Here is a 56766-nt window from a genome sequence, read left to right on the forward strand (position 1 = left end):
AATCGATGGAAAAGAAGTCCATCGTCGTCAAGCAGGGCACGACCCGCATCGAGGCGGTCTGCGGCAAGTGCGGCGCCCCGAACCGGGTGCAGGCGGAAAAGGGCCAATCCAGAGTCAAGTTCGCCTGTAAGAATTGCGGGCATCAGCAAGAGACGCTGTAGGCTTTCGCGACTGCACCCTCTCCCCTTGTGAGGGCTTTGCACAATCGGCTGCACGTGATTCTTTGAATCATGGCTGATTCTAGCGAGGTGAGCCAAGCATGGTCGAGCGCAATGTCGGTCAAATGAGCTTGGCGGATGTCCTGGTTCGGGCACGCCGAGGCAGCATCCTGGATGAGGTGGAGGCTGTTGTGGATTGGGCGCCGCTGCGCTCGCTTCTTGGCAAGCGGGGTGGCGATGGTGCCGGTAACAGCAGCTATCCAGCGGAAGTCATGCTTCGCTGCTTGCTCGCCGGGATCTGGCACAATCTGTCCGATCCGGCGCTGGAAGCCGCCATTGCGGACCGGCTGTCGTTTCGTCGCTTTGTTGGTCTGAGCCTGCACGATCAGACCCCGGATCACACGACATTGTGGCGGTTTCGGCAGGAACTCGCCAAGGACGGTCTGATCGAGAAGGTGTTCGCGGAGATCAATCGGCAGTTGGAGGCCAAGAAGCTGATCCTCAAGCAGGGGACGCTGGTCGACGCCTCGTTGATCCCGGCCCGAGCCACTCCGCCCCGCAAGGCACGCAAGGATGGCGAGGATACGCCATCTGCGGATCGCGATGCACGCTGGGGCCGGAAAGGCAAAAAGAGCGTGTTCGGCTACAAGATCCACACGGGTGTGGATGCCGGTCACACCATCATTCGTCGTGTCCACATGACGGATGCCTCGATCACTGATACAGAACCGGCGGATCGTCTGTTCTGTGGTGATGAGGAAGCGGTCTATGGCGATCAGGCCTATTACACGCATGCCCGGCACGCGCGCCTGACCGAAGCCGGTATCAAGGATCGCCTGATGCGTCGTTCGAACAAGCATCATCCCGAACTGCCGCCACGACAGAAGCTGCGCAACAAGCTGATCGCGAAGATACGCTCAGCCGTGGAGCGACCGTACGCCGTGTTCAAGGAGCATTATGGTCTGCGGCGGATGCGCTTCTTCAACTTCGCGCGCAACCAGACGCACATCGTGCTGGCCTGTTGCGCCTACAATCTGCGTCGCGCGGCCGGCGCCTTGGCCGCGCAACGCCCAGAGTCCGTCTCCGTTTGAAAAAACGGAGGACAACAGGGGTGAAATGAGCAAAATGCCGCTCACTGCAGCGGGCTGACAGCAAAAAAAGCCCGCGACGCACCTCAAGCGCCCGCTCGCCCCTCTGTGCAAAGCCCTCCTTGTGGGAGAGGGTGGCTTCGCGCAGCGAAGGCGGGTGAGGGGTCTCTATCCGCGAGTCACCCTCTCAGTCGTATTCGCGGATACAACCCCTCATCCGGCGCTTCGCGCCACCTTCTCCCACAGGGGGAGAAGGAAAAGCGCCTAACTCCCCTTCACGAATTTCGCGAATGCATCCGCATAGTCCGGATGCCAGCGCGACAGCGGCGGGCGATTCTCGACGATGTCGCCGGCGGCCCATAGCATACGCTTCTCGTCGAGCGCGCGCGGCACGTCGTTGTCCGGGCACAGGATGTAGAAATCGCCGGCGTCGAGCCGCGCGATCATGAACTCGACCGTCTGTTCCGCCGTCCAGGCTGCGGCCGGCTTCTCGGTGCGGCCCTTGGCGGTGAGCCCGGTGAAGACGAAGCCGGGGATCAGCAGATGCGCAGTGATGTGGCAATTCTTGGTATTGCGCAGCTCGTGCTGGAGCGCATCCGTGAACGCCTTCACGCCGGCCTTCGACACGTTGTAGGCGGGGTCGCCGGGCGGTGTTGTGATGCCCTGCTTCGAGCCGGTGTTGATGATCAGGCCGGCCTTGCCGCGCGCGATCATGCCGGGCGCGAAGATGCGCGAGCCGTTGATGACGCCCCACATGTTGACGTCGATGACGCGCTGCCAATTGTCGGGCTCGCCGAACACCGTGCTGCCCGGCTGGATGCCGGCGTTGTTCATGAGAATGTCGGTGCCGCCGAAACGCGCGCCGACCGCGCGTTCGAGTTCCGCGACGGTCTCGGCCCGGCTGACATCGACAACGGATGTCATCACATTCGCGGCACCCGAAGCCGACGACAATCTTGTTGCTGCCTCTTGCAGCCTCGCATGATCGACATCGGCGATGCACACCTTCATCCCGGCGCGCGCAAAGGCCATGGCGGCGGCAAATCCGATGCCCGACGCACCACCCGTGATCACGGCGACATTATCCTTGGCGATGACGGGATGTGGCATGGCAATTCTCCGGGAGGGCGTTCGATCGCGCTATAGCACGGCGTTCGCGCGACCCTGCACAAATCGGCATGCGAGGTCTTCGTTCCGCGCCGACTTTACCCAGTTTCGCGGCCGCTGTATTCTATCGGGCCCAACGATCCAGCGCAGATCGAACCAATCAATCATCCTACCTAGGGAGTGCAGCCATGGCTGTGTCGCAAGCTATTCCGATCACGCGCCATCCGTTCGCCAACGGGTCCTACAAGCAGATGTTGATCGACGGCAAGTGGGTCGATGCTGCCTCAGGCAAGCGCTTCGAGACCCACAACCCCGCCACCGGCGAGCTGCTCGCAACCGTTGCCGAGGGTGACAAGGAAGACATCGACCGCGCGGTCGCAGCCGCCCGTCGTACGTTCGAAGGGCCCTGGAGCAAGGTCAAACCGTTCGAGCGGCAGAACCTGCTTCTGAAGCTCGCCGACCTCGTCCAGAAGAATTTTGACGAATTGTCGCAGCTCGACACCCTCGACATGGGCGCACCGCTCAGCCGCACCCGCGCCTATCGCCTGCGCGCCGTGGGCATGCTGCGCTATTATGCCGGCCAGACCACTGCCATTCATGGCGAGACCGTCGAGAACTCGCTGCCCGGCGAAATATTCTCCTACACGCTGAAGGAGCCGGTCGGCGTCGTCGGCGCCATCATTCCGTGGAACGGCCCGCTGACCGCGACGATCTGGAAGATCGGCCCTGCGATCGCGACCGGCTGCACTGTCGTGCTGAAGCCCGCCGAGGAAGCGCCGCTGACATCGCTGCGCATCGCCGAACTCGCAATGGAAGCGGGCGTGCCGCCCGGCGTCATCAATGTCGTGCCGGGCTATGGCGAGACCGCCGGTGCGGCGCTCGCCTCGCATCACGATGTCGACAAGGTCGCCTTCACCGGCTCGCATGTCACGGGCCAGTCGATCATCCGCGCCTCGGCCGGTAACCTTAAGCGTGTTTCGCTCGAGCTCGGCGGCAAGTCGCCGGACATCGTGTTCGCGGATGCCGATCTCGATGCGGCCGTGCCCGGTGCGGCGATGGCGGTGTTCGCCAATTCGGGCCAGATCTGCAGCGCCGGCACGCGCCTGTTCGTCGAGGAGTCGATCTACGAGGAGTTCGTCGGCCGCGTCGCCGAATTCGGCAAGAAGCTGCAAGTCGGCAACGGGCTCGATCCCAATACCCAGATCGGACCGCTGGTCTCCGAGCAGCAGCTCGAACGTGTCACCAGCTATCTCGATATCGGCCAGAAGGAAGGCGCCAAGGCGCTTGCCGGCGGCGGCCGCGTCACCGAAGGCGCGCTGTCCAAGGGCTTCTTCGTCTCGCCGACCGTGTTCGCGGGCGTCCAGGACAATATGCGGATCGCCCAGGAAGAGATCTTCGGTCCCGTCATTTCCGCGATCGCCTTCAAGGACATGGACGAACTGATCAAACGCGCCAACGCCACGACGTTCGGCCTCGGCTCGGGCCTGTGGACGCGCGACGTCAGCAAGGCGCATGCGGTCGCGAAACGCTTGCGCGCCGGATCGGTGTGGGTCAACTGCTACCAGGCGATGGACCCGGCGATGCCCTTCGGCGGCTACAAGATGAGCGGCTACGGCCGCGAATCCGGCAAGCAGCATGTCGAGGAATATCTCAACGTGAAGGCCGTCTGGATCAAGACAGCGTAAAGCCTGTCCCTCTCGCGTTCCGCGCGAGGGAATATCTGCTTTTGGTGGGGGCGGCGCCTTTTCCGGTGGCCGCCCCTCGCTATATGATCCGCATCCCTTCAAAGCATCCGGGATCCACATGAAATTCGAGGCGTTGTTTCAACCGTTGCAGGTCGGTCCGTACAAGCTTGCACATCGCGTGGCGATGGCGCCGCTGACGCGCATGCGGGCCGAGCGCGACAGCTTCGCGCCGCGTCCGCTCAACGCCGATTATTACGGCCAGCGTGCGACGCCGGGTGGTTTGATCATCGCCGAAGCCTCGCCGGTGCTCTCGCACGGCCGCGGCAATCCGGCGACGCCCGGCATCTATTCGGAGGCGCAAATATCCGGCTGGCGCGAGGTGGTCGATGCCGTCCATGCCAAGGACGGCATCATCTTCCTCCAGCTCTGGCATGTCGGCCGCGTCTCGCATTCATCCTTCCATGGTGGCGCGCTGCCGGTGTCGGCTTCGGCAATCGCGATCAAGGCCGAAGGCATGAAGGCGATGACCGCCGACGGCAAGATCGCCGACTACGAGACGCCGCGCGCGCTGGAGACGGACGAGGTCAAGGACATCGTCGAGGCCTTCCGGCAGGGCGCGAAGAACGCGCTCGCCGCCGGCTTCGACGGTGTCGAGATCCACGGTGCCAACGGCTATCTGCTCGAGCAGTTCTTGCAATCGCGCAGCAACCGGCGGACCGATCAATATGGCGGCGGAATCGAGAACCGCGCGCGGCTCCTGCTGGAGGTGACGCAAGCCGCAATCGACGTCTGGGGCCTGGGTCGCGTCGGCGTGCGGCTGTCGCCTCACGGCATCGCCAATGCTTCCGGCGAGGCCGATCCGATGCCGCTCTACACCCACGTGGTGAAGGCGCTCGACGAACTCGGTCTGGCCTATTTGCATTTCATCGAGCCGCGTTCCAGCGGCTCCGGCCGAGCCGAGGTCAACTGGCAGAATGTGCCCTCCGCGATGCTGTTGTTCCGCCCGCTCTACAGCGGCGTGCTGATGACCGCCGGCGGCTTCACCGGCCAGACCGCCAATGCGGCGATCGGCGAGGGGCACGCCGACATCATCGCCTTCGGCCGCATCTTCATCTCCAATCCGGATTTGCCGCGCCGTCTGGAGCACGACTACCCGATCACGCCGTACAACCGCGCGACGTTTTACGGCGGCGAGGACAAGGGATATACGGACTATCCGGCCTATGACGAGCTGACGCCGGCGTAAGCTTTCTCCACCGTCATTCCCGCCTCGCGACTTCGTCGCACCCCGGAATGACGAGCTTGATTTTGTTGCGCAATCGCACCACACACTCCGTCATTGCGAGCGCAGCGAAGCAATCCAGACTGCCTCGGCGGGACGACTCTGGATTGCTTCGCTGCGCTCGCAATGACGATGAGGAAACATCATGGCCAAAGCCGCAGTCGCCGCAGGGATCGCCACGGGCCAATGCCTCTGCGGCAAGGTCACGTTCGAGATCGACGTTCCCGCGCGCTGGGCCTGGCATGATCATTCCGCCGCCAGCCGGCGCGCCCATGGCGCGGCCTACGCGACCTATGTCGGCAGCTGGAAAAAGCGCTTTCGCATCATTTCGGGGAAAGCCGCGCTGACCCGCTACGAGGACAAGGCGACCAAGACCGCGCGCAGCTTCTGCTCTCATTGCGGCACCCCGATTGCGTACGAACGCCCGCGCGGGCCGCACATGGTCAACATCCCCCGCGCGCTGTTCAACGAGCGCACCGGTCGCCAGCCGCTCTATCACATCGCGATCGAAGAGCTCCAGGAATGGGCCTATACCGGCGAGCTGCTGGTGCCGCTGAAGGGCTTTCCCGGCGTGGTCTGGCAGCGCTCGAAAAGGAAGAAACGCTCTACCGGCGAGGACCCATTCGAGCTTGGCCGCGAGGAGGCGCTTTAGCCTTCGCGTAGGCCGATGCCGCCCTGCGCGGCGCAGCTTTCTTCGCCGGCGGATTGGCCGGCATCGTCGCCACGAAATCGAGCGCGCGCTTCACCCAGATCTTGAGCCCGGCATCGGTTCGCGTGCCTTCGTCAGAGACCCGCACGAAGCCGGTCATGATGCGCCCGCGCATTTCCATCGGACTCGCATGTGGCTCCTTCAGCATTCGCGCATGCGCCTGCGGGCCGACGCGAAACAGCATGCCGCCGCGGCCGCTGATGGTGCAGCACATGACGTTGTCCACCATGAAACAAAGCCCGCCCATCATCTTCTTTTCCGCGACCTGGCCTTGTCCCGCCAGCAACTTGCGAACCCGTGCGGCGGTGCCTTCGTCATAGGCCATGACTGTCCCTCCGGTTTCAGCTTATCCTTCCAGCTTCTCGCGCGCGCAAGGCAGCCATGAACACACTTCCTTGCGCGCATACCGCGACCTCGGCCATCATGCGTCGCGTCCTTACGGTAACGGTCGCGGGCGCTGGAGGAAGCATGAAGAACAAGATCATCGGCCGCTCCGCCTTTCTCGCGCTGCTCAAGGACGAAGGCATCACGCATTTGTTCGGCAATCCCGGCACGACCGAGCTGCCGATCATGCATGCGCTGAAGGACCACCCTGACCTCACCTATGTGATGGCGATGCAGGAGAGCCTGGTGGTCGCGATCGCGGACGGTTATAGCCGCGCCTCCGGCAAGCTCGTCGCCTGCAACGTGCATGTCGCGCCCGGCCTCGGCAACGCGATGGGCTCGCTGTACAACGCCCAGTTCACGGGCACGCCGATGATCTTGACCGCGGGCCAGCAGGAGCAGGGCCACGGTCTGATGGAGCCGGTGCTTTATGGCCCGCTGGTGCGTATGGCCGAGCCGCTGGTGAAATGGGCGGTCGAGGTGACGCGGCTGGAGGATCTGCCGCGCATCGTGCGCCGCGCCGCCAAGGTCGCGATGACGCCGCCGACCGGGCCGGTGTTCATCTCGCTGCCCGGCGACATCCTGAACAGCGAGGCCGGCATCGATCTCGGCCGCTCCACGCGGATCGATGCCCGGACAAGGCCGTCGGACGAGGCGCTGAAGGCTTTTGCCGCGCGTCTGCTGAAGGCCGAGCGTCCGGTGATCGTCACCATGGACGAGGTGGTGAAAAGCGATGCGCTCGAGGAGGCCGCCGAGCTTGCCGAACTGCTGGGCGCTGCCGCCTATCAATCCTCGACGCCCTATGGTTCGCATTTCCTCTCCGAGAGCCCGAGCTTCGTCGGCACGTTGGCGCGGGTGCAGAAGGTCGCGCGCGATACGCTCGCGACCTACGATCTCCTGATCGCACTCGGCGGCGATCCGTTGCGGATGTCGGTCCATAGCGAGGTCGACGCGCTGCCGGATGACCTCGGCATCGTCCAGGTCGGCCTAGCCGATTGGGAGATCGCCAAGAACTATGGCGTCGAGATCGCGCTCAAGGCAGATCTGAAGGAGACCCTGCGCGCGCTGATCCCCGTGCTGAAGCAGATGGGCGGCACGGCACTGGCGAGCCGCGCCAAGCAGCGCCTCGCCGAGCTCGCGCCGAAGAACTGGAGCGCGCGCCGCGCCGCGCTAGTCGAGCAGATCGGCAAGAGCGCCGGTCGGGCGCCGATCGATCCCGACTGGCTGGTGCTGCAAATGGTCGAGGCGATGCCTGACAACGCCATTCTCGTCGACGAAGGCCTCACCTCCAGCCGCCAGGTCACGGCGCTGCGTCCGCACCGCGATCGCTATGGCTATCACGGGCTCGCCTCCGGTGGCATCGGCTGGGGCTTGCCGGCCTCGGTCGGCGCCAGCATCGCCAATCCGCAGCGCCCCGTCGTGTGCTTCTCTGGCGATGGCAGCGCGATGTATTCGATCCAGTCGCTATGGACCGCCGCGCATCACAAGCTGCCGCTCAACGTCGTCATCGCCAACAATGGCGGCTACCGCATCATCAAGCAGCGCCTGCTCGCGTTTCACGGCGACGATAATTATGTCGGCATGGATTTCGTCGATCCGCCGGTGGATTTCGCGGGAATCGCGAAGGCGCTGGGCTGCGAGGCGATCAAGGTCAGCGATCCCCGCGAGCTGAAGGCGACGCTGTCGTCGGCGTTCAACCGTCCCGGCACGAAGCTGATCGAAGTGATGGTGGACGGGAAGGTGTGAGGTGGCGCCATCGCGCCGGTGCTCGCCACGTTCTGAGCTGTCATCGCCCGACTTGATCGGGCGATCCAGTATTCCAGAGATGGCTATGATTCCTCGATAGGCCGCGGCGTACTGGATGCCCCGGTCAAGCCGGGGCATGACAGCGTGGTGTGGCAACTATCCCGTCTTTCCCACCCGATACTCCGCCGCCGGGTGCGGCGCATCCAGCCGCGCACGACCCGCGCCGAACAGCTTCTCCCGCAGCGTGCCCTTGGCGTATTCGGGCTTGTACCGCCCGCGCCTGGTCAGCTCCGGCACCAGCATGTCGGCGATGTCCTCGAAATCGCCGGGCGAAATCGCGAACGCGACGTTGAGCCCGTCGACGTCGGTCTTCTCGAACCAGTCCTCGATCTTGTCCGCGGCCGTCTCCGGCGTGCCGACCACGACGGGGCCGGCGCCGCCGACGCCGACATGCTCGATCACGTCACGCACGGTCCAGATGCGGTCGGGATCGGCGCGGGTGACGTTGTCCATGGCGCTGCGGCCGGCGTCGTTCTGGACGTGGCGCACCTGCTGGTCGAGGTCGTAGCCGGAGAAGTCGACGCCGGTCCAACCCGACATCAGCGCCAGTGCGCCTTCGGGGCTGATATGGCGGCGATAGTCGGCGTACTTCTCTTTCGCCTCCGCCTCCGTCCGCCCGAGGATGATCGTCATCATCGAGAACATCAGGATCTCGGCCGGGTTGCGGCCGAGTGCTGCGGCCTCCTGACGGACCGCGGAGACGCGCGGCGCGATCACCTTGGCCGATGGTCCTGACATGAACACGCATTCGGCGTGGCGCGCCGCGAATTGCCGGCCGCGCGGCGAGGTGCCGGCCTGGTACAGCACCGGCGTGCGCTGCGGCGACGGCTCGCTGAGGTGAATGGTGTTGTTGATGCGGTAGTTCGCACCTTCATGATTGACGCGATGAACTTTTGTGGGATCCGTGAAGATGCCGCGCTTGCGGTCACGCAGCACGGCGCCGTCCTCCCAGCTTCCTTCCCAGAGCTTGTAGACCACCTCCATATATTCGTCGGCGATGTCGTAGCGGTCGTCATGCCCGGTCTGCTTCTCCTTGCCGGCGCCGCGGGCGGCGCTGTCGAGATAGCCGGTGACGACGTTCCAGCCGATCCGTCCCTCGGTCAGATGGTCGAGAGTCGACATCCGCCGCGCGAACGGATAGGGCGGCTCGAAGGAGAGATTGCTGGTGACGCCAAAGCCGAGATTTTGCGTCACCGCCGCCATGGCGGAGAGCAGCAGCAGCGGCTCGTTCGACGGCGTCTGTGCTGCATTGCGCAAGGCTGCGTCAGGGCTGTTGCCATAGACGTCGTAGACGCCGAGCACGTCGGCCAGGAACAGCCCGTCGAAGCGCCCACGCTCCAGCGTCCTGGCGAGATCGATCCAGTAGGGCAGGCGGTTGTATTCGGCGGTGCGGTCACGCGGATGGGTCCATAACCCCGGTGATTGATGCGCGACGCAATTCATCGCAAATGCGTTGAGCCTGATCTGTTTGGCCATGCTGGTCCCTCGGCGCCCTGTACTGAGCGCTCTTCGAATGATAGACGTGCGCCCCGACTTGGCGAAGTTCTTGCATATCGCGCGACCTTGGCAAGGCCAAATCAGCAGCGCTCCTGCCCTTGGCAAGCCGATCTCAAGAGAGCAAGAACGAATCCCAAAAAGATATCAAGAGCGACCCAACTTCCCGCCACTTTCGGTAGCCGGCCTAGCCCGCTACGCTCGCCCGCCTCGAAGCTGTGAAAACCAAAGCAATGACCAGAGCCGACGCCATCGCCCGCGCCCGTGACGATTTCCAGTCCGGCGCGTTCCTCGCCGAACTCGACCGTCGCGTGGCCTACCGGACCGAGAGCCAGAATCCGTCGCGCGGCGCCGAGCTGCGCGGCTATTTGGAACAGGAGATGGTGCCGGCGTTCGCCGCGCTCGATTTTACTAGCCGCGTGGTCGAATCCCCCAGCGGCAAGGCGCCATTCCTGTTCGCCGAGCATCATGAGAGTGCATCCGCGCCGACCGTGCTGATCTACGGCCATGGCGATGTCGTCGACGGCATGGAGGGCGAGTGGCGCGACGGCCGCGACCCCTGGCGCACGACGATTGCGGGGACTCGCCTCTATGGCCGCGGCACCGCCGACAACAAGGGGCAGCACAGCATCAACATGGCCGCGCTCCGCGCGGTGCGCGAGGCCCGCGGTGGCAAGCTCGGCTTCAATGCCAAATTCATCGTCGAGATGGGCGAAGAGATCGGCTCGCCCGATCTCGGCAAGGTCTGCGATCTCAATCGCGAGGCGCTCAAGGCGGATCTGTTCATGGCCTCTGATGGACCGCGTCTGTCCGCGGATCGTCCGACGCTGTTCCTCGGCTGCCGTGGTGGCGTCCGCATCCATCTCGACGTCAATCTGCGCGATGGCGGCCACCATTCCGGCAATTGGGGCGGCGTGCTCGCCAATCCCGCGACCATCCTTGTCAATGCGATCTCAACGCTGGTCGACGGCCACGGCCGCCTCCAGCTCGAGGCACTGAAGCCGCCGCGCCTCACCAACCAGATCAAGAGCTACCTTGCCGACGTGCAGGTGGTGCCGACCGAGGGCGAGCCCGCGCTCGCGGAGAACTGGGGTGAAGAGGGGTTGTCCGCGGCCGAGCGGCTCTACGCCTGGAACACGCTCGAAGTGCTGGCGATGTCATCGGGCAATATCGAGAAGCCGGCCAATGCCATTCCCGGCCACGCCAACGCCGTGCTGCAACTGCGTTTCGTGGTCGGCACCAAGGTCGAGGGTCTCATTGAGGCCATTCGCGCGCACCTCGCGCAGAAGGGCTTTCCGATGGTCGAGGTGCGGGCGGCGCAGAGCTTTGCCGCCTCGCGCACCGATTTCGACAGCCCCTGGATCAAATGGGCGGCGGATTCGGTGCGACAGACCACCGGCAAGGCGCCGGCGGTGCTGCCGAATTTCGGCGGTTCGCTGCCGAACGACGTGTTCTCCGAGATTTTGGGCCTGCCGACGATCTGGGTCCCGCACTCCTATCCCGGCTGTTCCCAGCATGCGCCCAATGAGCACATCCTGCTGCCTTTGACCGAAGAGGCACTGACCGTGATGGCCGGCCTGTTCTGGGATCTCGGAGAATTGCCGCACCCGTTAACCTGAGCCGCGCTCCAGCCAAAAGTCACATTCTATTCCGGGCCGATTTGTGCTTGCATCCGGCCGCATCATCCTGAAAGGGGACTAAAAAGTGAAACATTTCCGTAGCATCGGGCTCGCGCTCGCCGCGACCTTTGCCGTCAGCCAGGCCGGCGCCGAGGAGCTCACCGGCACGCTGAAGAACATCAAGGACACCGGCGCCATCACGCTCGGCTTCCGCGATTCGTCGATCCCGTTCTCCTATCTCGACGACAACCAGAAGCCCGTCGGGTTCGCGATGGACATCTGCTACAAGATCGTCGACGCCGTGAAGAAAGAGCTCAAGCTCGACAAGCTCGAGGTCAAGCTCAACCCGGTGACCTCGGCGACGCGTATCCCGCTGATGGCGAATGGCACGATCGATCTCGAGTGCGGCTCGACCACCAACAATGCCGAGCGCCAGAAGCAGGTCGCCTTCACCAACACGCACTACCTGACCGCGAGCCGCTACGTCTTCAAGAAGTCGAGCGGCCTCAAGTCGATCGACGATCTCAAGGGCAAGTCGGTGGTCTCCACCGCCGGCACCACCAACATCAAGCAGCTCACCGAGGCTAACGTTGCCAAGAGCCTGGGTGCCAACATCATCCCGGCCAAGGACCACGCCGAAGCCTTCCTGATGGTCGAGACCGACCGCGCGGTCGCCTTCGTGATGGACGACATCCTGCTCGCCAGCCTCGTCGCGGGCTCGAAGACGCCGTCCGACTACGTCATCTCCAAGGATGCGTTCTCCAAGCCCGAGCCTTACGGCATCATGCTGCGCAAGGACGACGCACCATTCAAGAAGGTGGTCGATGCGGCAACCGCCGCGCTCTACACCTCCGGCGAAGGCGAGAAGATCTACGACAAATGGTTCACCCAGAAGATCCCGCCGAAGGGCCTGAACCTCAACACCCCGATCTCGCCCGAGCTGAAGCACGAGTTCGCCAAGCCCACGGACTCGCCGAACCCGGACGACTACAAGTAAGATGCTGCTTGCCTCTCCCCGCGTGCGGGGAGAGGCAGTGTATTGCCGCCATTCTGGAGGGAGAGTGGCCGGACATTTGCATAGGCGCCGGGGCATCTCTGACTGGCGCGTTCGCGCGGGGGACACGTGAACTACCACTGGAACTGGGGAATCTTCTTCCAGCCGAACCCGATGGGGACCGGCACCTATCTCGACATGCTGCTGTCGGGACTTGTGCTGACCCTCAAGACGGGAGCGCTCGCCTGGATCATCGCGCTGATCACCGGCTCGTTCGTCGGCGTAATGCGCACGCTGCCGTCGAAGGGGGCGAACTGGTTCGGCTTTGCCTATGTCGAATTCTTCCGCAACATGCCGCTGCTGGTGCAGCTCTTCCTGTGGTTCTTCGTTCTGCCGGAATTGCTGCCGAAAACCGCCGGACTCTGGTTGAAGCAACTGCCGAATGCGCCGTTCTGGACGGCGGCGATCGGCATCGGCTTCTTCATGTCGGCACGCGTCGCGGTGCAATTGCAAGCCGGCATTGGCTCGCTGCCGCGCGGGCAGAAGATGGCGGCGACTGCGCTCGGCCTGACGACAGTCCAAACCTACCGCTACATTCTGCTGCCGATGGCCTTCCGCATTATCCTGCCGCCGTTGACGTCCGAGTTCCTCAACACCATCAAGAATACGGCCGTTGCCATCACCATCGGCCTCTTGGAACTGACCGGACAGGCCCGCTCGATGCAGGAATTCTCGTTCCAGGTGTTCGAGGCCTTCACTGCCGCGACCATCCTCTATCTCCTCGTTAACGCCGTCGTCGTGACCGCGATGCGCTTCCTCGAGCGCTATGTCGCGATCCCCGGCTACATCACGGGGAAATAGCATGTTCAGCAATTTCGATTTCGAGGTCATCCGCCGCGCGCTGCCCTATCTGTTCTACGAGGGCATGACGTTCACGCTGATGCTGACGGGGCTGTCTGCACTCGGCGGCCTGGTCTTCGGCACGGCCATCGCGCTGATGCGGCTCTCCGGCTTCAAGATCCTGGGCCGCATCGCCGGCGTCTATGTCGATTTCATGCGCTCGCTGCCGCTGGTGCTGGTGATCTTCTGGTTCTACTTCCTGGTGCCCTATATCGGGCAATGGGTCACCGGCGCGTCCCGGCCGATCAGTGTCGGCGCGTTTGCGTCCTCGCTCATCACCTTCATCATGTTCGAGGCAGCGTACTTCTCCGAGATCATGCGCGCCGGCATCCAGTCGATCTCGCGCGGCCAGCCGGCCGCGGCCAACGCACTCGGCCTGACCTATGCCCAGACTATGCGCTACGTCGTGCTGCCGCAGGCCTTCCGCAACATGCTGCCGGTGCTGATCACGCAGACCATCGTGCTGTTCCAGGACACTTCCCTGGTCTACGTCTTGTCGATCACGGATTTCCTCGGCGCGGCGAGCAAGGTCGCGCAGCGCGATGGCCGTCTGGTCGAGATGTATCTGTTCGCCGCCGTGGTCTACTTCACCATCTCCTGTATCGCATCCTTCGGCGTCCGCCGCCTCCAGGCGCGTATCGCCATCATCCGTTAGAGCCCGTCATGATCGAAATCAGCCACGTCGACAAATGGTACAGCCCGACTTTCCAGGTGCTGACCGACTGCTCCACCAGCGTCACCAAGGGCGAGGTCGTGGTGGTCTGCGGACCCTCCGGATCCGGCAAGTCGACGCTGATCAAATGCGTCAATGCGCTGGAGCCGTTCCAGAAGGGCGACATCAGCGTCGACGGCACCAAGGTCAACGATCCCAAGACCAATCTGCCGAAGCTGCGTTCGCGCGTCGGCATGGTGTTCCAGCATTTCGAGCTGTTTCCGCATCTCAAGATCATCGACAACCTCTGCCTCGCCCAGCAAAAGGTGCTCGACCGCTCGCGCGACAAGGCGATGGTGAAGGGCATGCAGCTGCTGGAGCGCGTCGGCCTGAAGGAACAGGCGCAGAAGTTTCCGGCGCAATTGTCCGGCGGCCAGCAGCAGCGCGTGGCGATCGCCCGCGCGCTCGCCATGGACCCGATCGTGATGCTGTTCGACGAACCGACCTCGGCACTCGACCCCGAAATGGTCAGCGAGGTGCTCGACGTCATGGTCGACCTCGCCCATGACGGCATGACCATGATGGTCGTCACCCACGAGATGGGTTTTGCCCGCAAGGTCGCCAATCGCGTCATCTTCATGGACCGCGGCGAGATCGTCGAGGACGCGCCGAAGGACGATTTCTTCGGCAAGCCGCGCAGCGACCGCGCGCAGAAGTTCTTGTCGAAGATTCTCTCCCACTAACTCCGCCGTCATTCCGGGGCGCGACGTCGTCGCGGGCCCGGAATCCATCGGGCGGCATTGTACGAGGCTAAATGGATTCCGGGCTCATTCGCTGCGCGAATGCCCAGGAATGACGAATAGAGAGGTGATCGCCGCCCCCATTTCCCGTATAAGCGCGCCAAATCCCCTCCCCACCGCCAGGAGACCTGCCTTGGACTCGATCGCCTACGTCAACGGCTCATTCGTCCCGCTCTCGGATGCCAAGGTCTCGGTGCTCGACCGCGGCTTCCTGTTCGCCGACGGCATCTACGAGGTCTCGGCCGTGCTCGACGGCAAGCTGGTCGACAACGCCTCGCATCTGGCGCGGCTGGAGCGTTCGGTTGGCGAGATCAAGCTGAGGCTGCCGGAAACGGTCGAGCGCATCACCGCGATCCAGAAGGAGCTGATCGCGCGCAACAAGGTCGAGAGCGGCCTCGTCTATCTCCAGGTGACGCGTGGCGCCGACAAGGGCCGCGATTTCGCCTTCCCCAGGGGCGACGTGAAGTCCAGCCTGGTGATGTTCACGTCCGAGAAGGACATCATCAATGCCCCGTCGGCGAAGACCGGCATCAACGTGATCACGGTGCCCGACATCCGCTGGGAACGGCGCGACATCAAGAGCGTGGCGCTGCTGGCGCAGGTGCTGGCGAAGCAGGCCGCGGCCGAAGCCGGCGCCGGCGAGGCCTGGATGCTGGAGGACGGCTACGTCACCGAAGGTGGCTCGTCGTCGGCCTTCATCCTGACCCAGGACGACGTCATCGTGACGCGCCAGAATTCCAATACCATTCTGCCGGGCTGCACCCGCAAGGCGGTGGTGGCTCTGGCCGAAGAGCGCCAGCTCCGCGTCGAGGAGCGCGCTTTCACGGTCGCCGAGGCGCTGGCCGCCAAGGAGGCTTTCGCTACCTCGGCCTCGCTGTTCGTGCAGCCGGTGGTCGCGATCGACGGCAAGGCGATCGGCGACGGCAAGCCCGGCCCGATGGCAACGCGTCTGCGCGAGATCTACGTGGAATTCGCCAAGGCGACGGCGGTCTGAGCCACACCCACCGCCGTCATCGCCCGGCTTGACCGGGCGATCCAGTACTCCGTGACGGGAGTGATTGACGCGAGGAGCCGCAGCGTACTGGATGCCCCGGTCAAGCCGGGGCATGACAGTCGAATGTATTGAGGCAGTTTGGCCTCCATGCGTCAATGCCTCACGCCACCGACGCCTTCACCTTCACCGGGTGCACCGAGCGGAACGAGATCGCGAGCCGGTTCCAGGCATTGATGGTGGCGATCAGCATGGTCAGGTTGACCGTCTCTTCTTCCGAGAACTGCGCGCGGACCTGTTCGTAGACGTCGTCGGGAGCGCGCGTCTCCGAGATCAGCGTCACCGACTCGGTCCAGGCCAGGGCGGCGCGCTCGCGCTCGGTATAGAGCGGGATCGCGCCAGGCGTCGAGCAGATAGATGCGCTGCTCGGTCTCGCCGCGCTTGCGGGCGTCTTCGGTGTGCATGTTGATGCAAAAGGCACAGCCGTTGATCTGGGAAGCCCGGATCTTGACGAGCTCGATCAGCGATTTCTCGAGTCCCGTCGACTGGATCTGCATCTCCAGCGCGTTCAGTGCTTTGATGGTGTCCGGGGCGGCCTGGTAGAAGTTCATGCGCGGTTTCATGGTCGTTCTCCTTGTTGGGTTGAGCTCAGTGGGCTCCGCCGGCCGAGGCCTGGCCGGCCTTCTTCAGGAACAGCACGGCCATCAGGGCCACGATCAGCGCCATGCCGAGCAGGTAGAACGTGTCGCTGAAGGCGAGGATATAGGCCTGCTTCTGCACGACATGGCCGATCGCGACATAGGCACGATGCGCGGCATCGACACGGTCGAGGACGCCGTGATTGATGAAATATTGCGTGAGCTGCTCCAGCCGCGTGCGGGTCGCCTGTTCGAACACCGAGACCGACTGCATCAGCACGTTGGAGTGATATTGCTCGCGCTTGGTCAGCACGGTCTGGAGCAGCGCGATGCCGACGGCGCCGCCGAGATTTCGCATCATGTTGAACAGGCCGGAGGCCGAGCCCGCATTCTCCGGCTCGATGCCCGCGGTCGCCACCGCCGACAGCGGCGTCAATACCAGCGCCTGCCCGATCGCGCGGACGATATCGGGCCAGAGCAACTGGTCGGACCCGTAGTCGTTTGTCATATAGATGTTCATGAAGTTCGAGCCTGCGAACAGGACGAAGCCGATGCCGATGATGATCCGCGCGTCAAAGCGCTGCATCAGGCGCGGCACCAGCGGGATCAGCACGAGCTGCGGCAAGCCGGTCCATGCCAGCACCATGCCGATCTGTTCGGAATTATAGCCCTGAATGCGCGACAGATATTGCGGCAGGATGAACACCGAGCCGTACAGCGCGATGCCGAGCAGGAAGTTCGCAAGCATGCCGAAGCCGAAATTGCGGCGGACCAGCAGTCGCAGGTTCAACAGCGGCTTCTTCACCGTGAGTTCGATGACCAGGAAAGCGGAGAGGGCGACGGCGGCGATAACCGTGAGCTTGACGATGAACGGCGAGCCGAACCAGTCGTCCTTGTTGCCTTCCTCCAGCACGGTCTGAAGCGCGGCCAGGCCGATCGCCATGGTGATAATGCCGGCCCAGTCGCCCTCGGCGAGCAGCGACAGCTTCATCGGCTTCGCGTCGAGTGCGTACCAGAGCATGCCGACCATGATCGCGCCGGGCACCACGTTGACGTAGAAGATGTACTGCCAGCCGAAGTTCTCGGTGAGATAGCCGCCGATGGTCGGCCCGATCGCCGGCGCGAAGGTTGCCGACAAGGCGAACAGCGCAAGCCCGACCGGCTGTTTTGCGCGCGGCAGCAGCGTGATGATCAGCGTGAACGCCATCGGGATCAGCACGCCGCCGGTGAAGCCTTGTAACGCGCGCAACACGATCATCTGCGGCAGGTCCTGCGCCAGCGCGCAGGCGGCGGACAGCAGCAGGAACAGGATTGCGTTGGTGAGGAGATAAATCCGGATCGAGAACACCTGCGCGAGCCAGCCGGACAGCGGGATCACCACGATCTCGGCGATGAGATAGGAGGTCGAGATCCAGCCACCGTCATCGATGCCGGCGCCGATCGCGCCCTGGATATCGGCGAGCGAGGCGTTGACGATCTGGATGTTCAGCACCGCCATGAACGCGCCAAGCGTGGCGCCGATCACGGCGATCCAGGTCTTGGCTGACACCAGTTGCGTGGCGGCAGCCGCGGCGGGGAGGCTGGGGGCGGAAGCGGCGTCGAGGGCCGGTTGGAGCGTGCTCATGGAGGCCTCGTCTCGGGTGCGGAGACAGGATGCATTAGGCGGGTCGTTTCGATAATCGACGAAGTTCTGGAAGGATCATCCGGCAGGACTTGATAATCCTGCCGCGATCCTCTCGGCGTCAGCCGCCGTTTCGCCGCCCAATGCTTTCGGCCATGCGCTTGGCGGTCTCCCGCTCGGCCAGCACGGTGGCCTTGGTGTCGATGGTCGGCTCGGCCGACATGCCGGGCCGGAGCAGGCCGGTCAGGCCGTGGTCGTCGAGCACGATCTTCACCGGCACGCGCTGCACGACCTTGGTGAAATTGCCGGTCGCGTTGTCCGGCGGCAGCAAAGCGAATTCGAGCCCGCTCGCCGGCGACAGGCTGTCGACATGGCCGTGCAGGGTCTGCTTGCGAAAACTGTCGATGCGCAGCTCGACCGGCTGGCCGGCGCGCACATGGGTGAGCTGCGTCTCCTTGAAATTCGCGACCACATAGACCGCGTCGAGCGGCACCACCGCCATCAATTGCGTGCCGGCCTGCACGAACTGGCCGACGCGAAGCGAGCGGGCGCCGACTGTCCCGTCGACCGCCGCGGTGATCTCGGTATAAGACAGATTCAGCTGGGCCTGCTGCGCCACCGCGCGGGCGTGTTCGAGCTGGGCTGCGGCCTGGGCGCGCTGAGTGCTGAGCACATCGACCTTGCGCTGCGCAGCCAGCAGGCCCGATTTCGCGTGCTGAAGTTGTGCGCTGCTGGCGCGCAGAGCCGCGTCGGTCTGTTGCGCGCGCTGGATCGTGCCGGAGCCCGACTTCATCAAATCGTCGTAGCGGGCACGCTCTTCCTGCGCGAATTTCAGGTTGGCCTCTGCGGCTGTGACATCGGCGGTGCTCTGCTCGATGATCGGCTGTTGCAGCTCGAGCTGAGCATCGAGATTGCGCACCGAAGCTTCGGCCGCGGCGACGTCGGCGCGGGCCTGGCCCAGTGCGGTCTGGAATTCGCGGTCGTCAATCTTGGCCAGAACCTGGCCCGCTCTGACCCTCTCATTGTCGCCGACCAGCACCTGGGCGATGTAGCCAGAAACCTTCGGCGCGACGATCGTGGAATCGGCCTTCACATAGGCGTCATCGGTCGATTCCAGGTAGCGGCCCGTGGTCAGGTAGTCGTAGGCAAGATCACCGGCGACGGCGACGCCCAATGCCAACGCCAGGCCGAGCGCCGCCCGCTTGATCGCCTGCCGGGTCGGGCGAACATTAATTTTCGTATCAGATTCAATAACATAAGAAACGTTCGACCTGGCGTTCTCCGGATCCCCAAGCGTCCCGGTCCGAAGGGGCGCTGCTTTCAAGCGTCAAGATGCGCTGTCCCGGCCACTGTGATAATCCATCAAAGACCGGAAGCATTATCCAGCACAGACGGATAATCGGAGCTTGAGCCATGGATCGCTTCACCAGCCTCACGGCCTTTGTCCGGGTGGTCGAGAACGGCGGGTTTTCCGCGGCCGGCCGCCGGCTCAACATGTCGACGACCACGGTCAGCAACCATGTCCAGGCACTGGAAGACCGGCTCGGGGTCCGGCTGCTCAACCGCACGACGCGAAAGGTGAGCCTCACCGAAATCGGCCAGATCTATTACGACCGCTCAACGCAGATCCTCGCCGATCTCGAGCAGGCCGACGACATCGCGAGCGAGCTGCACTCGGTGCCCCGGGGCACGTTGCGGGATTCACGCCGCCACCCACATGGTGCCGATGGTCGCCTCTGTCGTGGCCAAGCTCCTGTCTGCCTATCCCGAGGTCAAGGTCGACCTGCGCATGGGCGAGGCCGATGTCGATCTGATCGAGGAGGGATACGACATGGCCCTGCGCATGATTGCGCCGCCGGATTCCAGCCTGATCGTCCGCCGCCTCGCCACGTGGCGGCACGTGCTGTGCTGCTCGCATGATTATCTCGAAAGGCACGGCCGCGTGCAGCAACTCGATGAACTCACGCAGCATAATTGCGGACGCCACCTGAACTATCCCTTTGGTGACGAGTGGCGCTTTCTCGATCGCAAGGGGACGCCGGCATCGGTGCGCATTTCAGGCAGGCTCGTCACCAACAGCGGAGAAGCTTTGCGGAACATGGCGCTGGAAGGCGCGGGCATCTGCCTGATGGCGGGATTCCTGGTCAGCGACGATCTCGAAGCCGGCCGGCTGGTGCGCCTCTTGCCGGAATATCGTCCGGTCGAGATGTCGATGAACGCGGTCTATCCGCATCGTCATCATCTATCGGCGAAGGTCAGGACCTTCATCGACATGCTGGTGGCGCACAGCGCCGAGCAGCAGAAGCTGATCAATCCATATTCATGAGAGGTGCGGCGGCGGCAGCCGTCCGAACACGGCGTCGAGCGCCATGCCGATCGCAAGCAGCCGTTTGTCGCTGCCCGCGGCGCCGTCGAGTTCAAGGCCAATCGGCAACTTGCTGGCAGCGCCCAGCGCGATCGGAATCTGGATGCCGGGAATCCCGGCATTGCTGCCGGGATCGGTGTTCTGGATGAACAGGCCGAAATTCTCGAGACTGCTGGACTCCGGGTTGGAGGGAATGGCTACGCGCGGCGTGGTCGGGAAGGCGATGGCATCCAGCTTATTATCGGCAAAGGTGCGGGCGTAAAGCGTCTGAAGCGCCGGTCGCGCGATCCTGATCGCGGCGTCGTAGATCGGCCTGGCATCGACCAGCGTGTTGTCGGGTCCGGGCAGTTTGCGCGGGATCACCAGGCCATCATAGGTGCCCTTCACGTCGGGGCTGGCGATCTCCTTCGCCATCGCCTCGATGGTGATGCCGGTCCCGGTGTGCGCGAGATAGGCAACCATGTCGTCATAGGCTTCGCATAGCGCAACGGGGAAGCCGACCTGGCCGTTGAGCTCGGCGAGCTCAGGCATCACGATCTCGACCACCGTGACGCCCCTTGCTTTCATTTCCGCGACCGCAGCCTGGAAGGCAGCGTCGGTATCGGCGTCGAGATTGGTCAGCATCGATCTCACAAGGCCAATCCGCACCTGCTTCAAATCGGCCGGCGCAACGGCCTCGCCACCGGCGATGACGCGGTCGAGCAGTTCGACATCGGCCATGGTCGCGGCCATCGGGCCTGCCGTGTCGCGGGTGTGCGAGATCGGCGCGATGCCCGCTTGCGGATAGCGGCCGACAGTCGGGCGCAGCGACGCGCATCCGTTCAGGGCGGCGGGCACCCGGACCGAGCCGCCGGTGTCGGTGCCGAGCCCGCCCGCGACGATCCGTGCGCCGATCGCCGCGCCCGTTCCCGACGAGGAGCCGCCGGCGATCAGGGCGCGATCATAGGCGTTGCGCACGCCGAATTCGGCGCCGGTTTTGAACGCGGTGTTGTAGCCGGAGATGCCGAAGGCCAGCTCATGCATGCTGGTCTTGCCGATGATGATGGCGCCTGCAGCGCGAAGCTTTGCGACAACCGGCGCATCGGCTTTCGGAACGTAATCTTTCAGCGCCGGTGTGCCGGCGCTACAGGGCAGCCCGGCGACCTCGATATTGTCCTTGATCACGATCGGAACGCCGCCGAGCGGCTTGGCCTTGTCGCTGGTCGCATCGAATGCCGCCGCGGCTTTCACGGCGCCGGACTCGTCCAGGGTCACGAAGGCATTCAATTCGGTATTGGCCTTGGCGCGGGCGAGCGCTTCGCGCGTGAGCGCCGTGCTGGTCAGTTTTCCGGCGCGGAGATCCGCCGCGGCCTGGGTCAGGGTCAACTTGTCCAAATCCATGATGCATCACCCGATTGCACGGACTCCATAAGGGAGCCTCTCCGGGTTTGAAGCTGAAGCCTCGCCGGCGCGGCGTCAACCATAGGCGCGCATCTTTGCCGGCGAGGATCCTGCCAGATCGGCGAGCCGGCGCTCGACCTCAGGCTTCACCTGGGCGATTGCGGCTTCCTTCACCGGACCATAGCCGCGAATCTCCATCGGCGCTTTGGCGATTGCGACGAGATCGGGCAGGCGCGTGGCGTCGAGTTCGCCGAGCATCCGGTCGATCACGCCTTCATACCAGCCGATCAGCTCCCGCTCGCTGCGGCGCTCGGCTGTGTAGCCGAACGGATCGAACCGGGTTCCGCGCAACACCTTGAGCCGCGCCAGAATGGCGAGCGGCGTCTGGATCCATTGCCCGAAAGCGCGCTTGCGCGGACGGCCGCGCGCGTCGCGCTCCGATGGCAGGAAGGGTGGCGCAAGGTGGTACTGAACGCTGAAGCCGTCCTCGAACTCGCGCTTCAGCTCGTCGAGAAAGCCGCTCTGCATGTGCAGGCGCGCGACCTCGTACTCGTCCTTGTAGGCCATCAGCTTGAACAGGGCGCGCGCGACCGCTTCGGTCAACACCTCGCTGTCCAGGTCCGCTTCGGCATTGCGGACCCTAGCGACAACCGCGCGGTAACGCGCGGCGTAGGCCGTGTTCTGATACGCACTGAGGAAATCGGCGCGACGATCGATGAGCTGATCGAGCGTCTCGGCTCCGGGTGCGTCGTTCGTTTTCGGCAAAAAGTCCGGATCGGCGGCGGCGATCCGGCCCCAGGCAAACGCCTGCTTGTTGCGTTCGACCGCGACGCCGTTGAGCTCGATCGCGCGCAGCAGCGCTTGCAGCGAGACCGGCACGAGGCCGTGCTGCCATGCAAAGCCGAGCATGATGATGTTGGCATAGACGGCATCGCCGAGCAGACGCTCGGCGAGCGCATTGGCGTTGATCGCGTCGAGATGGCCGTCGCCGATCGCGCGGCCGATTGCGCGTAGGCGGGCAGGCGAGGCGAGATCGGCGTCGCGGAAGCGCACCACGTCGCCGGTCGGCATTTCCGCGGTGTTGACGGCAGCGCGCGTGCCGCGATGATAGGTGCCGGAAGCCTTAGGCGAGGAGCTCACCACGAGGTCGCAGCCAATCAGCGCATCGGCCGCGCCCTGGTCGATGCGGACCTGGTGCAGCGCCTGAGGTGACGCGGCCAGGCGGATGTAGCTCAGCACCGGGCCGAACTTTTGTGCGAACCCGGTGAAGTCGAGCACCGAGACGCCGCGGCGCTCGAGATGCGCGGCCATCCCGATCAGCGCGCCGACCGTGATCACGCCGGTGCCGCCGACGCCCGTCACGAGCAAATCGTAGGGACGATCGAGCGGGGCGGGCGGGGGCAGGGGCAGCGTGGAAGCGCGAGCGACTGCGTCGATTTGGCTTGCGGCCTTGGCGCGGCGCGTGGCGCCTTCGACGGTGACGAAGCTTGGGCAAAAGCCGTTGAGACAGGAAAAATCCTTGTTGCAGGCCGACAGATTGATCTGGCGCTTGCGGCCGAACGGCGTCTCCTTCGGCTCGACGCTGAGGCAATTGGATTCGACCGAGCAGTCGCCACAGCCTTCGCAGACGAGGTCGTTGATATAGGCAAAGCGTCTTGGATCGGCCATCTGGCCGCGCTTGCGCCGGCGCCGCTTTTCGGTGGCGCAGGTCTGCTGATAGATCAGCACCGAGACGCCGGAGAGGTCGCGCAGATCGCGCTGCACGGCGTCCATTGCCTCGCGCGGATGGATGGTGACGCCATCAGGCAAGTCCGCCGGCGAAAACTGCGACGGATCGTCCGACACCAGCGCGATGCGCGCGACGCCTTCGGCGCGGACGCTGTGTGCGATCGCATGCACGCTGACAGGGCCGTCGACCGGCTGGCCGCCGGTCATGGCGACGGCATCGTTGAACAGGATTTTGTAAGTGATGTTTGCCTTGGCCGCGATGGCCTGGCGGATCGCCATCGAACCGGAATGATAATAGGTGCCTTCGCCGAGATTCTGGAAGATGTGCTTGTGGCCGGTGAACCGAGATGATGCGGCCCAGTTCACGCCTTCGCCGCCCATCTGGATCAGCGACGAGGTCTCGCGGTCCATCCAGCTCGCCATGAAATGGCAGCCGATGCCCGCCAGCGCCTTCGAGCCTTCGGGCACTTTGGTGGATGTGTTGTGCGGACAGCCTGAGCAGAAATAGGGCGTGCGCGTGGCACCAGGGACACTGATCGTTCGCTCTGCCTCCGGCGACAGGGCTGCGGCGCGCGCGCCAAGATTGAGGCCGGGAAACATTGGATCGAGCCGGCGTGCGAGCACCGCAGCCAACCCGCGCGGCGACAATTCTCCGGTCCAGGAGATCAGCCGCGCGCCGGTTTCGTCATGCTTGCCGACCATGCGTTCCGGCTTGGCACCCGGATAGTCGTAAAAATATTCCTTGAATTGGCTCTCGATGATGCCGCGCTTTTCCTCGACCACCAGAATTTCGCGCTTGCCCTGCACGAAGTCCATGGCGTCGTGCAGCGCCAGCGGCCAGACCATGCCGACCTTGTAGATGTCGATGCCGATGCTGCGGCAGGCGGCTTCATCGAGGCCCATCAGCCGCAGCGCTTCCATCAGATCGAGATGCGCCTTGCCTGTCGTAACGATGCCGTAGCTGGCGTTCGCAATGTCGTAGATGCGGCGATCGATCGGATTGGCTTTTGCGAAGGCGTAGACCGCGTGCTTCTTCGCCTCCAGTCGCTCCTCGATCTGCGGGCCGGGCAGATCGGGCCAGCGATAGTGCAGGCCGCCCGGCGGCGGCGTGAAGTCGGGCGTGCGGAAGGTGCGTGGCGGCCGCAGCGCGACCGATGCACCGGACTCCACGATCTCCGAGACCGCCTTGAAACCGACCCACATGCCGGAAAAGCGGCTCAGCGCGTAGCCATATTCGCCGAACGCCAGATATTCGCCGACATCGGCCGGATGCAGTGTCGGCATGAACCAACTCATGAAGGCGACGTCGGACTGGTGCGGCATCGACGACGAGACGCAACCATGGTCGTCGCCGGCGACCACCAGCACGCCGCCATGTGGCGAGGAGCCGTAGGCATTGCCATGCTTGAGTGCATCGCCGGAGCGGTCGACGCCGGGGCCTTTGCCGTACCAAAGCCCGAACACGCCATCCACTTCACGATCGGCTTGCGTCTCGACCTGCTGCGAGCCGAGCACGGCGGTTGCCGCAAGGTCTTCGTTGACGGCAGGGAGGAACTCGATGCGGTCTCGCTTCAGCTGCTCCTTGATCCGCCAGAGCTCGAGATCGACGCCGCCAAGCGGCGAGCCGCGGTAGCCCGAGATGAAGCCGGGGGTGTTCAGCCCCCGCGAGCGGTCGCGCCGCGCCTGGTCGAGGGCGATGCGGACGATCGCCTGCGTGCCGGTGAGGAAGACGCGGCCCTCCCCGCGGTCGTAGCGGTCGGAGAGCTCGTAGCTGTCGAGTGACGGAGTAGCGTCCATGGCGGGCCTCGCACGGCTTCCTGCCGGATGGCCGAAGGTTAGGCCCGCGACGCTGGTAGGTCTTACCTATTCATCCCATATAGGGCATAAATCTGGTGGTGTTTTGCAGTTACTGGTCAAATTTGGTAGATTCTATCGAATTGAGGAGCTTCCATGATTGAAGACCAGGACGCGCGGATTCTCGTTCATCTCCAGAAGGACGGCCGCGCCACCAACCAGCAGCTTGCGGATGAGGTCGGGATGTCCACCTCGGCCTGCTGGCGCCGGGTGCGCGCGCTGGAGGAGACCGGCGTCATCAAGGGCTATGCTGCGCTGGTCGCGCGCGAGCAGGCGGGCTTTGCGATGTCCGCAATTCTCCACGTCTCGCTGGAGCGGCACGATGCGAAGTTCGTCGATGAGTTCGTCGCGCGGGTGACAAAACGGCGCGAGGTGCTGGAGTGCTTTGCGACGACGGGCGACGCTGATTATCACCTGCGCGTCGTGGTGCAGGACATGGCCGCTTACAACAGATTCCTCGACGAATTCATGTTCCGCATCCCTGGCATCCGATACGTTCGCAGCAATGTGGTCCTGAAGGAAATCAAGACCAGCGTGACGCTGCCGTTTTGAGGCACCTTCCGCGGCCGGCAGGTCGCAGTTCGCGATCCGCTCCCTGTGTCACGCCGTCTGTTCTTTCGACTCGGGCCTCAAGAGAATCATGAAGATGAGAACGTGGCTGACCAGCAGCAGGGGTACGTAAACGGCCGGGATATAGATGCCGGCGCCCAACAGGCCGGGATTCTGCAGTTTCACGCCCATGTAGTACGCATTCAAGAGATCCAACGTACCCCAGACGTTGAATATCCAGACCATCGGAACGGCGATCGACCATCGCCAGGAGAGTGCCGCCATTGAAATGAGCGCGAGAGTGGCGGCGATGAGATCTCCCCACCCGACTGCGTTGGCGAAATCCGGGCTCAACTGCGGAGACACGAATCCGGCAACGAGGAAGTTCATCCCCAAGAACCTGAACGCATGGAAAGCCGCGAGAAGTCTCAAGGCATTATGTCGCGGCATCGCGCGGACAAACGGCCAAACATAGACGACGGCGACCACCGAGGTTGTCAGGAAAGCGCCGGCGACGCTGAGGACGAACGGAAGGTTGAAGCTCGGTGGCACGTTCGGATGTCCTTGTGAGGTCGGGTGGGGTTCGAAGCCGGTCGATCCGGTTCGGCCGTGCTCAGGGCTTGGTCATGAGCAGGCGAAGCGGCATCAGCGGGCCGACCGCGATGTATTCGTGGTCGATGAGATCCTGCCTGGCGAGCGGCAGGGCATCCATGATCGCGTGCCCTTCGGCGACATCCCTGACGTCCAGCAGGAACACGGCTCCGCGCCCATCGGACCGCGAGTACCATTCGCGAACTTTTCCGTTGAGATAGAGCTGAACGGTCTGCCTGATTTCGTCGGGCATCACGGCCATGATTTGCTCACGTGTGATGCCCGCCTTGGCGGTCAGGATGACCATGACCCCGGTGGTCGCGAGGGCTGGCGCTTGTGCTTGTGCTTGGGCAAGGGATGGTTCGGTCATGGCGATTACACCTGTCAGTGTGAGGGCGAGTGCCAGGGCGGCATTGCGGATTGGCTTCATCGGTTTCGCGTCTCCGAGGCGGCTCATTTGCAATCCGGATGTAAGGCCGCTTTGCGCGCGCGACTATTCGCGATAATGTTGACGGGCTATGAAGCAGAACTTCACAGTCAGGCACGGTGCGCTGGACGGCGTGGAGGCGTTCCTCAGTGTCGCCCAGCACCGCAGCTTCCGCCGCGCGGCCGCTGAACTCGGGGTAACGCCCTCGGCCATCAGTCAGGCGATACGCGCGATCGAGGCGCGCGTCGGCGCGGCGCTGTTCATCCGCACGACCCGCAGCGTCGGTCTGACCGAAGCCGGCGAAAGATTCCTGGCGCGCGCAAGGCCTGCGTTCGAAGAACTGATCGCGGCAAGCGGGGCGGCGCGTGAGCTCGGACAACGGCCGGCCGGTCTCCTGCGTCTCACCGTACCGCGTTCGGTCGTGCCGATCCTGCTCGAGCCGCTGGTCGCATCGTTCTGCCAGGCGTTTCCGGAGATCGAAGTGGAGCTTGCCGCAACCGAAGAAATGGTCGACCTCGCAGCCGGAGGGTTTGATGCCGGCATCAGGATGGGCCAGTTCATCACGCCAGACATGGTCGCGGTGCGGCTGACCAAGCCGCTACCTCTCGCCATCGTCGGCAGCCCGGCCTACCTCAGCCGCCGCGGCCGGCCCGAGCGCCCGGACGATCTGCGTCAGCACGCGTGCTTGAGATTGCGACGATCGAGCGGTGCGCTCGCACCATGGTCGCTCAACGACAACGGTCGTTCGATCGAGATTGCAGTTTCGGGACCTTTCATCGCCTACGACTTTCCCACGATGCTCGGGGCCGCGGTCGAAGGCATGGGTCTTGCGCAAGTGCCGGCACCGCTGGCCACGGGCGCCGTCACGGAAGGAAAGCTCGTCCGCGTGCTGGAGCAATTCGCGCCGATGACACCGGGTGTGTTCCTGTACTATCCCGGCAATCGACAAATCATGCCGAAGCTGCGCGCCTTTATCGACCATGTGAAGGGCCGATCAAGCGCCACGACTTGAGGTGCCGGGAGCCACTAGCCCTCCCGCACGAACCTGTTCCGCAGCGTGCCGATACCGGTGATCTCGATCTCCACGACATCGTCGTGCTTGATGTCGGGCGAGGCGCCGTCCGTGCCCATCCAGATCACGTCACCGGGCCATAGCGTAAAGTACTTGGTCAGCTCGACCAGGAACGGCACCACGCCGAAGATCATGTCGTTGGTGTGGAAGCGGTTGGTCTCCTTGCCGTTGACCCGGACGATGGTCTCCATCTTTTCGAGATCGGCATCCGTCTCGATCCACGGCCCCATCGGCTTGAACGTGTCGACATTCTTCGAGCGCCACAGGCTGCGATCGGCCTTCTGCCAGCTGCGCTCGCTGACATCGTTGCCGATGGTGTAGCCGAACACGCACGCCATGGCGTCGGCCGCGGTCAGGTGCTTGACCTTCCTGCCGATGACAACGACGAGCTCGCCCTCGTAGTGGATCTTCTCCGTCGCAAATGACGGGATCACGACCTCCTCGTCATGTGCGATCAGCGCGTTCTGCGCGCGATAACCGATTTCGGGCCTCTCGGGCACGGCAGGCACCTCGCCGCGCTTGTCGGCGGCCTCCTTCAGATGCTTCAGATAGTTCAGCCCGACACAGTAGAAGGTGCGCGGGATCAGCGGTAGCTCGATCTTCACCTGCGACAAGGGAAGCACGCGCGAGGTGCGCCGCCATTCGCCAAAGGGGTCGCCATGGACCGCGATCACCTGGTCGCCTTCGACGATGCCCCAGGAGGTCTCGCCCGACGCCGTGAATTTCAGCCAGCGCATGTCATGTCCTCGCTATTCCGCGGCATCGCGCGGTTGCAGTTTCCAGGCGCCGGCAGCCGGCCGCATCAGCCCAAGATTCTCGCGCAGCGTCTTGCCGCGATAATCCTTCTGGAACAGGCCGCGGCGCTGCAATTCCGGCACGATATGCTGGACGAAATCGGCATAGGAGCCGGGCACATGGGTCGCGGCGATGACGAAGCCGTCGCAGCCGCGCTCGACGAACATCTGCTCGAATTTGTCCGCGATCTCCTTGGGCCCGCCGACCATCGCATCCTGGACCTGGCCGCGGCCGGAGAAGGTGACGAAGTCGCGGGCGCTCGGATTGCTCTTGCCCGAATTCTTCAGCACGCCGTCGCGGATACCCAAGATGCCCTGCATGCTCTTCAGCTCTTCCGTCGTCAGCGGCTCGTCGAGATCTTTTGAGGCGAAATCGTAGTTGAGGGCTTCCGCAAGCAGCGACAGCGCGTCGATCTGGAGCGGCAGCTTGTTGATCAGCGCCATCTTGTCTTCGGCTTCCGTCTTGGTCGCGGCGCAGACCGGCGTCGTCAGATTGCAGAGGAACATCGCTTCCGGATCGCGGCCGGCTTTCGCGGCTTCGTTGCGCACGGCGGCATAGCCCTCCTTCGCCGCGGCAAGATTGCGCGCGGCGGTAAAGATCACCTCGCCCCAGCGTCCTGCGAAGCGCTGGCCACGGCCGGACGCGCCGGCCTGGATGATCACGGGATGGCCCTGGTCCGAGCGCGGCACGGTGAACGGTCCGCGCGACTTGAACGCCGCTCCGCTGTGATCGAGCCGCTTCACCTTGGACGGATCGGCAAAGCGGCCGCTTTGCTTGTCCATGATCAACGCGCCGTCTTCCCAGGTGTCCCAATGGCCGAGCACGACCTCCATGAACTCGTCGGCGCGATCATAGCGGGAGTCGTGTTCGGGATGAGAGTCGCGGCCCATGTTGAGCGCCTCGCCGTCGTTCAGCGACGTGACGACGTTCCAGCCCGCACGCCCGCCCGACATCAGGTCGAGCGTGGCAAAGCGCCGGGCGACGTCGAACGGCTCGTAGTAAGTGGTCGAGCAGGTCGCTCCCAGTCCGAGCTTGTCGGTGACGAGGCCCATCGCCGTCAGCACGATCAGCGGATCCATCTTCACGCAACGGATGCCGTATTCGACGGTGTGAGCGTGGTCGTTGCCGTACCGGTCCGGCATCGCCAGGCGGTCGTCGAAGAAGGCCATGTGGAATTTGCCAGCTTCGAGGATCCTGGCGATCTCCTGATAGTAATCCGCAGACATCGAATCGGCGCGCGAGTCGGGATGCCGCCAGGAGCTCGGCAAATTCGTGCAATTCTGCGCCTGAAGGAAGCCGACCAGGACCATCTGCCGATTCATGCTGCTGTTCTCCGAATCCCATCAACCCAGATCGAGAATTGTTTCCAGCCTGTATTCACGCGCCAATCCGCGCAGCTTGTCCCAGGTCGCATCCTCGATCTCGATGCCATCGCGCAGCCGCTGCTGCTCGCGCAGGCCCTCGATCTCGCCGGGATAGAACACGCCCTTGCTGCCCTCGGACGGCGGCGTCGATTTCAGATAGCGCGCGAACTCCGCGACCTCGCGCTTGAACTCTTTCAGCGGGCGGAACGCGGCGACGTTGAACACCGCCATGAAGCATCCGTCATTGTGCCGGCCGGTCGGCTCGACGCCGAACCCGAGACCGGTGAGCAGGCCGCAGAGCACCTCGACCATTGTGGCCAGGCCGCTGCCCTTGTAGCCCTCGCTGCCGCCGAGCGGCAGCAGCGCGCCGCCCTTGCGATATTGGGTCGGGTCGGTGGTGTGGCGTCCGTCGGCATCGATGATCCATCCGGCCGGAATCTCCTCGCCGCGCGCGACCGCGAGCTGGATCTTGCCGGCCGCGACCGCCGAGGTCGCCATGTCCAGATAGAAGGGGGCCTCGAGATCGGACGGCACCGCGATCGAGATCGGGTTGGTCCCGAGCCGCGCCTCCTTGCCGCCGAACGGCGCGACGTGCTTCGGCGAGCGGCCGGAATCCGCCGTCGCAATCCCGATCATGCCCTCGCGCATCGCCATCAGCGGATAGGCGGCGAGCCGGCCGACATGGCTTTGCCGGAATACGGTGCAGGCAGCCACGTTCGCCGTCTTCGCCTTTTCGATCGTCAGCGCCATCGCCTTGGCGTTGACGTGGAAGCCGAAACCCCATTGGCCGTCGATCACGGTCGTGGTCGGGGATTCCTGCACGATGGTCCATTTGGCGCCGGGAACGATATGTCCGGCCTTGATGCGATCGATATAGACGGGAACCGCGATGATGCCGTGGGAGTCGTGGCCGGCGAGATTGGCGTTGACGCAGCCGACGGCGACCGCGTCGGCTTCTTCCTCGGAGGCCCCCGCAGCCCCGAGCAGCGCCGCGCCAATGCGCGTCAGGCGTTCGGCGTTGACGATCGGCATGGCGCTTCCTCAGGTCTCGCCCTTGGCGGGCTATCGTTCGTTGGAGGCCATCGTCTCAAAGCACAGGTGCGATATCAATCTCCCGTAAACCAATACAGGGCTGCAAATTCGTAAAGGGAGCGCGTCTTCGGCCGAAACCGCCATCCGGTATAGCGGGATTTCCGACAGTTTCGCGACAGCTGTTCGCAGCTGGTTCACTTTGATTGACGGTTTGCGGGGGCCAATAACCACCACTTAGGCGATCGGCTTCATAAAGCTACCCGGGAGAAATGGCAGAAATGCCGGGGAGTTGAGATCGTGCAGACGACCCTCGCGCGCACATTTGCAGCGTTGAGCGCCATCAACGAAGCTATCCTCTACGCGAAGTCTCCGGACGAGCTGTACCAGAAGGTCTGCGACGGCGGGTTTTCGAGTGGGGACTTCATGGCTGTCGCCGTGTTCCTGGCGGAGCCGGATGGCCAGCGGCTGCGATTTGCGGCCGGCTGCGGCGACGACATGGCGCGGCTGCGTGCGATCAAGATCACCACGGAGGCCGGCACGCCGGAGGGATCGGGCGTCGGCGGCGAAGCCTTTCGCAGCCAGAGGATCTGCATCAGCAACGATTCTCAACGATCCGCGCTCGCTCGCGTGGCGCGAAGGCGCGGTTGGGGCCGGTGTCGGTGCAGCCGCGGCGCTTCCCCTGATCTGTGGCGGTCGCAGCATCGGGGTGTTGTTTGTGACGCGCTCGGGGGCAGGCACGCTCGACGAGGCGATGGTCTCGCTGTTCGAGCGGATGTCGAGCAATATCTCACATGCGCTGGAGAATTTCGCGCGCGAGACAGCGCGCCTGGATGGCGAGCGGGCAGTGCGGCGGCTCAACCGCATGTTTGGCGCCCTCACTGCGACGAACGAGGCAATCCTGCACGCCAGCACCGACCAGGATCTATATCAGCGGGTCTGCGACGCTGCTGTGTATAGCGGCAAATCGCTTGCGACTTTCGTCCTGCTGCGCGAGCCGGGTTCCGAATGGCTGACCCCGGTGGCAGCGACCGGACAAAATCTGGATCTGATCAAACACTCGCGCTATTCGATCGATGCTGAGAGCCCCTATGGCAAGGGCATCTCCGGTGAGGTGTTCCGGAGCCAGAAGGCGATTGTCGAGGACGACCTCGTCAATCGTACCAAGGGGACGACCTGGGAGCAGACCAACGTCAATGCCGGCGCCGTCGCCTGCGTGGCAGCTCCGTTAATCAAGCGCGGCACCAGCATCGGCGTGCTGTTTTTCTTCGTGAGCAAAGCCTGGGCAAAGGACGAGGGCATTGTCGCACTGTTGCTGCGCATGACCGAAACCGTATGCTTTGCGCTCGAGAACTTTGACCGCGACAAGGAGAAGGCCCAGATCGCCCTGGAGGAGGAACGGCTGGCGCGCATGTACGCGGCGCTAAGCGCGACCAACGAGGCCATTCTGCGGGCAAGGTCCCGCAGCGAATTGTTTGATCTGGTTTGCGAAGCCACGGTGCAGGGCGCGAAGTTCGCCTCGACCTCGATCGCGCTGCTCGACCGCGACACGGGACTGCTTCGCATTGTCGCATCCTTCGGACCGAACGCCGCTGAGGTACGAACCTTCAGATTGCCGGTCAGCGACAAGGTGCTGGAGGGTCGTGGGCTGACCGGCACTGCGTTCCGGACGCGGCAGCCCTGCATCAGCAACGACGTTCTGGCCGACGTCCGCCTGAAGCCCTGGCACGCCAGCGCGCGTCGCAACGGCATCGCGTCGTCGACCGCCCTGCCGCTGTTCAACGGCGACCGGGTCGAAGGCGTATTCCTGTTCAACTCGCGGGAGCGCGGCACTTTCACGGACGAATTCGTCGAGCTGTTGCGCAAGCTCCAGGCCAACGTCGCCTTCGCGCTGGAGAATTTTGATCGGGCCGATGAAAAAGCGCGGGCTGATAAGCAGCGGGACCGTCTGAGTGGCATGTTCGAGGCGCTGAGCGCCACCAATGAAGCCATCATGCGTGCCAAGACGCGCGAGGAGCTGTTCGAGGTCGCGTGCCAGGCCGCCGTGCTCGGCGGGGTGTTCGCCTCCGCGACGATCGGGATTTTGGACGACAAACGTGAACTCGTCCGGGTGCTCGCCGTGAAGGGACGCCTGCAGGAACGAATGGTGGGGCGCACCTGCCTTGTTTCCGCCGACCATCCGGAGGGCCAGGGAATCATAGGGATGTCGCTGCGGACCCGCCGGGCCAGTGTCATCAATGATTATCAGAACGATCCGCGGTCGGTGCACTGGCACTCCAAGGCGATCGAGGATGGAACCCGGGCTGCTGCCAGCTTCCCACTGCTGCGGGCCGGCCACGAGCCGATTGGCATCCTGCTTTTTCTCGCACCGGAAGAGAATACGTTCACACCCGATCTGGTCGAACTGCTCGGACGCCTGGCTGAAAACGTCTCTTTCGCCCTCGACAATTTCGATCGTGCCGAGGAGAAGGCCCGCACCGAGGTGCAGAAGGAACGCCTGACGCGAATGTTTGCGTCGCTGAGCGCCACCAACGAGGCGATCATGCGGGCGAAGTCGCGCGCCGAGCTGTTCGAGCTCGTCTGCCTTGCAGCCTCGAATGGCGGAAAATTCACCTCGACCGCCATCGCGCTCGTCAGGGCAGATAGCGACCAGCTGGAAATCGTCGCCGACGCCGGGCCTGCGTCCGGCACCACGCGCACCGTCCGCCTCTCCATCGACCCCGATCGCCCGGAAGGTCGCGGAATGAGCGGCACGGCGTTCCGCACGCGCCAGCCTTGCATCAGCAACGATTATCTCAACGACGATCGCGTTCGCGCCTTCCATGCCATCGTACGGGGCGACGGGGCGCGCTCGGGCGCGGCATTCCCGCTGGTCGCGCACGACCAGGCGGTTGGCGTCATGATCTACCTGTCGGCGGAGCCTGTCGCCTTTACCGACGAGTTCGTCGAACTGCTGCAGCGTCTCGCCGAAAACGTTTCCTTCGCGATGGAGAATTTCGATCGCGCCGAGGAGAAGAACAAGGCTGACGAACGGATCGAGTATCTCGCCTCCTATGACAGCCTGACCAACCTGCCCAACCGCGAGACCTTCAATTCCGTGTTGCGCGCGGCAATCGATGCGGCGGAGCGCCATGACCATCGTTTCGCGGTGCTGTTCATCGATCTCGACCGGTTCAAGGTCATCAACGATCTGCTCGGCCACGAGGCGGGCGATTTGCTCCTGCTCGAAATCGCCGACCGATTGCGCGGCGCTCTGCGGGCAAGCGACGTGGTGGCGCGACTCGGCGGCGACGAGTTCGTGGTGATCCTGGACCAGTGCGGCGCGATCGACGACGTCCAGCGCATCGCGACGGAACTGCTCAACGTGCTCGCGAAGCCGATGGAGCTGGCCGGCCATGAGTGCCATACCACCGCCTCGATCGGCATTGCGATGTATCCGGCCAACGGTGCCGACGCGCTGACGCTGACCAAGAACGCCGACATGGCGATGTATCTCGCCAAGGAGGACGGCAAGAACGGCTATCGCTTCTTCTCCAAGGAAGTGAAGACGCAGTCGATCGAGCGGCTCTCGCTCGAAAGTGCGCTGCGTCGAGCGCTTGAGCGCGGGCAGTTTTCGCTGAACTACCAGCCCAAGGTGGACATGGTAACCGGCCAGATCACCGGCGTGGAAGCGCTATTGCGCTGGGCGCATCCCGATCTCGGCAATATCTCGCCGGCACAGTTCATCCCCCTCGCCGAGGAAACCGGACTGATCGTGCCGATCGGCCGCTGGGTGCTGAAGGAGGCCTGCGCGCAGGCCATGGCCTGGCAGCGACGCGGCCTGTTGCCGGTATCGATGGCGGTGAACCTGTCGCCGCGCCAGTTCGTCGACGAGCATCTGTTGCAGGATATCGACGAGGCTCTCGCGGCGAGCGGCATGTCGCCGGTGCTGCTCCAGCTCGAAGTCACCGAGAGCATGATGATGCGCAATGTCGGACGTGCGATCAAGGTGCTCGACGCCATCCAAAACCGCGGTATTCGCCTGGCAATCGACGATTTCGGTACCGGCTATTCGTCGATGTCGCTGATGAAGCATTTCCCGATCGACACCATCAAGATCGACCGCTCCTTCGTGCGCGACCTGCCGCAGGACGCGGAGGATCAGGCGATCGCACAGGCGATCATCAGCATGGGCAAGGCGCTCGGCATGACCGTGGTCGCGGAAGGCGTCGAGAACGCCGAGCAAGAGGCGTTCCTGCGTACCCATGGCTGCGACGAGATGCAGGGTTTCCTGATCTCCCAGCCCGTGCCGGCGCGGCAGATGGCCGCGCTGCTGCGGCCGATGGTGCCGCCCGAAGCGCCGCCGTTGCAGCCGGAGACGGATCCCGCATTAAAGGAAGCCGTGCTGTCACGGCTGAAACGTGCTGTCGTCTGACGGCTGCGGGTGCAATTCGCGGACGTCGTGTTTCTGGACCTCCGCTTTGCGAGGAAAATCATCCGGCCAGGACGGCGACGTCTGCTCGGCGAAAAGCGCGAGAAGAACATGCGCAGCTTCGGCATAGGTCGAGCCGTCGCCCAGGCCGAGCTCACGACACCAGGCGTGTCGCATCGGCTCGTGCGCGTCGAACACCGCCATCGCCGGGCCCCACCACCAGGCCGGTGCCGCCGAGCGTTCGTCCTCCGGCACGGCGTGCCAGACAACGAGTTCGTCCATGACGCGCTCGAATTGCAGGCTTGCGGCCTGATGCATTCGTTCTCCCAGAGTCGCGCCTGAAAGCAGGTCGATGCGCGAACTCGATTGTGGTCTTCGCTGTGAAAAAATGGCTCGCTAGAGGTTGAGCCAGACGTGCCGCTTCCATCGGCGGCCAGACAAGGAACGCGCGGCGACCGGGAAAGTTGCCACGCCGACTGTCACAGTCTCTTTAGCAGCACGCGGTCCCGATCGGCAAGGCGCTATTCGGGAGTCTAATGCGGCCTTCGCGGATGTGCCTTCTGGTGCCAGGCCCAGGCGGTGCGGATCACGGTGGCCAGGTCGGAATGGCGCGGCACGAACTTCAGCACCTTTCGCGCGGCGGAGGGGTCGGCGACGAGATAGGTCGGATCGCCGGCGCGACGTGGCTTGATGGTATGCGGCACCTCGCGTCCGGTCTCCTGCCGGATGGCTGTCAGGATCTCGCGCACCGAAAAACCGGTGCCGGTGCCGAGATTGAAGCTGCCGCCGGCTTGTCCCTGTTCCAACAGCTTCAGCGCGGCGATATGCGCCGCGGCGAGGTCGGTGACGTGGATATAGTCGCGGATCGCGGTGCCGTCGGGCGTGTCGTAGTCGTCGCCGAACACGGCGAAATCGACATGGCCCTGCAGCGCCATCATGGCGCGCGGAATGAGATGCGTTTCGTTGTCACGCAGCTCGCCGATGCCGCCGGCCGGATCGGCACCGCTGGCGTTGAAATAGCGCAGGCAGAACGCGCCGAAGCCATAGGCCGTGCGGTAATCGGCGAGCATGCGCTCGATCATCCACTTCGATGCGCCGTAGGGGTTGATCGGTGCGCAGGGAAAATCCTCCGGCAGTTCCTTGGAATCGGCGTTGCCATAGACCGCGCCGGTCGAGGAGAACACGATCCGGTGGCATCCGGCGTTGCGCATCGCCTGCAACAGCGACAAGGTGCCCTGCACATTGTTGACGTAATATTTCTGCGGGTCGATCATGGACTCGCCGACGAGGCTTGCGGCCGCGAAATGCATCACCGCCGTGACCTTGTGGTCCGCGAATGCGCGCGCCAGCGCCGCGCCGTCGAGCAGATCGCCTGTCACAAGCTCTCCGGCAACGAAGCTGCGATGACCTGTCGACAGATTGTCATAGACGATGGGCCGGTAGCCGGCAGCGGCCAGGGCGCGGCAGGCATGCGAGCCAATATAGCCCGCGCCTCCTGTGACGAGGACGGTCGGCTGATCGGTCATGTCGATTTCTACTCTTCTCAGCGATTGAAGGGCTTGTTGCGGCGGAAGAGAAGATAGATCGCGCGGGGGTTGGTGGTCAAATAGCGCCAAAACAGGCGGCGCGGCTCGAGCCAGGTGCGCCAGGCCCATTCCAGCGCCATTTTCTGCATCCATCGCGGCGCGCGCGATCGGCTGCCCGACAAAAAATTGAACAGACCGCCGGATGTTTTGATGACGCCGACATTGGTCAGAAGCGGCGTGAATTCCTCGACGAACGCCTGCTCGGAAGGAACACCGAGCGCAACCCAGAGATAGTCTGGCGCCAGCGCATTGATCTCTTCCACTTTGGCGCGGAGCGCGTCGCCACGTAGATAGCCGTGGCTGAATCCGACGATCTTGAGTTTCGGATACAGGTTCTGGATTTTCCTGACAGCCGCCGCGTTCTCTTCCTCGCTGGCACCGAGCATGTAGAAGCTGCGGCCGGCGGCTTCTGCCTTGCGCGCCACAATATGGAACAAGTCCGTGGTCGCGACGCGTTCCGGCAGCGGAAACCAGGATTGCAGTTTCGAGGCCGCCACCAGCGGCTGGCCGTCGGCGTTGATCAGATCGGCGGCGCGGAACAGGCGCTCGGTCTGCGGCTCGGTCGCGCAGCGTGCCAGCACCTCGCCATTGGCGGACGTCAGGAACAGCGGCCGGCTGATGCGATGACGCGGGTCGGTGGCCTCGATCATGAAATCAGCGGTAGCTTCGAGGTCGAGCGCCGCCATGCGAAGTCCGCCGACGGTGATCCGTGGCACCTCGGCGGTCGCGGCCCGTCCTTCAAGATTGACGCGGCGCTCAAGCATATTGTTTGCCTCGCTGGCGCGTTTGGGCTGCGGGGGTGGAGTTCGTCGAGCATCACGCCGACGAGTTTGCGTTCGGCGTCGCCGAGCGCGGCCAGGATCTCTTCCATGCTTTCGTTGATATCGAGGTTGGTCGGCAGCACGGCGACCAAAGCATCGGCGTTGTCGAGCAGCTTGCGGCCGGCGGCCGAGAACGGCATCGCCGGGCCGTCGAGGATGACGAGATCATAGCCGGCGGCCGAGCGCGCCTGCGCGATCGCCTTGCGGATCGTGTCCGTCACCTTGGCGGCGTCGCCCTCGGCAGCCGGCAACACTGTGATGCCGTTGACGGTTCCGATCTCGCGCGCGAGATTGCTGCCGATGGAGAGCCAGCCGAGCTTGTTCGGCTCGGTCTTGCCGGTGCGGTTGACCTTGTTCGAGAGCATGTGGGCCTGAGGGTCGGCGTCGATCATCAGCACGCGGCTGCCGTCGCGCGCGGCCGCGAGCGCGAAATTCAGCGCGGTCACGCTGCGCCCGACGGTCTCGCCGGCGCCGACGAGAGCAATCACCGGCATCGCCTTGCCGGCGCGCCGTGTTACTGCGGCGCGCATGTCGCGCAAGGCGTTGAGCAGCGTGGTCAGCGGAAATCCGGGGCGCAGCGTCGGCCAGCCCAGCCGGGTGAGATCGACGCTGCCACCGGTGGCGAGAATGGCGCCGAGCGTGCGGATGACGTCGGCTTCCTGGAGCCGGGCGATCACCGGCTTTTCGACCAGCGAAAGCGGCGGTGGAGGCGACGCGGCGATCGCCGGATCCTTCGAAGTCACGGGCTCCGGCGCGCGCTCACGACGCCTCGGCTGGGGCGCGCCCGCGAACAAATGCTCGGCCGCGACGAACCAGCAGGCGGCGGCAAGCCCACCGAAGATGAAACCAATCATGGCGAACAGGCTCATCGCCGGTGGGAACGAGCGCCGCTGCGGCACCGTGGCCTCGCCGATAATTCGGGCGGCCGAGGTGTTGAGTGTCTCCTGCTCCTCGGTCTCGCGCGAGCGCTTGAGGAAGGATTGATAGACATCGCGGCTCGCATCGGCCTCGCGCTCGAGCTCGCGAAGGCGCACCGCGGCCTGGCTGAGCTGGACGCTCTGCCGCTTCTGCGCTTCCAGCGCCCGGTTGAGCGAGGCTTCGTAGTCGCGGGCGCGCGTCAGGTCGTTCTTGGCGGACTGGGCGAAGCGGTCGATCTCCTCGCTGATGTTGCGCTTGAGATCCTCGACCTGCTTCTCGGTCTGGCGCAGCGCCGGATGGCGCGGTCCGAGCTCGGCGGTCTGCTCCGCATATTTCTTGCGGGCGTCGGCATATTGCGCGCGCAGGTTTGCGATCGTCGGCGATTGCAGCGCTTCGGGGATCGCGCCTGCATCCGCCGCCGTGCGCTTGTTCGCCTCGATCTGGTCCAGCCGCGCCTGCGCATCCATCGTCGCCGCGCGGGCCGCGGAAAGCCGCTGGTTGCTGGAAGAGAGCTGCTGGTCGCTGATCAGCGCGTCCTGGGTGCCGACGAAATTGTTCTGGGCCTTGTAGGTGGCAAGTGCGGTCTCGGCGTTGCGCAGCCGTTCGCGCAGCTCCTTCAGCCGGCCGGACAGTTCGCTGGTGGCGCGCCGGGCAGCCAGAGCCTGCGAGTTGCGGGACTCGGTGAGGTAGGTATTGGTCAGCGTATTGGCGAGCATCGCTGCTTTCGCCGGATCAGTCGACCAGACCTCGATATCGACGATGAAACTCTTATCGGTCTTGCGGATCGTGATGTGCTTGTTCAGCGCGTCGAGCGCCGCGAGCTGCACGTCCCGACTCTCAGCGGGGGAGGGCGCGCGGGGCTGGAGTCCGAGCAGGCCGAGCAGCGACGACATCGCGCTCTTGCTGTCGCCTCCGCCACCGAATTCGGGATCCCTGTCGAGATTCTGCCTGCTCGATGACCCGCAACAGCACGCTGTTGGAGGTGATCAGGCGCGCCTGACTCTCCACCACCATGGACATGCCGGAGACGTCCTGCGCGCGCGGCGTGAGTTCGCGGTCGACGAGCTGGAGCTCGCGCGGATCGACATAGAGCTGGGACGTCGCGGTGTAGCGGGAGGTCAAGCCCTTGCCGACGGTGACGGCAAGGCACGCGCCGATCAGGGCCGCGGAGGCAATCGCGATCTTGCGCCGCCAGAGCAGGCTGACGAGCTCCAGCACGTTGAAGCCGGCCTCGGACCCCCGCTGCGGGGCCTCCGACCTGCTCCGGTCTATTGGCTGGTTGTAGTCAAGCATGATCCCCAGCTTCCATTCCAGCTGCCGCGGGCTGAGGGGTCACTCTTCGCTCTACGCCACACACCCGGGATATAGGTGTCCAATCAACGCAACAGGGAAAATTAACCATACTCATTGAGGGACTATTCACCGAAATGGCAAACAAAGCGTTTAAGCGCACGGCGCCATTTGCCGCGTCATTGTGACGGTTCCGATGCGCAGATCCCTCGCTGATTAACGGTTCGTTACCACGCTTGCCGCCTGGCACGCGCCCGTCCGCCTTCGCAGCTGGACGGCAAAGCTGCTCGGACCATGGCTGCGCACGCATGGCCGTTAGTGTTTTCGCAGGATGACGTGATAGTCGCCGCGGCGGACGTCGGTGCCGCGCGGAAGCACCGCGTTCAGCACGGCGGCGCCAGCGTCGACGAGGGCGGCGAACAGCGGCTTGCGCTGGCGCATCTCGGGATAGCGCGGGCTTTCGACCTCGCGGCGGTAGATGGTCTCGAGACCGTTGGCGGCCGCAAATGCCTCGAGCCGCGACAGCGTCACCAGGGGATGGAAGAAGGTCGGGAACGGCGCCTCGCCGGGCAGGCCGGCGGTCTTGATGCCGCGGATGTGCCGGTAGAACCAGACATGGAACCAGTGCGGCGAGTATTTGGTGACGACGCCGGACAGCGAGCGCGGATTGGGCGCGCCGATCAGGATCATCCCGCCGCGCTTGAGCGCGTCGCGGAAGTTCAGCAGCGCCGCCTCGACGTCGGGCAAGTGCTCGATGACGTTGTAGCAGATCACGACGTCGAAGGTGTCCGGACCAAAGCGATAGGTCTGCACGTCGCCGAGGATCGCCTCCTGTGCGTAAACGTTGTTGCGGATCTGGTCCTGGTCGATGTCGACGACGGTGACGTGGCTGCGGCTGAGCACGTCGACGGGCAGGAAGCTGGAGGAGCCGCCGCCGGCTTCGTAGGTGGCAACGGGGCCTTGCGGCAACTCGCGGCGCAAGACGTCGTGAATGGCAAGCAGGCTGTCGCGGGCTTCGCCGGGGACAAGCTCGAGCAGCCCCCGGTCTGCACCGGAGTCTGGGTAGCTGTCGCGAAATCGATCGTGGCTGACTTGTTCATGTCTTTTGACCGCGCTTGTTCGACTCAAATTTACAGGCAAGATCCCACATGCCCGAAGAGCAAATCTGATGCCGCATCGTGTCACCGGTCGCGGTGCTTACGGTCGGGTTAATGTGCCCTCGCGTTAACTACGGCATCGTCCGTGTCGCACCTCGCGGGCGCTTTGGACTGCGAATTGCAGTATCACACTTGAAGAAATTCGCCGGGAAAACACGCAAAAGCAGTTAAGCGCATCATGGGACCTCTGCATCGTCGGGAGACAAGCTGTGTGGCGCGGTTTCGCGACTAAAGCCCGCCACCCATTTCGGGACGGATCTGTCCCGCGGCGCTGTGCCGTCGCGAGACGGCGCCGGTGCATGCGATCGGCGCAAATCCCTTTCTGGTGCAAGGCCTTTTTCAACTTATCTCAGGCATCTAAGTCGCCATGACGCTGATCCCGATCGATTTGTCCGCCAGCCGGATCTCGGATGCCGTGCGCGATCCCAACCGGGAGATCGCCGCGAGCTCGCGCGTCATTGATCTCTCGGTCGGCATCGTCGTCTGCATTCCCTGCTTCCGCCGCCCCGACCATCTGCGGCTGACGCTGGATTCGCTGGTCGGTCAGCGGACTCCGCGCTCTTTCGCCGTGGTCATGGTCGAGAACGATGCGGCAGGGCGCGCGAGTGCGCCGGTCGCTGCCGAATATCTCGCCGCCGGCAAACTCCAGGGGATCTGTCTGGTCGAGAAGCGGCAGGGCAATTGTCAGGCGATCAACGCCGCGTTCGAGACGGCGCAGGCGCTGTTTCCCGCCGCGACCCGCTTCCTGATGATCGACGACGACGAGATCGCTTCGCTCGACTGGCTCGAGCTGATGGTCCGTACCGCGGAGGCGACCGGTGCCGACGTGGTCGGCGGACCGGTGCTGCCAGTGTTCGACGACGACAGCCAACCCTGGCTCGCGCATCATCCCGCGTTCTGTCCCGCTTACGATTACACCGGCGCGGTGCCGCAGATCTACGGCTGCGGCAATTGCCTGATCACGCGCGCCGCGTTCGAGCGGCTCGGCAGTCCGGCTTTCGATTTGCGCTTCAATCTCCTCGGTGGCGGCGATTGCGATTTCTTCTATCGCGGCCGCAATGCCGGCTTGACCTTCCACTGGACGGCGGAAGCCGTTATCACCGAGACGGTGCCGCAGAACCGCACCAGCCTCGGCTGGATCGCCAAACGGAGCCTCCGCATCGGGGTGATCAACTATCGTGCGCAGTCCAAAGCCGCGCAGGGCGCGGGCGCGCGGGCGCGGGTGTTTGCGCAGACCCTGGGACGGCTGCCGCTGTCGCTGGTACGCTCGGCTCGCCTGCTGACGTCATCGAAAGCGATCGTCGCGATGCACCCGATGCTGGTGGCCGTCGGCTCTGCACTCGCGGCATTCGGTTACGATCCGAAGCCCTATGAGGCCTCGAAGATCGTTTCCTGACGCGTCAGCCGCTAGATTCCGAAATAAGCCAGAACGATCTTGATCGCGGATCGTGGTATCGCCCTCGGCGATCGCCGACCGATCATGCCGAGATAGGCGAGGGCGTCGCGATACCGGCCGAAGCGGACCGCCTGTGTCGCCGAATAGGTCACGAGATGAATCTCGGCCGCCTGCCGCAGCCGCGATGCGGCATTCGCGGGCAGCCTGGACAGGATCAGCTCATCGCTGAAGACGCGCGCGACCGCCGGAACGAAATCCTGCGGCGTCCGCATGGCGGCGTTCATGGTGTTGGCCGTGTGCAGCCGATAATCGAGCAGAAGCTTGGGCACGAACGCGAATTCACCGAGCGCCGCGAGGCGGCACCAGCAATGCCAGTCCTCGCAATATCGCAGCGAGACGTCGAAGCCGCCGGTCGTTCGGAAGGCGTCGGCGCGCACGAGCATGATTCCGCCATTGACAATGAAATTGCCGCCGGCGAGCCGCGCCAGCACGTTGCCAGAGGGCTTGCGGCGCCCCTTCAGGAGGCCGCGGCGGCCGATCGGGCGGCCCGCGCTGTCGATCGTGTTGTAGTCGCCGTAGGCCACCACCGCGCGCGGCGCGGCCTTCGCCGTCACCAGCAATATCGCAACCGCATTGGGTCGCAGCCGGTCATCGGCATCGAGGAACATCAACCAGTCCCCGCGCGCGCCTCGTGCGCCGAGATTTCGCGCAGCCGACACGCCGCGGGCATCGTTCATGATCAGGCACAGCCGTGGATCGCGGACGGCCTGGACGATCGCCACGGTGTCATCGGTCGAGCCGTCATCGACGACGATCACCTCGCAGACATCGGTTTGCGCCAGCGCGCTTGCGATGGTTTCGCCGATATAGGCCGCGGCATTCTTCGTGGGAATGACGACGGACACCACAGGCGGGATCGCGCGCACTCGCCGCCGCGGGCGCGGCGGCGGATGCATCGAGCATGGCGTCAGTGAGGGTCAAGCGATGGCTCGTCGTGTTTAAGGATCTGTTAACCAGGCTGTCGGCAATCGCAGTCTGGGCTGGCGCGGATGATACCCGCATAACGATCAAATCGTTGTCGCGAAGGCCGTCGCGTCGTCGGTTTCGTCAATTAGCGTTAAACCTGTGGCGCTATGTCTGTCGCAGCCTTTTCAGAGGTGCGACAGCCGGTCTCGTGCGAGAATGCAGCTGTTGATGCCGCGGATGGACCCAGTGCCCGCAAAGACATTCGACTACGATCCCGACGCCATGATCCTCAACCTGTTCTACGAGGACAAGGACGATCGCTGGTTTCCCGGCGATCGTCATCTGCGTCGCATGGCGCGCAAGATGCTGTTCGGCGAGCCGCGGATGAGCGGGCAGCTGCGCGTGTTCTTCAATCTCTGTGCGGGGCTCGACCGGCTCGGCATCCGCTATCGCGTCAACGATTACGGCTACATCGCGCAGCACCCGGAGGAAGTCGCCTGCATCCTCGGCCGCGCTTTCCTGCTCGACAAGTTTGCATGGAAGAACCCGATCCTGCTTGGCGTTTGTGCCTATAACCATCCGTTCGACGATCCCGACCTGTTCAAGCGGCTTCCAGTCCGGAAATTCCTGGTGCCCGGTCCGTGGTATGCCGAGATGTACCGGGCCCATTGGCCTGAGACGGAAGCCTGGCCCGTCGGCATCGACACTGATTTGTGGGCGCCCTCCCGCCCGGGCGAGAAAAACGTCGACGTCCTGCTCTACGACAAGGTCAGCTGGGACCGGGAGCGTTACGTGCCTGAGCTGGTCGAGCCGGTCCGCGCGCGCCTCACCAGGGAAGGCCGTTCGTTCACCGAGCTGCGTTACGGCAGCTACCAGGAGGAAGACTATCAGGCCGCGCTGCGACACGCCCGCGCGATGATTTTCCTGTGCCAGAACGAGAGCCAGGGCATCGCCTATCAGCAGGCGCTGTCCTGCGGTGTGCCGGTGCTTGCCTGGGATCCCGGTGGTCCATGGCCGGATCCCGATTATTATCCGCACCGGGTGCGGTTCGAGCCGGTGTCGTCGGTACCCTATTGGGATGATCGCTGCGGGCTCAAATTCACGGACCGCCCCCGGCTTCGAGCACCGCTGGACCGATTTCTGGGCCGGCTGCACCATGGGCAAATTCGATCCGCGCGGCTACATCCTCGACAATCTCACGCTGGAGCAGCGCGCGCTGCAATACTACGAGATCGCGCGCAGCGTCGCGCGGCAGAGCCGGGTTCCTGCCGTTTCCGCCGTGCTGGTTGACGGATGGTTAACGGGGATGGGCTAGACCTCCGAGGTCCCGCATCGTCCCACCCGGCCTTGAGGCATGGATCGCAGCGTCGCAGACATGACTGACGTCGAGGCCCGCTCGGTCGGCCATGCGCTGCGCGACGAACTGGCGAGGCTCAACGTCGTGAGCGCGGCGCGCTGTCTTGTTGCAGTCGCTGCCCTGCTTTTGGTCCTGATAACGCTCGATCCGTTTCCAGACTTGCGCAACCCCGACGTCGCCACCGTCGTTGGCGGACGATTGGCGACGACCTACATCTCGTTCGGATTGCTCGCCGTGGTCGCGGTGCTGCTCACCTTCACCACCGACGCGGCCTCGCTCAGAAGCCTGGTCACGCCCCTGCATCTCTGCCTGCTCGGCTGGATGCTGATCGATCTCGCATTTTCCGAGAACCGCGAGGTCTCGACCCAGCGCTTCGTGCTCGCCGCCAGCGCAACCACGCTCGCGGTCCTGCTGCCGCTGCTGCCCCCGACGCAGCGGAGCTTCACTCTGTGTCTCGGCGGCGCCGCGCTGGTGCTGCTGATCGTGTGCTATCTCGGCGTTCTCTTTGCCCCGCAATATTCGATGCACAGCGGGCTCGACATCAGCGAGCCGCAGCTTGCCGGCGACTGGCGCGGCAGTTTTGGCCACAAGAACACCGCCTCGCCGGTCATGAGCATCCTGGTCTATGTCGGCATTTACCTGTCGGCCGTGGGCTCCTTCGTCATGGGGCCTGCTATCGCACTGCTTGCCGGCATCTTCCTGGTCTTCACCGGCGGCAAGACGTCGTCGGTTCTGTGTCTTGCCATCTATGCCCTGGCATCGCTGGTCTACGTCACCCGGAGCCTGTGGCTGAAGCGGATCATCTGCTTTGGGCCGCTGATCGTGATGAACCTGCTGACGGTTGGCAGTGTCATGAGCCCGGTGCTCGGCAGCATCACGCGAGCGCTGCCGGTCGATCCCACTTTCACCGGCCGTTCCGAGGTCTGGGAGTTTGCGCTCGCTGCCGTTGCGGAAAAGCCGATCACCGGTCACGGCTACACGGCCTTCTGGGACGGCGTGACGGAGCGGCAGACCACCCAGGGATCGGAATGGGCGGTGACCGCGGCCCACAGCCACAACAGCTGGCTCGACGTCGCCGTCAACATCGGCCTGCCGGGCCTGCTGCTGGTCGTCCTCATCTTCGTGGTCGGGCCGCTGCGCAATTTCCAGCAGGTCCAGGCCCACAACCGCAGCAACGCGCTGGGCAAGCTGTTTCTGACCATCTGGCTGTTTGGCCTGTATTTCGGGACGACCGAGACCTTCCTGCTCGAGCGGCAGAATCCGGTTTGGTTCATGTTCGCGCTTGCGGTCGCCGGATTGCATTTCCTGGCCAGATTCCAATGCGTCGCGCCAATGGAACCCGCTCGCTGACAACTCGTCGCAGCGGTCCGTTTCATATGGACACAGAGCAGGACGTCACGCTCCGTACGGCGGTATCGGCTTAACGATAAGCAGCGACGTAACTTGTGGTCTGCGGCAAAACATAATCTATCTGGACACGTTCAGTAACCGTATGCCCCCCAAATGGCGTTTCTCAGCGTCGAGCAATTAGACGGTCAGGTATCCAGCACGTCGGGAATCTCAGTCGATTTCTTGCGCGACTGGCGGCCGGCCGCATTGCGCCTGAACGCTGGACATCGCACCGCGTTCCAGCATGGTTACTGGTTAGGTGCCTGGTACGAGGCCTTTCACGGCGCGGCGCCGCTGATCGCAGTCATCACCGACACGGCGACCGGCAGGGACATCGCGATGGTGCCGATGTTCAGCCATATCAGACGCGGCATCCGCGTCGTCGAGTTTGCCGATCTCGGCGTCTCCGACAACAACGCTCCGATCCTGGCCTGCGACGCCAGCTTCGATGCGGCCGGCGCAGAGGCGGTCAGCGCGGCGCTGGTCGATGGTTTGCGCGCCTTGCCCGATCGCTTCGACCTGCTTCGCTTCAAGAAGATGCCGGCCTATGTCGGCGCCAAACCGAATCCGCTGGTGTCGCTCGGCCGGTTCGGCTCATGCTCGCTCAACGGCAACCTCGTGCTGACCGGCGACGACTACGCAGATTATCAGGCGTCGATCAAGCGCATGCAGATGCCGCGCTGCTGGCGCGTGTTCAGCCGTCATGCCGGCGCCCGGTTCGAAATCGCGACGGATATTGCCCGCGCGCACGAGTTGCTCGACGTGATGGACGTGCAGCAGCAGGAGCGTATGCAGCTGCTGGGCTCGCCATTCGTCCTCAATAACGAGGTCCACGCCCGCTTCTACCGCGATGTCGCGCGGCAGGGCATTGCGGAAGGCTATGCGGTGGTTTCGGCGCTCGCCTGCGACGAGGGCATTGTCGCGACCACGTTCGGCGTCCGATACGGCGCAACTTATTTCCTGCTGCGGATCGGCCATGCCGGCAAGGCCTGGGCGAATTGCTCGCCGGGCCTGCTGGTGACCGAGCGCACCATGGCAGCGCTGCATGCCCAGGGCGTGCGGCGCTTCGATCTCAGCATCGGCAATCACGATTACAAGCGCCGGTTCGGCGCTGAGCAGGTCCCGCTGACCGATGTCAGCATCGCGCTGTCCTGGCGCGGTCTGCCTTTGTCCTGCGCGACCATGCCGCGCAGGGCCTGCGCCGGCATCCAAAGCTTGCAGCGTTGGTCGCGCGGGCCATGGCGAAGAGACGCTGAATCGCGCAGCGCCCCTGGTTGCAACGGTCACTCGAATATCGCAATCGTTGTGCTATCGTTGTCTCCAAAGCCTGGAGGCGACATGGACGATCGTTCGAACAAATATCGCGCGTTCTATGCGCAATTGATCTGCGCTGCCGCCAAAGCCCCCGATCCCCGCATCGAGCAGGCGTTTCGCAACGTCAGGCGCGAGCCCTTTGCCGGACCCGGGCCGTGGTCGATCTCGCTCGGCGGGCATCCTTATGTCGTGACGCCCGATGATGATCCCGCCTTCCTCTATCAGAATACGCTTCTGGCGCTGGATCCGGCGCGTGGCGTCAATATCGGCATGCCCGCCGCGCACGCCTACTGGCTCGGCGGCTGTGGTGTGAAGGAAGGTGAGACCGTGCTCCAGATCGGCGCGGGCACCGGTTACTACACCGCTATTCTCGCCGAGCTCGTCGGTCCCAATGGCCGCGTCTATGCCTATGAGATCGATGAGCGCCTGGCGGCACTCGCGCGCGAGAATTTGAAAGACATCACTGCAGTCGAGCTGCGCGAGCGCTCGGGCATTGCCTCCGATCTGCCAAGGGCTGATGTGATCTACGTCTGTGCGGGCGCGGCGCAGCCCGCCATGGAATGGCTCGAGGCGTTGCGGCCCGGCGGGCGACTGGTGTTTCCGTTGGCCCCGGAGGGCGTGCTCGGCGGCATGCTGATGGTCACGCGCCCCGATCAGGGCCTGGCCTGGCCCGCCAAATTCTTAGGGCGAGCCCAGTTCATCGGTTGCGCGGGACTGCAGGATGCGGATGCCGGCCGGCGCTTGGCCGAGGCGTTCGCAAGAGGATGGGAGCGCGTGCAGTCGTTGCGGAGACGGGACACGCCCGACTACACCTGCTGGTTTGCCGGCGACGGCTGGTGGCTTTCGACTGCGCCTGCATTTGCACCGGCAATCGATATTCCGCCGCATGCGGACATCACGCAGGCCTGACGCCTCATGATCCCGTGCACCCGGCGCAGTGAAACCGGCCGCGGGAGGCGCGGAACAGGCTGCGGCAATACCAGCGCCGTGTCAGCGCCTGCACCGGCCTGCGGATCATCTGCGCCAGAAAGAGAATTTCGAAAGCCATTCGCGTCGCTCCTGCGACGATAGATAGGGCGACAATTCCCGAACGAGAATGCCGCCCTGATCGCATCGGCCATGCTGTCGTTTGCGAGACTTGATAGTGAACCTCAACCGTGCAGCTTCTTGGCGGTTTCCGCGATCGCGCGTCCCTGGTAGCGCGCGCCGGCGAGCTCGTTGGCGCTGGGCTGGCGGCTGCCGTCGCCACCGGTGATCGTGGTGGCGCCGTAGGGTGCGCCGCCGGTGACTTCGTCGAGCTTCATCTGGCCGGCAAAGCCGTAGTTCATGCCGACGATCACCATGCCGAAATGCAGCAAGTTGGTGATGATCGAGAACAGTGTCGTCTCCTGTCCGCCATGCTGGGTTGCGGTCGCCGTGAAGGCGCCGCCGACCTTGCCATGCAGTGCGCCCTTGGCCCAGAGCCCGCCGGCCTGATCCAGAAAGTTCGCCATCTGCGAGGTCATGCGGCCGAAACGGGTGCCGGTGCCGACGATGATCGCGTCGTAATTGGCGAGGTCCTCGACCTTGGCGACGGGAGCTGCCTGGTCGACCTTGTAATACGAAGCCTTGGCGACCTCGGCGGGCACCAGCTCGGGCACGCGCTTGATGTCGACAGTGGCGCCGGCTTCGCGCGCGCCTTCGGCGACCGCGTTCGCCATCGCTTCGATATGGCCGTAGGCAGAGTAATAGAGAACGAGAACTTTGGTCATGGTGGTCTCCGTTGGGATTGAAGGTGACTGTTTGATTGGCAGGAGTGGTGCGCTCAGGCCGCGTCGACGAGCACGAGCTCGGAATCTTCCAGGGCCGTGATCTTCAGGCTGGCCTCGCCACGAATTGCGGCGCCGTCCCGCGCGTTGACGCGCACGCCGTTGATCTCGACGGCACCTGCCGCCGGCACCAGATAAAGGTGTCGCGACCTCTCGGGCTCGTACTCCGCGGTCTCACCCGCCTTCAGCGTGGTCGCCAGCACCCGGGCATCGGCACGGATCGGCAGCGCGTCCTTGTCGTTCGCGTCGCCGCTCGCGATGGTGACGAGCTTGCCCGAGCGGTTTGCCTTGGGGAACGGCTTCGAGCCCCAGGTTGGTTGGCCACCGCGCAGCGTCGGCTCGATCCAGATCTGGAAGATGCGCGCCTTGGTCGGCTCGAGATTGTACTCGGAGTGGCGGATGCCGCTGCCGGCGCTCATCACCTGCACGTCGCCAGCCTCGGTGCGTCCCTCATTGCCGAGGTTGTCCTGATGGGTGATCGCGCCCTCGCGCACATAGGTGATGATTTCCATGTTGGCGTGGGGATGGGCGGGAAAGCCGGTGTTTGGCGCGATCTCGTCGTCGTTCCACACCCGCAAGGCGCCGTGACCCATGTTGTCCGGGTCATAGTGGCTCGCGAAGGAGAAATGATGCTTGGCCTTGAGCCAGCCGTGATCGGCGCCGCCGAGCTTGTTGAAAGGTCTGAGTTCGATCATCTGCATAATCCTTTGCTTGAGCTTGACGCCTCAGGCGCCAAAGCCGCCGTCGACCCTTGGATAAGTCTCTGTCTGTGGTATAGAAATAGAAACTGTCGAAACATATTGTTTCATTAAACATCCCAATTGGGCGGCGGCCATGGCAAAACTTCCGGACTTCGAGGCGCTCGCGATCTTCGCAAAAGTCGTGGAATTACGGTCGTTTGCGGCGGCCGCGGCCGAACTCATGATGTCCAAGGCAACCGTGTCCAAGGCCGTGACCAGGCTGGAGGAGCGGCTCGGCGCGCGGCTGTTCAACCGCACCTCGCGACGGCTCGCGCTCACCGACGCCGGGCACAAGCTTGCGGAGCGCGCGACCCGCCTTCTGAGCGACGGCGAGGCGGCGGAGAACGAGGCGCTGGCGCAATCGGTGGCGCCGCGCGGGCTGGTGCGGCTCGCGGTGCCCATGACGTTTGGGGTCAAGGCCGTAGCGCCGTTGCTGCCGGAGTTTTTCGAAACCTATCCGGAAGTCTCGGTCGACCTGCACCTGAGCGATGCGACCATCGACTTGATCGGCGAAGGTTTCGATATGGCGGTGCGGATCGCGCGGCTGCCGGATTCTTCGCTGATCGCGCGGCGTCTCTTCACCATGCCGCGCTTCACGGTGGCCGCGCCGTCATACCTCAAGCGCCACGGCCGGCCGACGCATCCGATGCATCTCGCCGAGCACAAATGCTTCAGCTACGCCTATCTCTCCACGCCCAATGTCTGGCACTACACCAATGCGGCCGGCGAGCAGGCCAGCGTGCGCCCGGGTGGCCAGCTTCGCGCCAACAATGGCGAGGCCGTGATGCCGGCGTTGCTCGCCGGCCTCGGCATCGCCGAGCTTCCCGAATTCATCGTCGGCGATGCCATTTCATCCGGTGAGGTCGAGGTGCTCCTGAAGGACTGGAAGCAGGCCGAAGGCGCCGTACATCTGGTGACGCCACCCGGCGGCCCAAGGCCAGCGCGCGTGGAAGCACTCGGCGATTTTCTCGCGGCGAAACTTCCAGGCACCTGCAAGCGGCGGGTGCGCGGCAAGGCGAAGACGTCGTAAACCGGGCGGCTTCAACCCCCTCGTCATTGCGAGCGTAGCGAAGCAATCCAGAATCCCTCTGCGGAGGCACCCTGGATTGCTTCGGTGCGCTCGCAATGACGGATTCGGTTACATCACCTTCACCCCGTCGCGCGCGACAACACGCAGGTTCGGCTTCAGCGTCTCGTCCAGCCGCGACTTCCATTCCTGGACACGCGGATCGGTCGAGCGCGCCGCGCAGACGGCGTATTGATGGACCGATTGCGCCAGGGCGCGTCGCGCTTCCGGCGTGCGCGTCATTTCGGGTTTTGAAAGCCGCAGGACGATCGCCGCGAGATTCACCAGCATCTCGTCCAGGGCGACGTCAATGGTTGCAAGTTTTCCCATGGCACCCCTCCTGGCAGGGCAACGGTGGCTGGGAGCATGCGTTCCTGGCCGGGCCGAACATGGTTAATGCTTGGTAAAAATCTTGTTCTTGCCGGTCGCTGCGCTAGGCTGGGAGCGAAACAAGAAAAGATCGGGGAGGGACCTGCCATGGATCGACGCGACGTCCTGCGCGCCGCTGCCACGCTGCCGTTGTTGCGCGCCGCGCTGCCTGACAAAGCCTTGGCGCAAACTTATCCCACCCGCAACATCACCATGATCGTGCCATTCCCGGCCGGGGGCCAGGCTGATCTCGCGGCACGCCCCGTGGCGCAGGCGCTGGAGCGCATCCTCGGCAAGTCCGTCATCGTCGACAACCGCGCCGGCGGGGCCGGCGGATCGGTCGGCAATGCCGCCGCAGCGCGCGCCGAGCCGGACGGCCATACGCTGCTGATGACGCTGTCCTCGCTGGCGGTGCTCCCCGAGGCCGACCGGTTGTTCGAGCGTCCCGTCGCCTATGAGGTCTCCCAGTTCATGCCGATCGCGCGCGTGCTGGCCGACCCCACGCTGCTCGCGGTGCCGGCCTCCGCGCCATGGCAGACGGCGCAGGATTTCGTCGAGGATGCGAAGCAGCGACCCGGCCAGATCACCTATGGCTCGTCCGGCCCTTACGGCACGCTGCATGTGGCGATGGAGATGTTCGCCAACAGCGCCGGCATCAAGCTGTTGCACGTGCCCTTTCGCGGCGCTGGTCCCGCGCTGACCGCGCTGCTCGGCGGCACCGTGCAGGCGATCGCGGCGGCACCGGGCACGCTGAAGCCGCAGGTCGACGACGGCAAGCTGCGCGTGCTCGGCAATTGCGGCGCACAGCGCATCGCGAGCTTCCCTGACGTGCCGACCTTCCGGGAACTCGGCTACAAAGATGTCGAGATGTACATCTGGGCCGGGCTGTTTGCGCAGAGTGCGCTTCCTGCGCCGATCGCAACGCGGCTGCGGCAAGCGATGGCGCAGGTGATGACGAGCCCGGACGTGCTCAGGACGTTTGAAGCCTCGGGCAGTCTCGTTGCCTATCAGGATGCGCCGGCATTTTCCGAGTTCGTCGCAGTCGACAGCGCGCGGCTGATCGCGGCGGTCAAGAAGATCGGCAAGGTCGAATAGGTTCCAGTTTCGCTTTCACATTTTTTTGTTGGTCCAGAACCATCCCGCGCCTCATTGATTGGGGAGATTTTGACTGAACGGGAAGGATCGGACATGCGAACAGAGCGGATTGCGCTGGGCCTGGCGCTTGCGATCGGCGGTATCGTCGCGCAGGAGGCTGCGTCCGCCGAAGACTATCGGGGGACGATGGAACAGCAGATGGCTTGCACCCCGGATGTCTGGCGCCTGTGCAGCAGCCAGATTCCAGACGTCAACCGCATCGTCGCCTGCTTGCAGCAGAACACGACCCAGCTCTCGAGCGGATGTCGTGCGGTGTTCCAGTCCAACAACCAGGTGCAGCCGCAGCAACCGGTCCCGCGCAATCGCGCCGCGCCGCCGCGCTACAACGCTGCACCGCCGCCTCCGCCCGCGCAACCGCGTCCCTTTGACGACGACGATTAGCGGTGCCCTAGCCACATGCCAAGCAGCGGCAGGCGCGACGATGCGGTCGTGCCGCTCGTTCAACGCTCTCGCTTGCGGTCCGATTCAGGTCGACGTCCCAGCACCGTCCGCAAGGCGACACCGAAGAGAATAACTGCGACCGGCCAATGGAACCAGATCTTATGGCTCGTGAAAAGATTGATCACGATCAGGAAGGCCGACACCGTAAGGGCTGCTGCCACCGGGCGGGGCAGCTTCGCTAGTCCATCCGACACGATTTGCGTCCAGGAGGACGGCTCGTGGCTGTCGCCAGTTCGCGAAGCACGAGATGCCCCTCGCGGAGCGGGGCTTTCCCCGATCGGGACGCTCCCTTGCGCGGCAGTCTGTCCGCCCAAGGTCAGCCGATAGCTGGTCAGGGGAGCAATGTTCTTCAGGGGGCGCTGACCGAGACAGTCGAACCCAACGGATAATTTGTTGTGCACCTGATCGTAGACCGAGCTCGAGATCACAACGCCGCCGGGTTCGGCGAGTTCTTGCAGGCGCGACGCGATATTGACCCCGTCGCCATAGATGTCGGAGCCGTCCACCATCACATCGCCGAGGTTGATTCCGATGCGAAACCGCATCGGGTTCGCCTGAGGCGCGTCAGAATCCTGATGGGCGATTTCCTGCTGAATCTCGACCGAGCATTGCACGGCCTCGACGACGCTGGCGAACTCGGCGATCACGGCATCGCCCCAGGTATTCACGATGCGGCCGTCGTGACGCTCGACCAATCGCGCAATGGCGGTGCGGTAGCGGCGCAGCGTCTCCAGCGTTCCGGTCTCGTCTGCTTCCATCAGACGAGAATAGCCGTACACGTCAGCGCACAGGACTGTGGTCAGTCGTCGTTTCACTTTATCGTCGGTCATGGTTGCTATGCTAGCCTCCCTGACCGGCAAATGCATCAGGCGTGGGGCGCCGAAGCCGCCTTACGCCCTGACCTCGCACACATCGACCCATTCGGCCGCGGTCAGCTCGGCCAGCCGCTCGGGCGTGATGCGCACGGCGCTGTGGGTCGAACCTGCCGCCGGCACCACGACGTCGAACGCCTTCAGCGAGACGTCGCAATAAACGGGCAGTGGTGACTTCAGTCCGAATGGGCACACGCCGCCGACCTCGTGCCCGGTGATCTCGGCAACCTCTTCCAGCCCCAGCATCTTCGGCTTGCCGCCGAACGCCGCCTTGACCTTCTTGTTGTCCATGCGCGAGGTGCCGGCCGCGACGATCAGGATCACGCGCTCACCGACGCGCAGCGACAATGTCTTGGCGATCATGCCGGGCTCGACGCCATAGGCCTCGGCGGCCAGCGCCACCGTGGCGGAGCTGATCGGCGATTCCATGACGGTGATGTCGGAGGATTTTTCGGCGAAGAAGGCGCGAACGGATTCCAGGCTCATTCCAGTCGGCTCATTACAGGCTATGGGCAGGCGGCGATTGCTTAGGCGATTCTTGGCAGCTCCGCGAGCGTGCGGATCCGATGGTCCGGCGCAAATCCGAGCTCGTCCATCTGGGTGCGGATCGCCTTGAACAGGGTCAGCGGTGCCACCAGCTCGTTCTCGACGCAAGCCAGCGCCATCGCTTCCGGCGTGACGCGCTCGATCCATGCGACGTTTAGTCCGAACGATTTCGCGCCCGCGGCGTCCCAAGGATTTGAGGAGACGAACAGAACCTCATCGGGCTTGGTGCCGAGCACCTCGCCGATCAGCGCGTAGGCCTCGGGGCTCGGCTTGAAGATCTTCTTGGCATCGACGCTGATGGTGGCATCGAGCAGGCGGTCGAGGCCGGAATTGCGCACCAGCGCATTGAGCATGTCCGGGCTGCCGTTGGAGAGAATGGCGAGTTGTCGTGGCTTCAATGCGCCAAGTGCTGCCGTTGCATCCGGATAGAGATCGAGGTCGAGATATTTCTCGATCACCCGATCGAACGTCTCGACGTCATGGCGGAGCCCGAGCATGCGCAGCGTATAGGCCAGCGAGTCGCGCGTGACGGCCGAAAAATCCTGGTAGCACCGCATCAGCGAGCGCAACCAGGTGTATTCGAGCTGCTTGATCCGCCAGACCTGCGTGATGATTTCGCCGTAGCCCGGGAACGCATCCTCAGTGATCTCCGCGACCGACTGGATGTCGTAGAGCGTCCCGTAGGCGTCGAAGACGACGGCTTTGATCGTCACGCTGACCTCGCTAGATTCCCAACAGCTTGCGCGCGTTGGCCTTGAGCACCTTCGGCCGGATCTCGTCGCGGATGTCGATCTTGGCGAAATCCGACAGCCAGCGGTCGGGCGTGATCACCGGCCAGTCCGAGCCGAACAACATCTTATCCTGAAGGATCGAATTGATATAGCGCACCAAGATCGGCGGGAAGTACTTTGGCGACCAGCCGGACAGGTCGATATAGACGTTCGGCTTGTGGGTCGCGACCGACAGCGCCTCTTCCTGCCAGGGGAAGGAAGGATGGGCGAGGATGATCTTGAGATCGGGGAAATCCGCCGCGACGTCATCCATGTACATCGGGTTGGAATATTTCAGCCGCATCCCCATGCCGCCGGGCATGCCCGAGCCGACGCCGGTCTGGCCGGTGTGGAACAGCGCGATCGCACCGCCATTGTTGATCTCTTCGTAGAGTGGATAGGCCATGCGGTCGTTGGCGTAGAAGCCCTGCATGGTCGGATGGAATTTGAAGCCGCGGACGCCGTATTCCTCGATCAGCTTGCGCGCCTCGCGCACGCCGAGCTTGCCCTTGTGCGGGTCGATCGAGACGAACGGGATGAGCACGTCGAGATGGTCGGAGGCGATCTCCAGCATTTCCTCGTTCTTGTAGCGGCGGAAGCCGGTCTCGCGCTCGGCGTCGACCGGGAAGATCACCGCGGCGATGTTCTTGGAGCGGTAGTAGGCTGCGGTCTCCGGCACGGTCGGCGGATGCTTGTGCGGCGACTTGAAATAGTCGGCCATCTGCGCCTGGAAGTCGTCATAGCCGTCGTCGGGATGGGTGCCGCAGGGCTCCTCGGCGTGGGTATGGATGTCGATGGCGACGACGTCGTCGATATTGGGCAGCTTCAGCTTGGGCATTGGTTTCCTCCCGACGGGTTGCCAAATTGATTATAGGATATAACGAATTTGGCAAGGCGTTGCCGGCCCCAAACCGCAGGTCGCAAAAGTCTTTGCCAGGCTTGGCCGCGAATCGCCGGAATCGGGCCGATCCGGCCGTTTTTACTGTGCGTGGGGTTGTTTTCACGATTTTGCCGGTTCGGACCGGGGCAGTTAACATTGACATGCGGTCCCGCCATGCCTTAAGAACCGCCCCGTCCCGGGCGGTCGTCCGCCGGCGGGGAAAATCTCATTTTGCCACATTCGCGCGTGCCGAAACGGTAGTGCCGAACACGGCCTTTCGAACGTTCAGGATTCTGCCATGAAGGTCCGTAACTCGCTGAAATCGCTGCGCGGTCGCCACCGTGCCAACCGCCTGGTCCGTCGCAAGGGCCGGGTCTATGTGATCAACAAGGTGCAGCGCCGCTTCAAGGCTCGCCAGGGCTGATACGCCCT

The 56766-nt window shown here is 64.1% G+C and carries 45 protein-coding genes and 7 pseudogenes (1 of these 52 cut by a window edge); 25 read left to right on the plus strand and 27 right to left on the minus strand.

What is annotated here, in order from left to right:
• Positions 1 to 161 carry the 3' portion of a hypothetical protein gene (locus AB8Z38_RS27795; RefSeq protein ID WP_028134265.1) on the plus strand. Its footprint begins 46 nt before the window's first position, so 161 of the gene's 207 nt are visible here — the last part of the coding sequence; its start codon lies beyond the left edge, outside the window; its stop codon occupies positions 159 to 161.
• 98 nt (positions 162 to 259) lie between these two features.
• On the plus strand, positions 260 to 1249 hold the full coding sequence (locus AB8Z38_RS27800; RefSeq protein WP_369720878.1) for an IS5 family transposase: 990 nt from the start codon (positions 260 to 262) through the stop codon (positions 1247 to 1249).
• Between the two features lie 261 nt (positions 1250 to 1510).
• On the opposite strand, the gene AB8Z38_RS27805 is transcribed toward AB8Z38_RS27800, so the two are convergent.
• The gene (locus AB8Z38_RS27805; protein WP_369720879.1) at positions 1511 to 2356 is read right to left on the minus strand and encodes an SDR family NAD(P)-dependent oxidoreductase; all 846 of its coding nucleotides are present in this window, start codon (positions 2354 to 2356) and stop codon (positions 1511 to 1513) included.
• 185 nt (positions 2357 to 2541) lie between these two features.
• Between AB8Z38_RS27805 and AB8Z38_RS27810 the strand changes: the two genes are divergently transcribed.
• The 3 genes from AB8Z38_RS27810 to AB8Z38_RS27820 all read left to right on the plus strand — a co-directional run bounded on the left by AB8Z38_RS27810 (position 2542) and on the right by AB8Z38_RS27820 (position 5972).
• Positions 2542 to 4038, plus strand: coding sequence for an aldehyde dehydrogenase family protein (locus AB8Z38_RS27810; protein ID WP_369720880.1), 1497 nt, complete (start codon positions 2542 to 2544; stop codon positions 4036 to 4038).
• A 118-nt stretch (positions 4039 to 4156) separates the two neighbouring features.
• Complete coding sequence (locus AB8Z38_RS27815; RefSeq protein WP_369720881.1) at positions 4157 to 5284, plus strand: alkene reductase; 1128 nt, start codon at positions 4157 to 4159, stop codon at positions 5282 to 5284.
• Between the two features lie 181 nt (positions 5285 to 5465).
• Positions 5466 to 5972: a GFA family protein gene (locus AB8Z38_RS27820; protein WP_369720882.1), complete on the plus strand. Its 507-nt coding sequence runs from the start codon at positions 5466 to 5468 to the stop codon at positions 5970 to 5972.
• On the opposite strand, the gene AB8Z38_RS27825 is transcribed toward AB8Z38_RS27820, so the two are convergent.
• Positions 5926 to 6354: a TfoX/Sxy family protein gene (locus AB8Z38_RS27825; protein ID WP_369720883.1), complete on the minus strand. Its 429-nt coding sequence runs from the start codon at positions 6352 to 6354 to the stop codon at positions 5926 to 5928. The genes AB8Z38_RS27820 and AB8Z38_RS27825 overlap by 47 nt on opposite strands.
• 143 nt (positions 6355 to 6497) lie before the next feature.
• Here AB8Z38_RS27825 and AB8Z38_RS27830 point away from each other — a divergent pair, with 143 nt between their 5' ends.
• Positions 6498 to 8159: a thiamine pyrophosphate-binding protein gene (locus tag AB8Z38_RS27830; protein ID WP_369720884.1), complete on the plus strand. Its 1662-nt coding sequence runs from the start codon at positions 6498 to 6500 to the stop codon at positions 8157 to 8159.
• A gap of 156 nt (positions 8160 to 8315) precedes the next feature.
• Here the strand turns inward: AB8Z38_RS27830 and AB8Z38_RS27835 are convergent, their stop codons facing one another.
• The gene (locus AB8Z38_RS27835; RefSeq protein WP_369720885.1) at positions 8316 to 9695 is read right to left on the minus strand and encodes an LLM class flavin-dependent oxidoreductase; all 1380 of its coding nucleotides are present in this window, start codon (positions 9693 to 9695) and stop codon (positions 8316 to 8318) included.
• Between the two features lie 251 nt (positions 9696 to 9946).
• On the opposite strand from AB8Z38_RS27835, the gene AB8Z38_RS27840 reads away from it, so the two are divergent.
• The 6 genes from AB8Z38_RS27840 to AB8Z38_RS27865 all read left to right on the plus strand — a co-directional run bounded on the left by AB8Z38_RS27840 (position 9947) and on the right by AB8Z38_RS27865 (position 15672).
• Positions 9947 to 11332, plus strand: coding sequence for a M20 family metallopeptidase (locus AB8Z38_RS27840; RefSeq protein WP_369720886.1), 1386 nt, complete (start codon positions 9947 to 9949; stop codon positions 11330 to 11332).
• 85 nt (positions 11333 to 11417) lie between these two features.
• The gene (locus AB8Z38_RS27845; protein WP_369720887.1) at positions 11418 to 12329 is read left to right on the plus strand and encodes an amino acid ABC transporter substrate-binding protein; all 912 of its coding nucleotides are present in this window, start codon (positions 11418 to 11420) and stop codon (positions 12327 to 12329) included.
• Positions 12330 to 12455: 126 nt separating this feature from the next.
• On the plus strand, positions 12456 to 13187 hold the full coding sequence (locus tag AB8Z38_RS27850) for an amino acid ABC transporter permease (RefSeq protein ID WP_369720888.1): 732 nt from the start codon (positions 12456 to 12458) through the stop codon (positions 13185 to 13187).
• A gap of 1 nt (position 13188) precedes the next feature.
• On the plus strand, positions 13189 to 13881 hold the full coding sequence (locus AB8Z38_RS27855; protein WP_369720890.1) for an amino acid ABC transporter permease: 693 nt from the start codon (positions 13189 to 13191) through the stop codon (positions 13879 to 13881).
• An 8-nt stretch (positions 13882 to 13889) separates the two neighbouring features.
• Positions 13890 to 14621, plus strand: coding sequence for an amino acid ABC transporter ATP-binding protein (locus AB8Z38_RS27860; RefSeq protein WP_369720891.1), 732 nt, complete (start codon positions 13890 to 13892; stop codon positions 14619 to 14621).
• A 190-nt stretch (positions 14622 to 14811) separates the two neighbouring features.
• Entirely contained in the window at positions 14812 to 15672 is an 861-nt protein-coding gene (locus tag AB8Z38_RS27865) for a D-amino-acid transaminase (RefSeq protein ID WP_369720892.1), read from the plus strand.
• A gap of 160 nt (positions 15673 to 15832) precedes the next feature.
• Here AB8Z38_RS27865 and AB8Z38_RS27870 read toward each other — a convergent pair.
• From AB8Z38_RS27870 to AB8Z38_RS27880, 3 genes and pseudogenes are all read right to left on the minus strand, one after another.
• Positions 15833 to 16292, minus strand: a pseudogene (locus AB8Z38_RS27870) (carboxymuconolactone decarboxylase family protein).
• A 25-nt stretch (positions 16293 to 16317) separates the two neighbouring features.
• The gene (locus AB8Z38_RS27875) at positions 16318 to 17931 is read right to left on the minus strand and encodes an MDR family MFS transporter (protein ID WP_369720893.1); all 1614 of its coding nucleotides are present in this window, start codon (positions 17929 to 17931) and stop codon (positions 16318 to 16320) included.
• A 118-nt stretch (positions 17932 to 18049) separates the two neighbouring features.
• Positions 18050 to 19180, minus strand: a complete 1131-nt coding sequence (locus tag AB8Z38_RS27880; RefSeq protein ID WP_369726625.1) for an HlyD family secretion protein — start codon at positions 19178 to 19180, stop codon at positions 18050 to 18052.
• Between the two features lie 161 nt (positions 19181 to 19341).
• Between AB8Z38_RS27880 and AB8Z38_RS27885 the strand changes: the two are divergent.
• Positions 19342 to 20254: pseudogene (locus AB8Z38_RS27885) on the plus strand (LysR family transcriptional regulator).
• Here AB8Z38_RS27885 and iaaH read toward each other — a convergent pair.
• Both iaaH and AB8Z38_RS27895 read right to left on the minus strand, forming a co-directional pair.
• Positions 20249 to 21673 (minus strand): indoleacetamide hydrolase, encoded by a 1425-nt coding sequence (gene iaaH / locus AB8Z38_RS27890; protein WP_369720894.1) that lies wholly within the window; start codon positions 21671 to 21673, stop codon positions 20249 to 20251. The pseudogene AB8Z38_RS27885 and the gene iaaH overlap by 6 nt on opposite strands.
• 75 nt (positions 21674 to 21748) lie before the next feature.
• Complete coding sequence (locus AB8Z38_RS27895; protein ID WP_369720895.1) at positions 21749 to 25198, minus strand: indolepyruvate ferredoxin oxidoreductase family protein; 3450 nt, start codon at positions 25196 to 25198, stop codon at positions 21749 to 21751.
• 153 nt (positions 25199 to 25351) lie between these two features.
• Between AB8Z38_RS27895 and AB8Z38_RS27900 the strand changes: the two genes are divergently transcribed.
• Positions 25352 to 25807, plus strand: a complete 456-nt coding sequence (locus AB8Z38_RS27900; RefSeq protein ID WP_369720896.1) for an Lrp/AsnC family transcriptional regulator — start codon at positions 25352 to 25354, stop codon at positions 25805 to 25807.
• A 48-nt stretch (positions 25808 to 25855) separates the two neighbouring features.
• Here the strand turns inward: AB8Z38_RS27900 and AB8Z38_RS27905 are convergent, their stop codons facing one another.
• Complete coding sequence (locus tag AB8Z38_RS27905; RefSeq protein WP_369720897.1) at positions 25856 to 26356, minus strand: hypothetical protein; 501 nt, start codon at positions 26354 to 26356, stop codon at positions 25856 to 25858.
• A gap of 61 nt (positions 26357 to 26417) precedes the next feature.
• Positions 26418 to 26852, minus strand: a complete 435-nt coding sequence (locus tag AB8Z38_RS27910; protein ID WP_369720898.1) for a hypothetical protein — start codon at positions 26850 to 26852, stop codon at positions 26418 to 26420.
• Between the two features lie 61 nt (positions 26853 to 26913).
• Here AB8Z38_RS27910 and AB8Z38_RS27915 point away from each other — a divergent pair, with 61 nt between their 5' ends.
• Positions 26914 to 27834, plus strand: coding sequence for a LysR family transcriptional regulator (locus AB8Z38_RS27915; protein ID WP_369720899.1), 921 nt, complete (start codon positions 26914 to 26916; stop codon positions 27832 to 27834).
• 14 nt (positions 27835 to 27848) lie between these two features.
• On the opposite strand, the gene AB8Z38_RS27920 is transcribed toward AB8Z38_RS27915, so the two are convergent.
• From AB8Z38_RS27920 to AB8Z38_RS27930, 3 genes are read right to left on the minus strand one after another with little or no spacing between them, the layout of a single operon-like run.
• Positions 27849 to 28631 carry a fumarylacetoacetate hydrolase family protein gene (locus tag AB8Z38_RS27920; RefSeq protein WP_369720900.1) on the minus strand — a complete coding sequence of 261 codons (783 nt, stop codon included), beginning with the start codon at positions 28629 to 28631 and terminating at the stop codon, positions 27849 to 27851.
• Positions 28632 to 28643: 12 nt separating this feature from the next.
• The gene (locus tag AB8Z38_RS27925; protein WP_369720901.1) at positions 28644 to 30011 is read right to left on the minus strand and encodes an LLM class flavin-dependent oxidoreductase; all 1368 of its coding nucleotides are present in this window, start codon (positions 30009 to 30011) and stop codon (positions 28644 to 28646) included.
• Positions 30012 to 30032: 21 nt separating this feature from the next.
• Positions 30033 to 31085 carry an Ldh family oxidoreductase gene (locus tag AB8Z38_RS27930; RefSeq protein WP_369720902.1) on the minus strand — a complete coding sequence of 351 codons (1053 nt, stop codon included), beginning with the start codon at positions 31083 to 31085 and terminating at the stop codon, positions 30033 to 30035.
• Positions 31086 to 31382: 297 nt separating this feature from the next.
• On the opposite strand from AB8Z38_RS27930, the pseudogene AB8Z38_RS27935 reads away from it, so the two are divergent.
• A pseudogene (locus tag AB8Z38_RS27935) lies at positions 31383 to 35496 on the plus strand (GAF domain-containing protein).
• Here the strand turns inward: AB8Z38_RS27935 and AB8Z38_RS27940 are convergent.
• From AB8Z38_RS27940 to AB8Z38_RS27960, 5 genes and pseudogenes are all read right to left on the minus strand, one after another.
• Complete coding sequence (locus tag AB8Z38_RS27940; RefSeq protein ID WP_369720903.1) at positions 35470 to 35811, minus strand: hypothetical protein; 342 nt, start codon at positions 35809 to 35811, stop codon at positions 35470 to 35472. The pseudogene AB8Z38_RS27935 and the gene AB8Z38_RS27940 overlap by 27 nt on opposite strands.
• A 215-nt stretch (positions 35812 to 36026) precedes the next feature.
• On the minus strand, positions 36027 to 37019 hold the full coding sequence (gene galE, locus AB8Z38_RS27945) for a UDP-glucose 4-epimerase GalE (protein WP_369720904.1): 993 nt from the start codon (positions 37017 to 37019) through the stop codon (positions 36027 to 36029).
• Between the two features lie 17 nt (positions 37020 to 37036).
• Positions 37037 to 37843 carry a WecB/TagA/CpsF family glycosyltransferase gene (locus tag AB8Z38_RS27950; RefSeq protein WP_369720905.1) on the minus strand — a complete coding sequence of 269 codons (807 nt, stop codon included), beginning with the start codon at positions 37841 to 37843 and terminating at the stop codon, positions 37037 to 37039.
• Positions 37836 to 40111: pseudogene (locus tag AB8Z38_RS27955) on the minus strand (exopolysaccharide transport family protein). The gene AB8Z38_RS27950 and the pseudogene AB8Z38_RS27955 overlap by 8 nt, the downstream one beginning before the upstream one ends.
• Positions 40112 to 40423: 312 nt before the next feature.
• Positions 40424 to 41208, minus strand: a pseudogene (locus tag AB8Z38_RS27960) (class I SAM-dependent methyltransferase).
• 424 nt (positions 41209 to 41632) lie between these two features.
• On the opposite strand from AB8Z38_RS27960, the gene AB8Z38_RS27965 reads away from it, so the two are divergent.
• Positions 41633 to 42661, plus strand: coding sequence for a glycosyltransferase family 2 protein (locus AB8Z38_RS27965; protein ID WP_369720906.1), 1029 nt, complete (start codon positions 41633 to 41635; stop codon positions 42659 to 42661).
• Positions 42662 to 42672: 11 nt separating this feature from the next.
• On the opposite strand, the gene AB8Z38_RS27970 is transcribed toward AB8Z38_RS27965, so the two are convergent.
• On the minus strand, positions 42673 to 43617 hold the full coding sequence (locus AB8Z38_RS27970; protein ID WP_369720907.1) for a glycosyltransferase: 945 nt from the start codon (positions 43615 to 43617) through the stop codon (positions 42673 to 42675).
• Between the two features lie 256 nt (positions 43618 to 43873).
• On the opposite strand from AB8Z38_RS27970, the pseudogene AB8Z38_RS27975 reads away from it, so the two are divergent.
• The 4 genes and pseudogenes from AB8Z38_RS27975 to AB8Z38_RS27990 all read left to right on the plus strand — a co-directional run bounded on the left by AB8Z38_RS27975 (position 43874) and on the right by AB8Z38_RS27990 (position 48596).
• A pseudogene (locus AB8Z38_RS27975) lies at positions 43874 to 44942 on the plus strand (glycosyltransferase).
• Between the two features lie 39 nt (positions 44943 to 44981).
• Positions 44982 to 46334, plus strand: coding sequence for an O-antigen ligase family protein (locus AB8Z38_RS27980; protein ID WP_369720908.1), 1353 nt, complete (start codon positions 44982 to 44984; stop codon positions 46332 to 46334).
• Positions 46335 to 46487: 153 nt separating this feature from the next.
• A pseudogene (locus AB8Z38_RS27985) lies at positions 46488 to 47629 on the plus strand (GNAT family N-acetyltransferase).
• Between the two features lie 82 nt (positions 47630 to 47711).
• Entirely contained in the window at positions 47712 to 48596 is an 885-nt protein-coding gene (locus tag AB8Z38_RS27990; protein ID WP_369720909.1) for a protein-L-isoaspartate O-methyltransferase, read from the plus strand.
• A 4-nt stretch (positions 48597 to 48600) separates the two neighbouring features.
• On the opposite strand, the gene AB8Z38_RS27995 is transcribed toward AB8Z38_RS27990, so the two are convergent.
• The 3 genes from AB8Z38_RS27995 to AB8Z38_RS28005 form a co-directional block, all read right to left on the minus strand.
• Entirely contained in the window at positions 48601 to 48735 is a 135-nt protein-coding gene (locus tag AB8Z38_RS27995) for a hypothetical protein (protein ID WP_369720910.1), read from the minus strand.
• Positions 48736 to 48838: 103 nt separating this feature from the next.
• Positions 48839 to 49438, minus strand: coding sequence for an NAD(P)H:quinone oxidoreductase (gene wrbA, locus AB8Z38_RS28000; protein WP_369720911.1), 600 nt, complete (start codon positions 49436 to 49438; stop codon positions 48839 to 48841).
• A 53-nt stretch (positions 49439 to 49491) separates the two neighbouring features.
• A complete protein-coding gene (locus tag AB8Z38_RS28005; protein WP_369720912.1) occupies positions 49492 to 50190 on the minus strand; it encodes a pirin family protein in 699 nt (232 codons plus the stop codon).
• 139 nt (positions 50191 to 50329) lie between these two features.
• Here AB8Z38_RS28005 and AB8Z38_RS28010 point away from each other — a divergent pair, with 139 nt between their 5' ends.
• Positions 50330 to 51265, plus strand: coding sequence for a LysR family transcriptional regulator (locus tag AB8Z38_RS28010; RefSeq protein WP_369720913.1), 936 nt, complete (start codon positions 50330 to 50332; stop codon positions 51263 to 51265).
• 108 nt (positions 51266 to 51373) lie between these two features.
• On the opposite strand, the gene AB8Z38_RS28015 is transcribed toward AB8Z38_RS28010, so the two are convergent.
• Positions 51374 to 51631, minus strand: a complete 258-nt coding sequence (locus AB8Z38_RS28015) for a hypothetical protein (RefSeq protein WP_369720914.1) — start codon at positions 51629 to 51631, stop codon at positions 51374 to 51376.
• A gap of 147 nt (positions 51632 to 51778) precedes the next feature.
• On the opposite strand from AB8Z38_RS28015, the gene AB8Z38_RS28020 reads away from it, so the two are divergent.
• Both AB8Z38_RS28020 and AB8Z38_RS28025 read left to right on the plus strand, forming a co-directional pair.
• The gene (locus tag AB8Z38_RS28020; RefSeq protein ID WP_369720916.1) at positions 51779 to 52765 is read left to right on the plus strand and encodes a tripartite tricarboxylate transporter substrate binding protein; all 987 of its coding nucleotides are present in this window, start codon (positions 51779 to 51781) and stop codon (positions 52763 to 52765) included.
• A gap of 93 nt (positions 52766 to 52858) precedes the next feature.
• A complete protein-coding gene (locus AB8Z38_RS28025; protein ID WP_369720917.1) occupies positions 52859 to 53206 on the plus strand; it encodes a hypothetical protein in 348 nt (115 codons plus the stop codon).
• A 59-nt stretch (positions 53207 to 53265) separates the two neighbouring features.
• Here the strand turns inward: AB8Z38_RS28025 and AB8Z38_RS28030 are convergent, their stop codons facing one another.
• The 4 genes from AB8Z38_RS28030 to AB8Z38_RS28045 are packed head-to-tail and all read right to left on the minus strand — an operon-like array spanning position 53266 to position 56292.
• Positions 53266 to 54096: an adenylate/guanylate cyclase domain-containing protein gene (locus AB8Z38_RS28030; protein ID WP_369720918.1), complete on the minus strand. Its 831-nt coding sequence runs from the start codon at positions 54094 to 54096 to the stop codon at positions 53266 to 53268.
• A 60-nt stretch (positions 54097 to 54156) separates the two neighbouring features.
• Positions 54157 to 54624 (minus strand): YbaK/EbsC family protein, encoded by a 468-nt coding sequence (locus tag AB8Z38_RS28035; protein WP_369720919.1) that lies wholly within the window; start codon positions 54622 to 54624, stop codon positions 54157 to 54159.
• Positions 54625 to 54665: 41 nt separating this feature from the next.
• Positions 54666 to 55397, minus strand: a complete 732-nt coding sequence (locus AB8Z38_RS28040) for a haloacid dehalogenase type II (protein ID WP_369720920.1) — start codon at positions 55395 to 55397, stop codon at positions 54666 to 54668.
• A 10-nt stretch (positions 55398 to 55407) separates the two neighbouring features.
• Positions 55408 to 56292, minus strand: a complete 885-nt coding sequence (locus AB8Z38_RS28045; protein WP_007596981.1) for a 4-hydroxyphenyl-beta-ketoacyl-CoA hydrolase — start codon at positions 56290 to 56292, stop codon at positions 55408 to 55410.
• Between the two features lie 340 nt (positions 56293 to 56632).
• On the opposite strand from AB8Z38_RS28045, the gene ykgO reads away from it, so the two are divergent.
• A complete protein-coding gene (gene ykgO / locus AB8Z38_RS28050) occupies positions 56633 to 56758 on the plus strand; it encodes a type B 50S ribosomal protein L36 (protein ID WP_006611362.1) in 126 nt (41 codons plus the stop codon).
• Positions 56759 to 56766: the final 8 nt, after the last annotated feature.

Origin of the sequence: Bradyrhizobium sp. LLZ17 (assembly GCF_041200145.1) — a bacterium.
Lineage (GTDB): Bacteria > Pseudomonadota > Alphaproteobacteria > Rhizobiales > Xanthobacteraceae > Bradyrhizobium.

Bases quoted from the DNA above. Each gene is read 5' to 3' on its own strand.
- AB8Z38_RS27800 (WP_369720878.1), top strand. From the start codon at position 260: ATGGTCGAGCGCAATGTCGGTCAAATGAGCTTGGCGGATGTCCTGGTT.
- AB8Z38_RS27995 (WP_369720910.1), bottom strand. From the start codon at position 48,735: ATGGCTTTCGAAATTCTCTTTCTGGCGCAGATGATCCGCAGGCCGGTG.
- AB8Z38_RS27825 (WP_369720883.1), bottom strand. From the start codon at position 6,354: ATGGCCTATGACGAAGGCACCGCCGCACGGGTTCGCAAGTTGCTGGCG.
- AB8Z38_RS27895 (WP_369720895.1), bottom strand. From the start codon at position 25,198: ATGGACGCTACTCCGTCACTCGACAGCTACGAGCTCTCCGACCGCTAC.
- AB8Z38_RS28030 (WP_369720918.1), bottom strand. From the start codon at position 54,096: ATGACCGACGATAAAGTGAAACGACGACTGACCACAGTCCTGTGCGCT.
- AB8Z38_RS28010 (WP_369720913.1), top strand. From the start codon at position 50,330: ATGGCAAAACTTCCGGACTTCGAGGCGCTCGCGATCTTCGCAAAAGTC.
- AB8Z38_RS27980 (WP_369720908.1), top strand. From the start codon at position 44,982: ATGGATCGCAGCGTCGCAGACATGACTGACGTCGAGGCCCGCTCGGTC.
- AB8Z38_RS27940 (WP_369720903.1), bottom strand. From the start codon at position 35,811: ATGCATCAGGCCGCAAGCCTGCAATTCGAGCGCGTCATGGACGAACTC.
- AB8Z38_RS27950 (WP_369720905.1), bottom strand. From the start codon at position 37,843: ATGCTTGAGCGCCGCGTCAATCTTGAAGGACGGGCCGCGACCGCCGAG.
- AB8Z38_RS28020 (WP_369720916.1), top strand. From the start codon at position 51,779: ATGGATCGACGCGACGTCCTGCGCGCCGCTGCCACGCTGCCGTTGTTG.
- AB8Z38_RS27970 (WP_369720907.1), bottom strand. From the start codon at position 43,617: ATGCATCCGCCGCCGCGCCCGCGGCGGCGAGTGCGCGCGATCCCGCCT.
- AB8Z38_RS28015 (WP_369720914.1), bottom strand. From the start codon at position 51,631: ATGGGAAAACTTGCAACCATTGACGTCGCCCTGGACGAGATGCTGGTG.
- ykgO (WP_006611362.1), top strand. From the start codon at position 56,633: ATGAAGGTCCGTAACTCGCTGAAATCGCTGCGCGGTCGCCACCGTGCC.
- AB8Z38_RS27915 (WP_369720899.1), top strand. From the start codon at position 26,914: ATGAAGCAGAACTTCACAGTCAGGCACGGTGCGCTGGACGGCGTGGAG.
- AB8Z38_RS27805 (WP_369720879.1), bottom strand. From the start codon at position 2,356: ATGCCACATCCCGTCATCGCCAAGGATAATGTCGCCGTGATCACGGGT.
- AB8Z38_RS28035 (WP_369720919.1), bottom strand. From the start codon at position 54,624: ATGAGCCTGGAATCCGTTCGCGCCTTCTTCGCCGAAAAATCCTCCGAC.
- AB8Z38_RS27855 (WP_369720890.1), top strand. From the start codon at position 13,189: ATGTTCAGCAATTTCGATTTCGAGGTCATCCGCCGCGCGCTGCCCTAT.
- iaaH (WP_369720894.1), bottom strand. From the start codon at position 21,673: ATGGATTTGGACAAGTTGACCCTGACCCAGGCCGCGGCGGATCTCCGC.
- wrbA (WP_369720911.1), bottom strand. From the start codon at position 49,438: ATGACCAAAGTTCTCGTTCTCTATTACTCTGCCTACGGCCATATCGAA.
- AB8Z38_RS27910 (WP_369720898.1), bottom strand. From the start codon at position 26,852: ATGAGCCGCCTCGGAGACGCGAAACCGATGAAGCCAATCCGCAATGCC.
- AB8Z38_RS27830 (WP_369720884.1), top strand. From the start codon at position 6,498: ATGAAGAACAAGATCATCGGCCGCTCCGCCTTTCTCGCGCTGCTCAAG.
- AB8Z38_RS27840 (WP_369720886.1), top strand. From the start codon at position 9,947: ATGACCAGAGCCGACGCCATCGCCCGCGCCCGTGACGATTTCCAGTCC.
- AB8Z38_RS27925 (WP_369720901.1), bottom strand. From the start codon at position 30,011: ATGAATCGGCAGATGGTCCTGGTCGGCTTCCTTCAGGCGCAGAATTGC.
- galE (WP_369720904.1), bottom strand. From the start codon at position 37,019: ATGACCGATCAGCCGACCGTCCTCGTCACAGGAGGCGCGGGCTATATT.
- AB8Z38_RS27990 (WP_369720909.1), top strand. From the start codon at position 47,712: ATGGACGATCGTTCGAACAAATATCGCGCGTTCTATGCGCAATTGATC.
- AB8Z38_RS28025 (WP_369720917.1), top strand. From the start codon at position 52,859: ATGCGAACAGAGCGGATTGCGCTGGGCCTGGCGCTTGCGATCGGCGGT.
- AB8Z38_RS27860 (WP_369720891.1), top strand. From the start codon at position 13,890: ATGATCGAAATCAGCCACGTCGACAAATGGTACAGCCCGACTTTCCAG.
- AB8Z38_RS27930 (WP_369720902.1), bottom strand. From the start codon at position 31,085: ATGCCGATCGTCAACGCCGAACGCCTGACGCGCATTGGCGCGGCGCTG.
- AB8Z38_RS27920 (WP_369720900.1), bottom strand. From the start codon at position 28,631: ATGCGCTGGCTGAAATTCACGGCGTCGGGCGAGACCTCCTGGGGCATC.
- AB8Z38_RS27815 (WP_369720881.1), top strand. From the start codon at position 4,157: ATGAAATTCGAGGCGTTGTTTCAACCGTTGCAGGTCGGTCCGTACAAG.
- AB8Z38_RS27820 (WP_369720882.1), top strand. From the start codon at position 5,466: ATGGCCAAAGCCGCAGTCGCCGCAGGGATCGCCACGGGCCAATGCCTC.
- AB8Z38_RS27810 (WP_369720880.1), top strand. From the start codon at position 2,542: ATGGCTGTGTCGCAAGCTATTCCGATCACGCGCCATCCGTTCGCCAAC.
- AB8Z38_RS27835 (WP_369720885.1), bottom strand. From the start codon at position 9,695: ATGGCCAAACAGATCAGGCTCAACGCATTTGCGATGAATTGCGTCGCG.
- AB8Z38_RS27965 (WP_369720906.1), top strand. From the start codon at position 41,633: ATGACGCTGATCCCGATCGATTTGTCCGCCAGCCGGATCTCGGATGCC.
- AB8Z38_RS27900 (WP_369720896.1), top strand. From the start codon at position 25,352: ATGATTGAAGACCAGGACGCGCGGATTCTCGTTCATCTCCAGAAGGAC.
- AB8Z38_RS27875 (WP_369720893.1), bottom strand. From the start codon at position 17,931: ATGAGCACGCTCCAACCGGCCCTCGACGCCGCTTCCGCCCCCAGCCTC.
- AB8Z38_RS28005 (WP_369720912.1), bottom strand. From the start codon at position 50,190: ATGATCGAACTCAGACCTTTCAACAAGCTCGGCGGCGCCGATCACGGC.
- AB8Z38_RS28045 (WP_007596981.1), bottom strand. From the start codon at position 56,292: ATGCCCAAGCTGAAGCTGCCCAATATCGACGACGTCGTCGCCATCGAC.